Below are 57671 nucleotides of genomic sequence, written 5' to 3'. Positions count from 1 at the left end.
ATGACGTCTCGTCCCTTGCGGTGGAGGACTCTTTCGTTTATCTAATGATAATGTAAAAGGAGAGAACTACAGGGGCTAAAAGGACGATTAACATAGAAAATTTGTCACACTGCTCGACGTTTTTGACATTTTATGCGGTTCGCGCGGAAGACGCGAGAGCGCCCGAACAGATGCGTCGATTTGCCTTGTGAAGCGGTGTTCCGACGATCATTTCCAGCCTGTTGGTCTTCATTGTACTTCGAAACCATAATCTGGAGCAATTTCAGCGAGCGCTGGACGTATGGTGAACTGTTCGGTCTCTCTCTCATCAGCTTTGCGATTGCTGCTTGGCTCATTGGGCAACGAAAATATTATGGCGGCGTGACGAAACCGGCGAAGGGGCGCACTGGTCGTGGTATTTGTTGAAGGCTTCGCAATTCACTTTATGATTTCCGTTAATTCATGAATAAATGCCGCATTTTCTTCTTCTGTTCCTACCGAAACACGAATATGGTGAGGAAGCTGCCATATCCCGCCATAACGAACAATAATTCCTTTGTTCAACAGTTTCTCATAAATAGATTTTGCACTTGGACCAAGCTCCACAAGCACGAAGTTGCTCATGCTTTCAATAAATGGAAGGCGGAGTTTTTTGAACGCACGGTAAAATTGCTCTCGCCCTTGCGTATTCGATTGAAGAGACAAGTGGACATGCTCCTCATCATGAACGGCTGCCGCTGCTGCTGCTTGTGCCAAGGCATTGACATTAAAGGGTTCCTTTACCTTGAGAATATGCCGGATAATATCTTCCGAAGCTGCCCCAAACCCCACGCGTAATCCCGCCAGTCCGTAGATTTTTGAAAAAGTCTGAAGCACCACAATGGGATAACCGGCTTCAACAAATTCCAAGCCGTTCGTGTAATCCGCAGCCGTAGCATATTGGCTGTAAGCCGCATCAAACAATACAAGAATATGTTTGGGCAGAAAATCCAGGAGGTGATGCAGGACCGATCTGGCTAAATAAGTACCTGTTGGGTTATTAGGCGAACAAATACATATCATTTTGGTGCGTTCCGTAACCGCTTCAGCGGGAAAGGTTTTTCCGGGCTGGTTGTTTTTAGTTTCCATGCAACAAAAGCCTTTGGCATCGGTGAGGGAGGTTTGGTTTACAGCAGTGATCAATCCATCATTGAACGGATTAGGTGGGCTGGTAATTTCGGTTTTTCTGCAAATCGAGATACTACTCTACTGGGGCTGAACAGTAAAATATCCGAATATACGGCTGCGATCGCCTTGGCTACATTGGATGTCTATGCAGAAAAGAAGAAAAAGCGTGAGCAACTGGATCAATGGTACAGAAAATTTTTCGATGAATTTGGTTTAAATGAAAAAGGCTGGGTGACCCATAAGAGCATCGGCTCAATCGCCAGTCAATTCTTTTCTCTTTTATGTCAGGAGGAGCAAGATAACCAGGCTATTATTTCAAGGCTTGCAACATACAAGATCGAGGCACGATCATACTTTTCCCCAGCTTGCCATCAACAAAAAATGTTCGTTCGCTATCCCTCCACCATACTTAAAGTTACGGATAACATATCAAGACGCATTGTAAGTTTGCCACTCTGGGAAGAAATGAATGAATTCGAAGTTAAATATATTATGGAGACGATTAATCGGCTATGAAGAAATTGATCATATGGGGGTGCGGCGGGCACGCAAGAGAAGTCAACTGGCTATGCGAGCAAGCCGGCTATGAGGTTTTCGGTTTTTTGGATGAAAGACCAGAAATGAAAGGGAAGACGATAAATGGAGTTCCAGTCTTAGGGGATTTGTCCGATATCAAATCTCTTTGCCACGAAACAGAAATCGTCTGTGCAGGGGTCGGGGATCCTGTGCTCAAGAGACGATTCGTTGATAAAACCATAGCGGAAGGATTCCAACCGGCAGGTGCGATCATTCATCCCGGTGTCAGGATTTCAGCTAGAAACCGTATCGGCCAAGGCACCATCATTTGTGAAGGTGCGATACTGACAGATAATATCGAGATTGGCTCTTACGTGATTGTTAATCGAAATGTAAATCTTAGCCACGATGTCCGGATAGGGCATTTCGCCACTATCGCGCCGGGTGTGAATATTGCGGGCAATGTGACTGTGGGCGATGGGGCATATATCGGAATAGGGGTTTCGATCCGAGAAAAAATAACGATCGGAAAAGAGGCTGTGGTCGGTGGTGGAGCTTTTGTAAAGGACGACGTGCCCGCGAGAACATTGGCCGCTGGAGTTCCTGCTCAAATTAAGAAGTATTATTAAGTAATCGAAAATAATGATAGACAGAATAAGCGAAGGATTAAAATGAAAAATCTGGTTCGTTGCCAACTTTCTTATTTTAAGGTTGGGCAGTCATAAAATATTAAAAATAGGAGTGTGTCATATGAACGCATCGCTAGGAAATCGCAAACTTGCTGTCATTGATAGTACATTTCCATGGATTCAGAGTGGATTCCGTTATTGGGAGAACTATGAAATTTACCGCCAACGTCCAGATACACTGTTTTTTGCAACATCTCCTTACACGGATCCAATAGGTCAACGACAACCGACCACATTTCCGGCTCCCGTACACAATTTCTATGAGCTAATTCCCATGGCTCTCTCCGAGAATATTACTGATATTTATTGTGTTTTCCTAAGCATGGCCGTTAGTCTGATAGGAAAAGAAAGACTGCCCGGAGGGTATAATATTATCGGCGCCGCGCGCGAGTTAAATATAAAGCCCTTTATTGAAGACCATAAAATAAGGCTTCATACAACCATTTATCCCGGAGGCGGGTTACAGCAGGATACTCCGCTTAAATTGACACAGTTGGATAAGTATTACTCGACGATCTTTACGAATGTTCATGAGGTCAAAAAAAGCTTTTCAAAAAGTATCCATGTTCCCGGTATGATTAATGCCGAATTTTATGCATTGAAGCCAAAGCCTGCGCCTCAGCCTATTAGAATTGTTTTCGCAGCACACTCTGGGATCCGCAAAAATTTTCCTGCAATGATAGAAGCTTTTAACCAATTGGACGACAGCTTTCACTTGCACATCGTTGGGGACTGGGAACCTTACCTTCATCTATTGAAGAATGACAATTATACGTACCACGGCCTGCTTCACCCCGATCAAGCACGTCGAGTATACCAGCAATGCCATGTGTTCGTCAGCTGCAGTAGAGCGGACTGGACAGCATCTGACGGATTTCCGACGACAGCGGCGGGCGATGCAATGGCGACCGGTTGCCTGTTGGTCTCAACCAATTTTCGTCAGGATCATTCTGAGCTGCAGACCGGATGGGACTATCTCGAAATAACCGAGCACAGAAGATTGATAGATATTCTGTGGTGGGTCAAACAGAATTTCGAACCAGCTATGAAGATCGCGGAAAACGGCACAAATAAAATAAGAACGAAGTTCAACTCCAGAGTGGTTGTGCAAAATAAATTGCTGGCTATGGGACTTCCGCCGGCCATTGACCCTTTTGCCGATAATACGATAGACGGAATGAAGTCTGAAGCAGTCAAGGAAGCAGAGGTTCTCACAGGTCCAAAGAATAAGTTCTGGGATGTGTCAGGCTGGAAAAACAAGCTTGGCAGCATCCGACGAAACTGGTAAGCGGTCGATTTTCAATTCATAACGGGAGGCTGGAGAGTTGAAAATACTTGTAACGGGAGGTTGCGGTTTTATAGGAAGTAATTTTGTACTCTATATGTTGAATAAATATCCGGATTATCAGATCATCAATCTGGACACCTTAACGTATGCCGGAAATGAGGACAATTTGACAGATGCCCACCTGCATCCCAACTATTCGTTTATTAAAGGTGACATTACGGATCGGCAGCTAATCAACTCTTTGTTCCGGCAAAGCATCGATGTGGTGGTTAATTTCGCAGCCGAGACTCATGTAGATCGGAGCATCCAAAATCCGGAAATCTTCGTGCATACCAATATCGTGGGTACTCAAGTGCTTCTTGACGCAGCAAGGCAATATGGGGTGAAACGTTTTATACAAATTTCAACTGATGAAGTATATGGCAGCCTGGGGAATACTGGACTTTTCACCGAAAATTCACCTTTGTTGCCCAACAGCCCTTATTCATCAAGCAAAGCTGGTGCGGACTTGCTTGTACGGGCGTATCATAAAACATTCGGATTGCCGATAAATATTACAAGATGCTCAAACAATTATGGCTGGTATCAATTTCCGGAGAAGCTGGTTCCATTGATGATTATCTGTGCAGCTAATGACAAACCTTTGACTTTATATGGTGACGGGTTAAATATACGGGATTGGCTGCATGTGGAAGACCATTGCAGCGCGATTGAGCGCGTTTTGCATCATGGAGTTATCGGTGAAATTTATAATATCGGCGGAAACAATGAACGAACGAATCTTCAAATTGTTCAAACCATACTTACAGAGCTAGGCAAACCAGAATCACTGATTACTTTTGTCGCAGATCGATTAGGGCATGACCGGAGGTATGGCATAGATGCTTCAAAGATAAAGCTGGAGCTCGGATGGAAGCCGAGGTACACTTTTGAAGCGGGTATCAAGAATACCATTCAATGGTATTTGGATCATGAAAATTGGTGGAAAAAAATAATGTCTCGCAAAGCTCCATAAATCATATGATGAGGTGTACTGTTCGTTCCAGTGAATGAAAAGATTATCAAATCTTGGTCTTGGGTTCAGATGGTTCGAGACAAGACTATTACGTCGCTTGAATGGCCCAAGATCAAGACTTTAATGGATGAATGAAGAAGACTAAAGAAATAAGAAAGAAAACCTTAGCTCAGAAGAATCATAGTTGAAGCTAGGTTTTTTGTTTTTATACTAGCCCACCAATCATTTTAATTCAAAATTAAGTTTTTCGGTTATCCATTCTTTGTACAATATAAAATCAAACCATTGGAGGAGAATGCGTTGAAATACAAAGTAGAACAAAAAAATATAATGAGAAGGATATCTTGTCTATTAAGGGGTATTCTTCAAAAGGGTCGGCCATGTGAGAGGTGGGGCCCGACCTGATCGAATTTCCATTGCCGCACGAATAATTCCAGGCTATAGTGACCAATCGTGGTTTGCACGTACATATTCCTGACTGAGCAGCTTTGAATGAGGGTCAACTCTCTTAGAGGAGCATGGGAGAGATCTCGGAACACGAAAAATGCCCTTCAACTTCCTATAGGGAAGCGAAAGGGCTCAATGTTGGTTTACTCGTTACTTGGAATTTGGTCAACCTTTCATGCTTGGTGTTGTTAGAGGAGGGGGCGAGGCGCCCCACACTCGATTGTCTATAATACATTTCCTTCTTTTCGTTTTTTTGCATATTCAGCGGTTGCTGTAAAAAGTACGTCGGAGGATGAATTAAGTGCTGTTTCAAAGGAATCTTGTAAAACACTTATGATAAACCCTACACCAACGACTTGAATTGCAATTTCATTCGGAATGCCGAATAAGCTGCAAGCCAGGGGAATGAGTAAGAGCGACCCGCCGGCAACACCTGAGGCACCTACAGCAGATACTGCGGATAGTACGCTGAGAATAAGCGCCGTACCAAAATCTACTTCAATACCAAGGGTATGAACAGTTGCGAGAGTTAAGACAGAAATCGTAACTGCTGCGCCCGCCATATTAATGGTAGCACCTAATGGAATGGATACCGAGTACGTATTCCTATCCAACTCCATTTTTTCACATAATCTCATGTTGATTGGAATGTTTGCAGCTGAGCTCCGGGTGAAAAATGCGGTAATCCCACTTTCCTTCAGGCAACTAAAAACAAGCGGATATGGATTTCTGCGAATATTTAAATATACGATCAACGGATTGACGATTAGTGCTATAAATAACATACAACCAATAAGAAGGAAAAGTAATTTTCCGTAATCAAGTAAGGAAGAAAGTCCGTTTGCTGTAATAGAATCAAAAATAAGTCCCATGATTCCTAACGGCGCCAAATGGATTACCCATTTGACGATTTGTGATACGGCATCAGAAAAATTAGCAAGCAAGTTTTTGGTATTGTCATTGGCATTTCTTAAAGCAATGCCTAGAAGGACTGCCCAAGATAATATCCCGATAAAGTTGGCATTCATTAGGGCGTGAATTGGGTTGTCAAAAACCTGAAACAATAATGCCTTAAGTACTTCTACAATTCCTTGAGGCGGAGTCAGGTCTTCAGCACCCTTTACAAGTGACAAACTCACCGGAAATATAAAACTTGCAATAACCGCTGTAAGCCCTGCAAGAAAAGTGCTTAGACCATAGAGGGAAAGAATGGATTTCATATTCGTTTGATGGCCTTTTTTATGTTTAGATATGGCGGACATTACTAGGAGCAAGACCAATACGGGTGCTACTGCTTTTAATGCGGAAACAAATAAGGAACCGAAAATGGTGATCACTGTTGCATTAGGAATCGTTAAAGCCAAGATAATGCCTGCTATAATACCCGCAAGTATTCGCTTTACCAGGCTTAATTGGTTCCACTTGACTAATAATGTTTTCATGCGTTTCCTCCGGATTCAATATGGAAATTATAACTAAGCCCATTCCTAAGATTGAAATGAGGTAAGTTCATAAGTTAAGTGTAGTTTATCACGAAATGGCTGGTTCTCAACGAATGTAAAGTTTGACAAATAAGTTCCATCAAAAACGGAAGCACCGTCAACTGGCAGGTGCTTCCGTTAGAACAGCTGATGCTTCGATGATTTAAACTGGTTTTTTTGAGCTTATGCCAAAATAAAATGGTAACATAAAAGTAGTTTGTAGACAAATCGATGATCATGAATAACTGAAGTTCTCTCAGGAATGGGCATCGATTGGGCCGTGTTACTGATGTAAAGAACACGAATTTCAATTGACATATGTAAAGATGAAGCCTATAGTGAGTATTATAATAACTACTACAAAGGAACGGACTTATGGATGAAATCATTAAAGAATTACAGAAGTTAGGTTTTTCTCAATATGAATGCAAGGCGTATATTCACTTGCTAAAAAATTCACCTGTAACCGGATACGAACTGAGTAAACGGTCCGGTGTTCCTCGCTCAATGATTTATGAGGTTTTAGGGAAACTATTGGACAAGGGAGCTATTTTTACCGTCCCTTCAGAACCCGTGAAGTACGTGCCCCTTCCGGCGAAAGAATTAATTCACCGATTGCGCAAAAGCTTCGATGAATCGATTGATTTTCTCGAAAAAAATTTAATGACGCTGGAAAACGAACGGGATACCGATGTAATTTGGCGTGTGAATAGTGATGAGCATGTGATGGCTGAAATTGTAGATATGATTGATAAAGCACAAGAAGAAGTTTGGCTATCCATGTGGAACCCACAGGCTTCCATCGTCAAAGCTGTAATAGAGCAACGGATTCGAGAAGGAATCAAGGTGTTTTCCATGCTTTTTTCGGAACCGGATACGAAACTGGGTGTAACGTATCATCACGATTTCATGGCTCCTGATATATCTGAAAAGCGAATGGGCGGGCGTTTAACGATTGTGGCTCGTGATAAGGAAGAAGTATTAATTGCGAATTTCAGCCCCAATACATCCGCCTGGGCAGTCAAATCAAAAGACCCTGCTTTAGTTTTAGTGGCGACGGAATATATCCGGCATGATATTGCGTTTGGAGAGTTAACAAAGGAAGTTGGGGCGGATAAGGTTCAATCCTTTTGGAGAAACGATCCCGATTTGTACTATGTGGTTACAGGAAAACGGTTCGAATAAGGAACCGTATTTTCTTTCCTTTTTTTATAGTCGTTAGATCAATAACACCTAATATTAATGAGAAATTATTTCAAAGAGGAGAGGAGCGGGAAAATGTGTTGACTCATAAGATATTTATTCTTGTACAGAACCAACCGGGAGTATTGGCTCAGATATCTGACTTATTTGTCCGTCGCGGCTACAACATTGAAAAGATCAGGGCGGGGAATTACAAAAAAACAAAGCTCACCGAAATTAAAATCGCAGCAACGGGAAGTGATGAATCATTTCAATCTTTTGCTGCACAGTTAAGAAACGTGTCTCATGTAGTGAAGGTAGATGTATCCATCCAACGGCGGTATTCCTTTTGGCTGGTGGCTTACTGTTTGTGTACTACTTTACTGGGCACAAATCTCCCCGCCCCTCTTTATACTTTGTATCGGACAGAATGGCAGCTATCTTCAGGAATGATGACCTTTATTTATGCATTCTATGCGTTAATCGTGATTCCAACGATTATCCTAGTTGCACAACTCGGGAACCAGTGGGGAAAGAAAAAGGTATTGTTAACAGGGCTGATCTTTTCCATTTTGGGTTCAATCGGCTTTGCGTTATCAGATGGGGTAAGCGGATTATTAGTGTCCCGCCTCTTTCAAGGATTGTCGGTAGGAATTCTGAACGGAATTGCAGTTACATACATGACGGAGTTCCATCCTAATCAAGACAGGCTAAAAAGTGCATTTCTTGCTGCCATTGCCGGAACTTTAGGCAATGCGGTTGCTCCGCTTATTTCCGGATTTTTGGGGGATTATGCTCCATACCCCCTTCAATTCTCTTATCTCATGCACGTTTTACTAGCCATGGTAGGGATGATGGGACTTCGTTTTATGATTGAAAATAGGACATCCTCGGATCGGGTAACCTCCATTACATTTCCATCGGTAGCGAAAGAGGTTCGGGGACCCTTCCTGTTAGCATCCTTTACCGCTTTTCTTTCTTGGGGGATTATGAGCTTGATGTTATCGGTGATGCCCACCTATCTTAACCTTTTTACCAGTCATTCCAGTCTTAGCTTATCGGGTACTATGGTGGCTTTAGTATTAGGCTTGTCAACCATTCATCAAATCATGTTGAGAAAACAAACGGTGATTCGTTTAATTGTAATAGGCTATATTCTATTGATTCTTGGCTTACTATGTATGATCTTTACCTTATATTCGAAGTCTTTATTTATGCTGATTTTAACGACTATCTTTATTGGGTTAGGTAACGGACCTACCTATGCGGGAAGCTTAGCGTACCTTAACCAAAGCTCCTCGGATGAGATTCGGGCAAATATGACTTCTTCATTTTTTGTAGTGACGTATTTAGGTATCAGTATTCCTATCGTGACCCTTGGTTATATCGGGCAATGGGTTGGTCTAACCCATGCAATCCAATGGTATTCATGTATCATGATTGGGTCGATCCTCCTCAGTCTTTATAGTTGGTTACGGAAGAAGCAGTTTAAAATATGATTTAGAACAAACCGATAAGCATTTCAGTTAAGCAAACCGCCGCACAGCGGCGGCTTTAAGTTTAAACGTCACGGTATCCAGGCAAGCATGTCCCGTAAGGGCAACTGCCTCTCTTTCATTTTACACGCTAAGTGAAATAGGTCTGAGAGGAAAGTGTGCCAACAGCTTGTCGCGGAACACTTTGGACGGCGTATTCAGAACGTGATCTCTGTGGCGGATGAGCCCGTGCGTCAGTGTTATCTGCTTCGGGAGCGGGAGACAGACGACGGTGCCTTCGCTCAGCTCTCGTTTCATCGTTACCTCAGGAACAAAAGCAATGCCAAGTCCGCTGGCCACGGTATAGCGGATGAGTTCAGTGCTTGGAAACTCCACCATCTGGGTTTCAGTAGGCATTCCGAGCTGAGTCAACAATGTATGCCCGTCGGTTTGGTAGATGCAACGGTTGCCGAAACCTATTACCTGGGTCCCGCTTAAATGATTCCATCCTTTGACATAAATGCGCTCCGCCAAATTTTTGGAAGCTGCGAGCACCATATTTTCCTCGACCAAGGGCTCGAACACTATATCTTCCCTTAGTGGATTTTTGGGAACAATACCAAAATCAGCGCTGTGTGAGGCCACCTGTTCGACGATGTCCGATTGAAAACCGGTCTCCAGCTTCAGCAGCACATCCCTATATTCCGTAAAGAATGGGCCCAAAAATCCGGTTAATCGGGTAACGCAAAACGATTCCAACGCTCGAACCCGTACTGTGCCCCGGGGCTGCTCCATGCTTACGAACGCTTCCTCCAGCGATTTCCCCAGCTTGACGAATTGACGGGCGTATACGGCCAACATCTCTCCGGCCTCCGTCGGCTGAACTCCCCTAGGAAACCGTATAAAAAGCTTGTGACCGCATCCCTGCTCCAGCAGTTGAATTTGCGAGGTCACAGTCGACTGGACATAACCAAGTTTTTTAGCCGCCCGGCTGAAGCTCCCCTCCTCTAATACCGTCAAGAAGGTGACCAGAAATCGTCCATCCAGGTGCGCCAACATCTCCATTCACCTCACAGGTTTTAAGTATCGAATTTTTTGATGGCATTTATCGATTATTTTCGTTTTTCAAAAGGTTTTTCCTGCTATATTTATATTAAGTGGTTGCTCAGAAAGCTACAGCATTATTGACCGCGCAAATCAGCTAAAAACTCACCCTGATGCAAAGATGGATCTCGAACAAGCAAACCAGAAGTTGGAGGATCGCAGGGGAATAGAAAAAATGGATGTTGACAATTCCACATATGTGATCATTGCTAGTGGAGTAAAAAAGAGTGGCGGGTATTCCATTGACTGGGATGAGTAGACTTTAGCATGACCAGAATTCGAATAAAATTATCCATAATGGATAATTTTATTTTTAAATTCTCTTTAATTGATAATGACTTCTCATCGTGCTACAATAATGACTGAAATAAATACAAAAAACGGAAGGGAGAAGGTTGCAAAATTAAAAATCGTAATGAAGTTGGAACGCTAAAAAAAGGATTGGACATCTTTAATCTAATTTTAGATCATCCTCATTTATCTACCCAAGAGATTATCGAAAAATTGAAGTTGAATCAGAGTACCGCTTATCGTCTGGTAAGCACGTTGGAGCAAAATCATCTCATTGAAAAAAACAAAGAAAATGGATACGTTGTATCCGATCTTCTGATTTCGAAGCTTCTGGAAAAAAATCAGCAAAAGCACGACTACTTCCTATGGCGATCCGTTTCCTTTATGGAAAAGTTGAGTAACGAAACCGGGGAAACGACGTATATAGGGATGCTTCATGGGACGGAAATGATCATCACACAAGCCGTACCAGGAAAATATGCAACGCGAACCCATCATGAAATCGGTGATCGCCTTCCCCTTCATACGGATGCGATTGGGAAATGTCTTTTAGCTTTTCTAGACAAGGAAGAGCAAACACGGATTATTGAAAAATTATCTTTTGTTAGAAAGACGGAGCATACCATTACGTCCTCTGATTTATTTTATGAAGAATTAAATCGTATTCAATTGAACGGGTATTCCATGGACAATGAAGAGGGAGAAACCGGCGTCCGCTGTATAGGTGCTCCGATTCACAAAGGGAAGCAAGTCATTGCCGCCATTGCTTTGACCGGTCCTTCGGTACGGTTGAGCAAAGAAAAGGACACAACTCATATTGAGTTGGTTAAAGCGTGCGCGAAAGCAATTTCGGATACACTCTGATTATTTTAGAAAAGCAGGAGGAATTCTAAATGGGGAAAAAAATAGCTGCTGTTATCACCGATTTGTTTGAGGATGTGGAGTTCACGGATCCTGCCAAAGCATTCGAAGCTGCAGGCCACGAGATTGTGACGATTGGACCGGAATCAGGCAAAGAGATTACCGGTAAACATGGTGAAAAGCTTACTTTAAATAAAGGGATCGGCGATGTCAATCCCACTGATTTCGATGCGCTGCTAATTCCTGGCGGATTTTCGCCTGACTTGCTGCGTGAGGATGATCGGTTTGGAGAATTTGCTAAAGCGTTTATTCAGGAGGGCAAACCGGTTTTCGCCATTTGCCACGGCCCGCAAGTGCTGATCGACACGAATCTGCTGAAGGGCGTCGATATCACCGGCTATCGTTCCATTCGCAACGACTTGAAAAATGCCGGCGCAAACTACAAAGATGAAGAAGTCGTCGTCAGCCGCAACATCGTAACGAGCCGTACTCCGGACGATCTTCCGGCATTCAATCGTGAATCCTTGAAGCTGCTGGGCAACGCTTGATTATTTAATTAAATTGGGAGGGATAATCGTATGAATTTTGTTACCTTAAACAATGGTTTGCAAATGCCTCAACTCGGGTTCGGCGTTTGGCAGGTAGAAGATGATGCAGCTGAAGCGGCGGTTTCCAAAGCGCTTGAAGTAGGTTACACATCTATTGACACTGCGATGATTTATAAGAATGAAAAAGGTGTCGGCAGAGCGATTCAACAATCGGCTGATCCTCGTGAAAAGCTGTTTATTACGACAAAAGTCTGGAACAGCGATCAAGGCTACGATAACACCTTGCGCGCATTTGATGAAAGTCTTGAAAGATTGGGGCTCGATTATATTGACTTGTATTTAATCCACTGGCCTACTCCTCAATATGATCAGTACATTGATACTTATAAAGCCATGGAAAAGCTGTATCGTGAAGGGCGCGCCAAAGCGATCGGCGTATGCAACTTCGATATTGAGCATTTGGAACGCTTGCTTAAGGAATGTGAAGTGAAGCCTGTTTTAAACCAAGTGGAGTGCCACCCATACCTTGCCCAGAATGAGTTGAAGGATTTTTGCGGCAAACATGATATTTTTGTGGAGGCGATGTGCTAAAAGATGAAGCGGTCCTGAAGATTGCCGAAGCTCATGGCAAAACGCCGGCTCAAGCAGTACTGCGCTGGCACTTGCAAAACAACTCCATCGTAATCCCGAAATCCGTGACGCCATCACGAATCGAAGAGAATTTTAATGTATTTGATTTTGAGCTGACTGCCAATGATATGGCAGAGATCAACAAGCTGAACCGCGACCGGCGCAAGGGTCCAAAGCCAAGCGAAATGAATATGCGATAAAACGAGTAAATAAAAACTTATCTTTGCTCGTCTCATGCCTCAAGTAAGACGGTTGTACCGTACTTATTTGGGGCATGTCCGTTTTTGCGAATGCCCAAAGGAGAGTGTGATTGTATGTGTAACCCGTCATCGAACGATTCCTTGTTCAATAGTGAAGATTCTGCAATTGAAGTTTCAGCCTATCGTTTTGAAGATGATGGAACGATACCGAACCATCCTTACTTTCCTGTTCTCGTGTACCGTGACCCCTTTAAAGGACAAACGGACATGATTCAAGACACATTTCATAAAAATCATTGGACAAACAGCTGGATCAACGGCGTGTTCGGTTACCATCATTTTCACAGCAATGTTCATGAGGTGTTGGCCATCCGCGCAGGCCGGGGGAAAGTACAGATTGGCGGGGAACAGGGCGCGATCCTTGAGGTTTCGACGGGCGATGTCATCATTCTCCCAGCAGGAACGGGGCACAAACGGATTGAGGCAAGCGATGACTTCTCGGTCATTGGCGCTTATCCCAACGGTGTTTCTTATGATTTACATACAAAAGCAGACTACAAATTGCGCGCGAGCATTAAAAACGTTGCTCGTCCGGATACGGATCCTGTCTTCGGAAGCGAAGGACCTCTGTTAAAGGAATGGAATAAAAAATCCGAACCGTACTATCGACAAACACAACCATCTCACCGGATCACATGAGGTTTTGGAAAATTTTACTTTCGTTTCATCATTACATCCTGTATACTGCATTTATCTACAAAATAATACATGATTATACTTTTGGGCAAACCGGTTGAAAAGCCGGGACGCAATGGCATGGGTCGTCGATTTCCACTGGGAAATACCGATTGCCAGTCCGCATTCTATTGTGTGCCCCCAATCAAACCTCCTTGTATAAAGGTGGTTTTTATTTTGTCGATCATACATTATGAGAAACAGCGAGGTTATGAACACATGAAGAAATCGATGAAGCTGTTGTTATCGCTGCACGCAGCAATCACCCTCGGAGCGGCAAGCTTGCCTGTACAAAAGGCATATGCGGACAGTCAAGGGCCAAGCGTCCCTTTCCCGGATGTGAAGTTGCACTGGTCGGCTGACAGCGTCGCTTGGGCGGTCGGCAAAAAGGTTGTCAGCGGCTATGAGGACGGGACGTTCAAGCCTGATCAACCGGTGACGGAGGCCGAGTTTTTGTCCATGCTCATTCATGGCTACAAGCCTGAAATCAAAAGTGGTTCTGCCGACTGGGCGGGGCCTTATTATCAGCTGTCTTCATCGCTGAATTATCCCGTGGACGCGCAAAATATCAACGCACGCAGCGAGCCGATCACGCGTATCCGCGTGGCGGAGCTGATCGCCTCGACGCAAGGCATGCATTATGACGGCGATGACGCCATTCGGTATATGTACGGCAAAGGTCTTGCTCAAGGGGAGGCCGACCAGCCGACGATAGCCGGATTTAACGGCTCTAAGACGCTCACGCGTGCCGAGGCCGTGCAGTTCATTAAGAACCTGTCCGAGCACGGATTAGGGGAGCTTCTTGCAAGGCCGGAACAAAGTTCCGATACGAGTGTGCTGCCGGTTGTACCTAGCGGAGACGCGGATGCCGGAGCAGAAGCCGATCAAGCTCATAGCGGCTCCGTCGTACACACGAATGATTCCGCCGTTGACAATACGCCCGTTTTAAAGCTTGATGACAAGCCTATCACTTTCAAAACGAAGCCGGTTATACAGGACGGAACCGTGTATTTTCCGATTCAAGAAGTATGCGCCGCGTTTGGGCTCGGCTACAAGGAAAATAGCGACGGCAGCGTAACAACGAGGAATTATAACGAAACGAACACGTTCAGAGACGGCGGAGACTATTTCGTTCATTATAATCCGGAGGGGGCGATTGTCCAGGAAGAAGACATCCCTCTGGACGGGCAAAAGCCGATGAAGAAAATAAACGGCGTCTTTATGATGCCGGAAGAATCTTTAGACCACCTCTGGTTTGCTGTGAAAAATGAAGCGACAAGGTTCGGCGGCATGATGACGGTGACCAACGGCCAAGTGGATCATAGCGAACTGAAGTTTATTAGGTATAAACAATTTGTGCTCAGAGATATGGAAAACATGGACGGTACAAACAGGCATCCGGTTAATAATGATTCGCCGTTTGACGACCTTGGTAAAATACAAAGAACGATATGGGTGAAGGAGTCTGCCTTGCCGCGCATAGGAACTAGTGTGTACGCAACCTGGAGATGGAATTCCAAAGACAGCCTTTATTATCAATTTAAAGAGATCAAGTTTACCGGGAAGATCGTCAATGGTGTCGCTAAGGGAACACTAAGCTTTGAAGGCGATATTACATATTATCAAGAAAACGATCGCTTAGAGCAGTTAAAGCCCGAGGAGCTGCAAGATATTGAATTGCCGTACGAAAACGGCGACATCAAAATGACATGGAACGATGCGTTGAACTTGTTTGCAAAAAACAAGATCCATCTTCCCTAAGTAACGTCATTGTCTGCATAAAGAAGCCCGCGGCCGCACAACCGCAGGCTTCTTTATTGTGCTACTTGCTTGCTTAAGGGCAGATTGACATCATTGAATCAATATAAAAAATGCCGTCCATTAGTACGGAAAATACAGGTTATATTCGAGATATTATAAATAAGTTTTCAAACTGAGCTCCATAGCCGCTATTTAATCCAAGGATTCCAACAGATTCTTGATCTCGGGATTCAAGTTGAGGGCGTTCCGGATGACCGTCAAAGCTTCCGCACGTGTGGAGTTCACTTTTGGATCAAATTTTCCGTCATTTCTACCGGAGATGATTCCGGCTTCAGCTGCAGTCTTCATTGCGTCTGCTGCATAGGAATCGTTCAGGTCAGCGAAGTTACCCTTGGATTTATCTAGCGATACACCGTTCATGTTCACGATGCGGGACAGAATGATGACAATCTCTTCGCGGGAGATCGGTTTATTAGGTTGGAATGTACCGTCACCATAACCGCCGATTACCCCGGCCGCTGCAAATTGATCGATAGCCTCATATGCCCAGTGATGGCTTACATCGTTGAGCGTTACTTGCTTAGTTCCACTTACCGGGAAAATTCGAGACAGGATCGATACAAACTCAGCGCGAGTAATTTCTTGGTTCGGCTTTACTGTGCCATCTTCATAGCCTTGAATGAAGTTCATCTTAAGAAAGGACTCCATTGTCTTCTCGGCCCAGTGACCTTTAACGTCTGTTGGCTCTTGAACCGGAGTCGGGGATGTGTTAGCTTCTTCAACTTTAGACTGAATGTTTTTTATAACACGGGTGTCCGCCTTAACGACATCAGATTGAAAAATATCAATTGTAGGCGTCTTCTCAGGTTTAATTTGTACAGTTGGTTCAGCCGGAGTTGGCGCAGGAGCAGGGGTCGTTGTAATTGTAGAACCATTGCTCGAGCCTGAAGAACGCTCTATGACGCTGATCAGGATATCAACGTGTCGGCCGCCATAAGTTGCAGTGACTACCGTAGAACCATTGGCTATACCCTTCACTACACCCGCTTTAGAAACTTGTGCGATACCCGTATTAGCCGAGGTCCATTCGATATCACTTGGAAGAATTTGAGCTGTCGTGGTGTCAGAGCAGGTTACTGTCACAATAGTGGATTTGGCTGTACCTCTTTGAACCGTCAGATTGTTCGGGTTAGCTCTGAGCAAGGGTTCTATCGGTGTAGGTACCCCGACATTGTCCGAAGATATAATGGACAAATCTGAATGCAGGTCATTCCCTGTCTGTGCTTGATAAATGCTGAAATTGTCAAAGGCTTCGCCTTTCCATATCCAATGCGCGTGTTCTTTGCTGATATAGTGATTGAAGTCCACTGTATTTCCAGTATTCTGCACAAACTCGTTTGTGATCATGAGTCCATCCTCATTGGCTCTGATGTTGTTATTGCGCAATTCGTTGTTTCTTGTGTCGAAGGCGAAATTGATTTCACCGTAACCGAGATGCTTCGAATTATTTTCTATTAACTCGTTCTCTTTAATGATGCAATCCTCCGTCCCCCCACGATTTTCGTCATAGCCGCCCAGTGTAATGCCTGCCGCCCGGTTATGATAAATACGGTTGCGCGAAACCTCCACTTTTGAAGTCATACCCCCGGCATGCTCGCTAGCCAGTTCAATCCCGTAGTCGTTGTCGTGTATATCGTTGTTCATGATCGTTACAGCTTTGCCGCCGTCCACGTATATACCGGCTGCCGAGTATTCATCCCCGTAGGCTGGATTGCCAAAAGAGGAGATATTGTATACGCGGTTTTCCGCTATCATGCCGTTTCTTGCCTGATCATGGGCAGGGTTCGGCGCGGTGCCCTCAAACCCGATGACGTCGATGCCGATATTGTTGTTATCGTGGACTGTGTTCTGCAGGATACGGAATCCGTCGACATTTCCATTAATCGCCATCGCTTCGCTGGCTCCCAGCTTCAGGTTGTACAACTCATTTTGGATAATGGCAAGATGCTGCAGCGGCTTTGCTGCGTTGCCGTAAACTGCAATGCCATGCGCATTTCCACCGCCTTCCCCAAGACCTGCATCCGTCCCCATATCGTGGATGCGGTTTCTGACCATTTCAATATTGCTGCCGCTACCGCTCACACGGATGCCGATGGGGGTAGTAGCGGCGCTATCCGTGCGATAATGGCTTATTTCAAGGCCTTCCACACGTACATAGCTGGCATTGTCGATGCTGATGGCGCTGTCTGCTTGCTGCCTGCCCGTGCCGTCCAGTATTGCCGTTTGTCCCTCTGCGTTTCGCAAGGTGATGTAGCCCTGGGCTGGTGATCCTGATTTTGCAATGCTTACGGTTTGGTAATAGCTTCCCTCAAGAAGGAATACAGTGCCGCCGGGTTCGACCAACTCGATCGCTTTCTGGATGCTGGCGAGTGGCGCATTCATAGTGCCAGGATTTGTATCGTTTCCTTGCGGTGACACATAGTAATCCCTTGCCGGTGCTCCACTCACGGTGGTCGCCGCAATGGCCATAGCAGACGGAGTCGACGCGTGCTCCGCAGCAGAAGCCGTATTGTCACTAGGATACGCCGTGCTGCTTGCGTAAATAGCGCTTGCCGACAGTAGTGTGAGGAAGCACCCCCTGAGTATGTTACATTTTATTTTTTTGCTCATTATTTTCGCATCCTTCGCTTGAGTTTTTTACCTTCAAATTCATTTTAGTGGATCAAGCTTTCCCGATACATAGCGTAATCTTAATATTACCTTATTTTCACCCTTGGCAAAGAAATGAAGGTATAATGATTACGATCAGAATGGCAAAATGGAGGTCCGGTCATGTCGCATACGATTCTAGTCGTGGATGATGAGAAGGAAATCGTTGAGGTTCTTAAGTTATATTTCGAAAAGGAAGGCTATCAGGTCATCGATGCGGGTAACGGTCGTGAGGCGCTGCAGGTGCTGCAAGAGCAGGTTGTTGATTTGGTTGTGATGGACATCATGATGCCGGACATGGATGGGCTGCAAGCCATCCGTCAAATTCGACGCACTAGGCAGCTGCCGGTGATCCTGCTATCGGCCAAAGGCCAAGATTATGACAAAATACTCGGGCTCGGTATGGGCGCGGACGATTATATGACGAAACCTTTTAATCCTCTTGAGGTTGTTGCACGCGTTCAGGCCCAGCTGCGGAGGACATACAACTGGAATGCCGTCCCGACTTCGGTAACGGCAGCATCCCCGATCACGATCGGCAGCTTGACGCTGGATCCAGTGAGCTGCAGCGTTTCCCGCGAAGGTGCGGAGGTCACACTCACCTCAACCGAATTCCGCATGCTGAAGCATTTCATGGAGCACCCGGGACGCGTATTTACCAAACGGCAGCTTTATGAAGCAGTATGGGGCGACATGTATGCAGGCGATAGCAACACCATTATGGTCTGCATCAGCAAACTGCGGGACAAAATCGACGACCCCGCCCAGCCTTATTTAGTCACCATTCGCGGGCTCGGCTATAAATTTGTTAAGAGGATGGGATCTGTGTGAACAGACAGATTACAAAACCGGCAAGCGTCCGCGGTATGATGGTCCGCCACTATCTCATTCTTGCCGTCGCCCTTAGTTTGGCCGGCAGCACCATCGTTTTTTACTTGTTTTACGGGTTGGAGAAAAATTATGATAACTCGCTTACCAGCCTCGTGCTGGCCCGTGATGTCGTCACAGCGGAAGATCCGGGGCCAATGATCAAGCAAATTTCCGAATACGGCGGCTGGGTGGAAATCTTAAACGATCAACGGGAAGTCGTGCAAACGATCGGTCATTCGAAGGAAAGCACGGTCGGTTATACGGAGGACGAATTGCAGCAGTTTCTCGAGAATGATCCGAATGCGGATTATTACTATTCCATTGCTCCGCCCTTGAGTGGGGACTATTCGGGTTACTATCTGCTTAAACTGCCGATGGAGTTGGTGGACGGCAATCACATTGTTAATCCTACTCGGCTAAACCGGGGCATCATGCTGTACCTGGCGACGTCTGTTGGCGCTTTTGCCGCCGTTACTGCTCTGTTTATTTGGGGCTACAGCCAGATTACCTCTATGCGCATCAATATGCCTCTTGAGCAGCTGCATGCAAGCATGCAGGAAGTGATGGGAGGCCATTACGGCGCTCGGCTGCAGTTTGACGCTGCGTACGAATTTCAAAGCATCCGCGATACATTCAACTATATGGTAGACAAGCTGCAATTGGCGGAGCAGGAGAAGAAGGCTTACGAGAATGCGAGGCATCAGCTCCTGTCCGGTCTGGCCCACGATTTAAAAACGCCACTGTCCACCATCGGCGCATTTGCCGCCGCATTGCGAGATGGGATGGTACCGCAGCAAGAGAAACAACTGAGTTATTTGACAGCAATCGCCCAAAAATCAGAACGCATGAACGAGTTGATCGACAGCTTGTTTGAATATACGATCCTAAATCAAACGTCTTTCAACCTAGACCGAGTACAGACAGACTTATGCGAGGTTGTCCGTGAGGTCACCGCGGAACATTATGCGGAGTTGGAGGAAAAGAACTTTACGGTCATCTGCAGCATTCCAGAGGAGCCGCTCATTCATATGCTGGATCTAAAACACTTCAACCGGGCGCTTGCCAATCTAATTGTGAATGCGATCAAGTACAATCCTGTCGGCACGACGTTCAGCATCCGCTTAGCGGGGAGCAGCGAAGATGGATCGCTTTTGGAAATTGCGGACAACGGGATTGGAATAGAACCATACTTGTGGCCTGTTGTTTTCGATGCATTTGTGCGTGGCGACCACGCCCGGCGCAGCAGCGGAACGGGATTGGGGCTGGCAATTTGCCGGCGGATTGTTGAGTTGCATGAGGGAACCATTTCGCTGGCTGCGAATGAATCCGAACGTACGGTGTTTCGCATTTGGTTGCCAAGCACGGCTTAGGAGGCAGAGTTGAGGTTGTATGTAGTATGAGAAGCCGAATCTTTGAACCGTCAGTGATTCAAAAATTGGCCGTGGATGCATCGGTTTCTCCAGACTAATCGTTGTACCATGCCAATATATGGATAGACAGGATAAGGTGGATTCATGTATCCATTCCTTGATTGATTTTCCAAAATCATTTACACTCCTCTTCAGCAAGCGGAATGGGCTATTATGCTTGTTGGCCGGGCATGTATTACGGAAGTCGGTCAGAATGGGAGGAACTTTATAGCCGATGTCGGAGTTGGCGACCTGTGGTTCTTCCCCCCGGAATTCCGCATTCGATTCAAGAATTGGAAGAAACTGCGAGTTTTTGCTCGTCTTCGACGACGCCAATTCTCCGATTTCAATGCTTTATCTATCTCCGACTGGTTCGCACATACGCCAAAGGACGTACTCTCGGCGAATTTTGGTGTACCTATAATGCTTTTAATCAGATCCCGAAACAACAGCGATACATTTTTCAAGGGAGTGTTCCCGGTCCGAGTCAACAGGTGGCGGATCCATATGGGACGCATGACGGTTTTTGCTCCCAATGGTATGGCTCGCACGTTTAATTATCGTGCCGGAGATGTAGGATATGTGCCGTTTGCATTTGGGCACTATATTCAGAATACCGGTGACCAAAGCTTGTGGTTTTTTGGAGATGTTTAAGAGCGATCGTTTTTTGAAGATGTTTCTCTGAATCAGTGGATGGCACTCACGCCTCATCAATTAGTACAGGAGAATCTAAATGTAGGCTCGGATGTAATGAATGCTTTGCGGAAAGAAAAGTGGCCGGTTGTGAAGGCTCCTGGATTTTCCTACTACCCGAAATCCGACTGCCTAAAGAAAGCCGTATATATAAGCTAAGATTGTTCTTCTACACAGGATCTTCATAAGTGATGATTATACTTGTACTATCCCGCCAGAATCGTTCGGCTTGGTGCGGGAATCAACACGTTGGTCAAGGACAAGCCATCAATCATCCGTAGGAGGTTACGTAATGAAAAAAACAGTGATTTTAACCGTTGCCATTGTAATGATTGCCTTATTAGCAGCATGTGGGAATAATACGACCCATCAGAGCCCTGCAAACAGTGATAACAACCAGATGGACCATTCCGCCATGGACCATTCAGACATGAATCATTCCGGTTCAGGTGAGGTTCCTGCTGGATTAGAGGAAGCAAAGAATCCAACCTATAAGGTTGGAAGTCAAGCGATACTCAAAACTGACCATATCCCAGGCATGCAAGGTGCCACAGCAACGATCGTTGGAGCTTATGATACTACAGCCTACGTTGTTTCCTATACTCCGACAACAGGCGGGAAACGAGTGACCGATCATCGATGGGTTATTCAGCAAGAAATCAAAGATTCCGGCGGCCAAAGTTTAGAGCCGGGTGTACAGGTTACACTAGAGGCGGATCACATGGCTGGAATGAAGGGTGCAGCTGCTGAAATCGTATCCGCTGAACCAATGACGGTCTATATGGTTGATTACACCCCGACAACGGGTGGAGAAAAAGTGACCAATCATCAATGGGTAACTGAAAGCGAGCTTTCAGAGAAATAAAGTCATAGACTGGCGGAAGTATTTAGATAAGAAAAAAATGTCGGGGCAAGATGCTCCGACATTTTTAGAACGTGGTTTGTTATTCGGGAATATAAGGCAATTCCCCGACCTTTGGTATGTTAATGACGTGCGTTTCAACATAGGTGAGAAGACCTTCTGAACCATATTCACGCCCAATGCCAGACTGCTTCACTCCGCCGAATGGGAAGCGAACGTCAAGTCCCTGTACGGCAGCTGTATTAATCATTGTTGTGCCTGCTTCGATTCGCCGTGCTACCCTAATGGCATGCTCCTCCTCACCCCATACAGAACTTGTCAGACCATAGATACTGTCATTGACTAAGAAGATGGCTTGATCATCATCATCGAAAGGTAAGATAGGAACGGTAGGGCCAAACTGTTCTTCTACTACAATAGGGTCATCATATCCGGCACCCAATACTAAGGTAGGCTGCATGAAGTAACCTTTATCAAACAGTTCGGGATCAACAACACGCCCCAGCTTGATTACTTCGGCGCCGCGGTTCCGAGCATCGTCGATTAAACTCTGCACAAACTTAACCTGGCCGGCATTATTCACTGGACCAACGGTAACGTCCGGGTTAAAGGGATCACCCACCCGAATCCATTTATTCGCCGCCTCAATATATTTTTCCACGAACTTATCATAAATCGAGCGATGGACATAGATTCTTTTCGCAATCATACAAATTTGTCCGGCAGTCAGAAAGTTTGAGATCACGAGTCGGCGCATCGCGCGTTCATCGTTCACATTGAAATCAGAGAGAATAATCGCTGCATCATTTCCGCCTAATTCCAATGTCATATTTTTAATGGTATCGGATGCGGCTTTCATGATGGCTCTTGCCGTCTTGGTGCCGCCGGTAAATGCAATTTTGGAAACCTTGGGATGAGAGGTCAATTCCACGCCCACATCCGATTCACCATGGACCATGTTAAGCACGCCTGGCGGAAACTCAGCTGCAATGATCTCAATGACTTTGCTGACAGCCAATGGCGCAAGGGGGCTTGGCTTAAGCACCATGGTATTTCCCGCCAAGAGCGCCGGGGCGACTTTAATGGTCGAAAGGGAGAGCGGATAATTCCATGGTGTAATGGCTGAAACAACACCTATGGCATCTTTTGTGATAATGGTTTTGCCGTGGTCATGCTCCTGTACCTGATCTTTAAGCACTTCCTTGGCCGTATTGCAGGCATATTCCATCCACATTAAGGAAATAGCCAGCTCGCCTTCAGCATCGTATAGAGGTTTACCATGCTCACGGGACAGAAGCTGCGAAATTTCCGGACTTGCGTCTTTTATTTTTTCAATAGCACGCTTCATCCGTTCAATACGTTCCTCGATCGGCGTCTTAGCCCAATCAGGGAAAGCCGCTGCTGCAGATTCAATCGCTTTAATGGCCTCTTCACGTGTGTTGATAGGTCCGTAACCGACAATTTCACTAGGGTTCGTCGGATTCTCACGGGGATACTGTTTGTCTGCTGCCACTTTCTCGCCATTGATAATTGCATGAACAATAATCGGTTGATTTATCATAACAGTAGCCTTCTTTCTAATTGGAATTAAGATTTAAGTACATCATGGTCAACATAACGTTCCCCATTTAATTCACTTATTACATTGATTGCGACTCTCGCACCATCGCCGGCTGTGATAATGGTATGAACGCTTACCCCTGCTACCGTTCCTGCTGCCCAAATGCCATTTTTGCTGGTTTTACCATTGTCGTCGACGGAGATCACTTTCTTTATGCGCGGTTCAGTACCCTCTTTTGTGATTAACCCAATTTTTTCGGCCAGATCAATGAATACACCAGTAGCCAAAATCACTTGTTTCGATTCAAAGGTTTGGTTCTCTAAATGAATTTTGTAACCCGTGTCTGTATCTGTAATGTTATTTACTGTATCGATAACCATTTCTGCCCCAAATTTGCTTGCCTGCTTTTTTCCTATTTCTACAAGATCGGGTCCTGTGATTTCCATTACACCATAATGGTTCTCAACCCAAGCTCTTTTTGTCATGGTTTTATCATGATCAATGAATAGAGTTTTTTTGCCGGCTTTAGCAGCAAAGAGTGCAGCCGTTGCTCCAGCAGGCCCTGCACCTATAACAGCAATATCGTACATATTTCGACACTCCTTTTAGTGAGTTGAATTTTTTTGGCGGTTGAAGCTTTTATATACATAGTTGTTATAGCAACTTTAGCCGCGGGTAAAGTCTCTTTTTTGAAACAATTCAAGAAAACATCATAAGCAAGCCAGATCCTATCTAACATTATTGCTTATCTTTGTAAGGATTCTTTTTAGTTCCTTTCGTTCTTCATTTGTAATGCCTTTGTTTACTAAATCATTAAATTGCTCAGTGAGAGGAATAATGTGATGGCCAAGCTGTTTTCCTTCTTCTGTCAAATAAACCAACAATGACCGTCGATCGTTTCTTGGACATACTCTTCGGATAAAACCTTTTTGTTCAAGATTAAACAGCATGCGTGCAACATTTGTTTTATCCTTAACTAGTTGTTCTGCAATTTCATTTTGGTTAAGGCCATCTTTTTCCCAAAGAAGCATCATAACTAAATTTTGTTCAGGCGCAAGATTGTAAGGTGCTAATTGCTTTTTAACATAACTAGTCAAGGTTAGGTCTGTCTGGTGAATCATAATGCTAATATAGTCGTGCAGCGACAACTTCAAACAACCACCTCCTTAGTATGTATAGCAACAGTTGTTATAGCTACATTATAATTTGCAGTATTTTTGATGTCAATTGATTTTTTGTATATGGAAAAAGAATATCCTACCAAAGCAGATTTAAAAGCTAATGTAACTTTTTTAGCAAAAATATAGAAAATTCGGTTGAACTTAACTAGTTTAGAAAAGGAAGCTATAAGTAATGTAAAACAGATATTGACATTAAAAAGCCTTGAATCTATTGCTGGTTTCTATTTTTGCAGTCCATGGTAAAAACGGATTCTGGGCCACAGCAGGTGGTTATGAGTACAACCTTATTTTGATTGCCATTGCATTTGGTGTTGCACTGATCGGGCCAGGACATTATGTGCTGTTCTAATGGATTCAAAACCCGGTGCCGTATAGGTACCGGGTTATATATATGTACGCCCAGCATGGACGTCATCTCTAGGGTGAGAGTCCCGAACGGGGGCTGGCGAACGCCTACCGTTAGCCAAGAGCAAGGGTGTCAGCCGCGAGGTTGAATCTGAAGGGAGTTTGAAGCAAAAGCACGAGCCAAGGTACACGAACTCAATTTGAGGCAGGGTTAGTCGGATGAGTCACCATAACATGACGAAATCCTAAGCCGCCAAAGGCTAATTTTGTAAACTTGAGTGGCTGCGGGCGGAAAGATGACGTTCTTATCTGGGGAGACCTGTGGAATATGCGAAGTAACTTCGTAACCGCAGCCGGAAGGCTGCAAGGTGGTCCCTGGAGTCCACTCCTAGCAAACATTCTGTTAGATGACCTGGATAAAGAATGGTCAGAGCGGGGATTGCGCTTCGTCCGCTATGCGGACGACTGTAACATCTTCGTAAGAAGCAAACGTGCTGGAGAACGGGTTATGGAATCGGTCATTGGCTTTGTAGAAGGGAAGCTTAGACTGAGAGTGAAAAGGGATAAGAGCGCGGTAGACCGCCCTTGGAAACGGAAATTTCTCGGCTTTAGTTTTGTAAGCAACAAAGAAGCAACCATTCGCATCGCTCCCAAGAAGATCGAACCGTTCAAGGATCGTATCAAAGAGATCACCTCTAGGACTAGAGGTGTCACGATGGTAAACCGAATTAAGGAACTCAATCGCTACCTGATGGGCTGGATTGGATACTTTCGCCTAGCATCCGCAAAGACTCACTGCGTGAGACTCGATGAATGGATCCGCCGCAGACTCCGTATGTGTAAGTGGAAGCAGTGGAAACTGCCACGCACTAGATTGAGAAACCTGAGAGCCCTAGGCGTTCCGGATTGGGCAGCGAGAATGATAGCCAATTCACGCCGCGGTTACTGGGAAATGTCCCGAGACATAAATAATGCCCTCAACCTTCCTACTGGAAAGATCAAGGGCTACGTAGTCTAACGTTTCGGTATCTCGAAATTCGTTAACCTTTAGGAACCGCCGTATGCGGACCCGCATGTACGGTGGTGTGAGAGGTCAGGGGCTAGTCGCCCCTATCTACTCGATTGCCTGCATAGATTTTTCGCATTTCTCATTACTTTGCGGAGTATTTCTCCAATCCGCGTAAAATTGTAGACAGGTCGTCCAGGACATGTTGTCTCATTAAATTTTCGGCTTCATCTTCATTTCGATCCTTCATCGATTGATAAATACTCCAGTGCTCTTCCAGAAAAGTCGGACGAAATCCGATGGAGCTCGTAATCGTTCGATATCTTAAGATTTGGGTTCTTATGTTATCCATCATTTGGATCAGTGGGGGATTCTTGCTTGATTGAAGAATCGTATCGTGGAACAGCGTATTTTTGTCCACTACCTTATGCAATTCCCCTTTCTCATAATAAAGCCGAGATAAAACGATACTTTCCTCCAGGATGTCGAAATGATCCGTGCTCATGTTTTGGATGGCCATGCGTGTCGCCAAACCTTCCAATACCGACCTGCATGCGTACAGGTTTTTGATGGTTTCCTTGCTCAAACTTGTAACCTCGGCGCCCTGCGACGGGTAGCAAATGACCAGCCCCTCTTGCTCAAGCTTTCTCAAGGCATCCCTGATGGGGGTTCTGCTTGCATTTAACATTTCCGAAAGCTTCGTTTCTTTAAGTTTTTCCCCCGGCTGGAATTCTCCCTGAATTATAAACTCCTTAATGGATTGGTAAACTTGTTCGTATAAATTCGTTTTTTTCATATCGGTGGTCATTCTATTTCATCACCTTTCCTATCCCTGATTTAAAAAGAAACATCCAGCAGTATGGTGAATCATCTTTTTTCACATTTTGTGTTCATTCATATATATTGTATACAATCATGCATTAAAGTCAATGTTGTTAGGTTTGACAAGCAATTTTATTATATTATGGGTTTTTGTTTATTAAACGATAAATTTTTTGCAATTTAAACGGTTGACAAAATGGAACATCGATTGTAATATGTAGACAATAAAATTAATTGTATACAAATTTATTTATGTATACAATATTTAATGCATGAAAAGGGATTTTTCGTTCTTCAGATTGCAGATGACAGAAGACCACCGAATGACACTTGACGACTACATAAGCGAATGGAGCCTCACTAAGATCAGAGAAAGAAAAGTTTCAGTAAAGTTTTTCCCTTTTACAGCATCGAAGAGACAATACAACATTGTTGAAAATGTTGGTGTTATTGGTTGATCGTTACTTTATACTCAATTATAAGGAGGAACTACTTTGTTTAAGAAAATCTCTATTGGTGTTGCAATGACTTTAATGTTAACTTCAATGCTCGCTGGATGCGGCAGTCAGGGATCATCATCTGCTCCCGCGGTATCGAATGCGAAATCGGACCCCAAATCGGTCCAAAATGTAACCGCTTCCGAAGGTGAGTTCACCATTAAGCTTGGACATGTGTTGGCTCCGCAGCATCCTTATCAAAAAGGAAGCGAGAAGTTTAAAGAGGTCGTCGAGAAAAATTCCAACGGCCGGATCAAAGTACAGATATTCCACAGCGGACAATTGGGCGGCGAAAAAGAACTGGTGCAAGGCATGCAGGGAAATATAGTGCAGGCCGGGGTTATCGGGGCTACCATGGGGATCGTCGAACCGAAATTTTTGGTTTTGGATATGCCTTTTGCCTTTGAAAATAAGGAGCAAGCCTATAAAACTCTCGACGGAGAGTTGGGCAAAAAGCTGTTCGGTATGATTGAGGATAAAGGGTTAAAAGGTCTCGGCTTCTGGGAAAATGGTTTCCGTAATGTGACCAATTCTAAAAAACCGATTAAGACACCGGATGACCTGGTGGGAATGAAAATCAGAACGCCGGAAAATAAAGCGTATGTAGACACGTTTAAGGCATTAGGAGCAAACCCTACCCCGATCTCGTTCCCTGAGCTGTTCACGGCTCTTGAACAAAAGGTTGTAGACGGACAAGAAAATCCGGTGCCTTTGATTCATTCCTCCAAATTTTACGAAGTTCAAAAGCACATTTCTTTAACAGGTCATTTGTATGGTGCGGCCCCATTGATCATGAGCAAAAAGTTTTACGACAGCTTGCCGAATGACCTGAAGAAGGTAGTCGATGACGCTGCCTTACAGGCCCGCGATTTCGAGAGAAATATTGCGGAGGAGCAGGATAAGAAATTGCTTGAAGATCTGAAGGCAAATGGGATGATCGTTACGGAGGTTGATAAGGCTCCGTTCAGGGAGAAAACAAAGTCGGTTTATACCACATTCGAATCGCAATTCGGCAAAGACTTGATGGACCTGCTGCCGGGAAGAAAATAGGGGAAATAAAGGGGGGAGATGATTATTTCTTCCCCCTATATGATTGCGGTTGTGCTGGCTTCTCGCCATTACGATAATCTCGACATAAAGGACTGAAACGAATGCAATCTATCCAGGCTTTTCATCTGATAAACAAAGTGATTATGGGCGTTGGCTCGATTAAGGAGCTGCCTGCTCAAGTTGAAAGACTGCGCGGGAAAAAGGTTTTGATTATTACGGATCACGGATTGATTAATACTCCAATACCCAAAAATATACAGAATTTGCTGCCTGCCATGGAGGTTCAAATTTACAGCGATGTTGAGCCGGATCCAAGCTTGGAAACGGTAATAAAATGCGCAAATTTCGTGAAATTGAATCAGTTTGATCTTTTGATCGGGCTCGGCGGAGGAAGTCCTTTGGACGTAACCAAGTGTGCATCGGTATTGGCCACCAATGAAGGGGATATCGAGCAGTATCTTGGTATCGAAAAGATCAAGGTGCCCGGTCTGCCCAAGATTTTAATTCCGACTACCTCGGGTACCGGAAGCGAGGTCACGAATGTGGCCGTGCTCAGTTTGAAGGAGCAAAAAACAAAAAAGGGCATCGTAAGCACCCGCTTATTTGCGGATGTGGCCATCGTTGACCCTGAATTGACACTTAATCTGCCTCCGGGCATCACCGCATCGACCGGGATGGATGCGCTCACTCATGCGATTGAAGCCTATGTATCCCGCTTTGCCCAACCATTGACCGATTATTTTGCGCTGCAGGCGATCCAGCTCATCAGCAAATCGTTAAGAACAGCCGTACATAACGGCCAGAACCTGCAGGCCAGAACGGATGCCATGCTCGGCAGTCTGTATGCGGGCATCGCTTTCGGCAGTGCCGCAACAGGTATGGTTCATGGCCTTGCAATGCCCTTGGGCGGTTTATTCGGTATCCCGCATGGGATAGCCAATGCCGTTTTACTTCCTTATGTGATGGAATATAACCTCATCAGCTCGATGGAGAGATATAAAGATATAGCAGCGGCCATGGGCGAGAAGGTGGACCATTTGTCTGTGAGGGAAGCGGCAGAAAGGTCGATCACTGCGGTCCAGTCCTTGTCCAGAGATATTAACATTCCACAATTTTTGGACGATCTGAACATTACAAAAGATAGTATTCCAGCTATTGCCGCAGACGGCATGACGAACGATAGACAGATTAAGCCGAACCCAAGGGATGTCACTTATGAAGGATTGGTACAAATTCTGGAAAAAGCTTTTAGATAACCATTCGGGAGGAAGCGAAATGAAATCAGTTGAAAAAGATTTGTTAATCTACGATAAATTGTTTATTAATAATGAATTTGTGTCTCCGGCAACAGGAGAAGTGTACGAATCGATTAACCCTGCCACCGGAAAAGCTTGGGCTATGGTCGCCAAGGGGGGACGTCAAGATATTGAGACGGCGGTTTCCGCAGCAAGACTAGCCTTCGAGCAAGGACCATGGAAGAAGACGAACGGAACGCAGCGCGCCCGTTTGCTTCGTAAGCTCGGCGATCTCATCGGTCAAAACACGGAAAGATTGGCGTATTTGGAGTCGATGGATAACGGAAAGCCTTATAAGGAAACGTTAAACGGCGAAATTCCGATGGTTAGGGAATGGTTTTATTTTTATGCCGGCATTGCGGATAAAATTTATGGAAGCTATCTTCCTCACGATACTAATCTTTTTACTTATACCCGAAAAGAGCCCGTCGGAGTGGTGGGCGCGATCATCCCATGGAATTCTCCAATGATGATGATCGCCTGGAAGCTGGCTCCCGCTCTGGCAGCTGGAAATACCGTGATCGTCAAACCTGCCGAACAAACATCAATCACTGCTTATGAGTTTGCCAAGCTGGTGGTGGAAGCTGGCTTCCCTGCGGGTGTGGTGAACATTGTTTCCGGCCCGGGAAAAGAAATCGGTTCGGCGTTAGCCTCGCATCGGGATGTCGACAAGATCGCGTTTACGGGGTCCGGTCCAACGGCACAAAGCATTATCAAGGACTCCGCTATCAACATCAAACGTCTTTCCTTTGAGCTCGGAGGCAAGGCGCCTCATATTATTTTCGACGATGCAGACATGAATCAGGCGTTGATTGCCGCCGCATCTGGCATCTTCATCAATGCGGGCCAGACTTGCGCTGCGGGCGCGAGATTATTGCTTAGCCACAAAATTTACGATGAGTTCCTCGAAAAGCTGGTCAACAAGGCGAGGCAGGTTCGCGTCGGCAATCCGATGGACGAGCGGACTCACATGGGACCGCAATCGTTGAATTCACAGCTGTTAAGCATTGAACAATATGTGAATCAGGCCAAAGCGGACGGAGCGGAAATTTTAACCGGAGGCGCAAGAACGAAGGTAGCCGGGCTGGAAGAAGGTTTTTATTACAGCCCAACGATCGTGACGAACGTAACCAATCAGTCGATGATTTGCCAGGAAGAGCTGTTCGGCCCGGTGTTGACGGTCGTTCCTTTTACGACGGAAGAGGAAGCGGTGCATATAGCGAACGATGTATCTTTTGGACTCACTGCCGGTCTTTGGACCAACGATGTCCGCAAGGCCCATCGCGTGGCGGATCAAATCCGGGCAGGAATGATATGGGTGAACACGTATCGCAAGTTCCACTGGGCTGTTCCTTACGGCGGCTACAAGATGAGCGGCTACGGCAGAGAAAACGGTTTGGAAGTGATGGAATTGTATACGCAAACCAAGAGCATCATGATGGATTTATCGGAGTCGAGACCGGATCCTTACAGTAGCTAAGCCACAAGCGGGAAGCATCGGAATCAGCATTGGAGGACCAGCAATGGTCCTTTTCTTTTCTTCAAGAAGAGTATAAGTATGGAGGAAATTGAAATATGAAGAGAGGGGAGATTTAGCTTGAAAAGTGTGGGGAAAACAATAGACCGCCTGTTTAACGGGCTCATCGCTTTGGCCTTGTCGGTTATGGCCGTCCTTGTATTCGGAAATGTCGTTTTGAGATACGCGTTTAACTCCGGCATTACCTGGTCGGAGGAGATGGCAAGGTTTTTGTTTGTTTGGCTTGTGCTTATCGGCGCCATCATGGCGCTGAAAGAAAATGCCCATTTGGGCGTCGACATGCTGGTCAAAAGGCTGCCGAAACCGCTGAAAAAAGCCGTTTATCTCGTCAGTAACTTGATTATGCTGGTGGTTTTGTATCTGATTATCGAGGGAAGCTGGAAAATGACGCTGTTGAACGCGGACAGTTTGGCTCCGGCGACCAATATGCCGTTATCCTATATTTACGGTACAGGAATTGTGATGGGAGTCGGTATGGCTGTGATTATTGTGTTGAAAATTTACCGTCTCTTGTTCGGTAAGGCGGACATCAACGATTTAACGCGGACGCAAGAGTCCGAGGAGCTGCTTTCCACCGAGGCGAGCCCAGTGCTCCAGGAGGTGTCGAAATGATCGTGACCGTATTTTTAGGCTCTTTGCTAGGCGCTATGGCGCTGGGCATGCCGATCGCTTTTGCACTGCTTGTTAGCGGACTTTGCTTGATGTTTGCCGTCGGAATGTTTGACAGCCAGATCATGGCCCAAAACCTGATCAACGGCGCGGACAACTTCCCGCTGCTCGCAATTCCGTTCTTTATTCTGGCAGGGGAATTGATGAATGCGGGCGGCATTTCCAAACGCATCATTGATTTCGCCATGGCGCTTGTCGGTCACATCCGCGGCGGACTCGGGTATGTGGCGATTATCGGGGCGATTATCTTCGCGGGTTTGTCCGGTTCTGCAGTAGCGGATACGGCCGCGTTAGGAGCGATCCTGATCCCGATGATGGCTAATGCGGGATACGACAAAAACCGTTCCGCAGGCTTGATCGCTGCCGGCGGCATCATTGCGCCGATTATCCCACCGAGCATTCCGATGATTATTTTCGGCGTCACGAGTGGGGTGTCGATTACCAAATTGTTTATGGCCGGTATTGTCCCGGGCATTATGTTGGCCGTCGGCTTGGCGATTACGTGGTCTATCATTGTCCGCAAGGGAGACTACAAAGTCATGCCGAGAAAATCCGGCAAGGAAATTGCGAAGGCTACGGTGCAGGCGGTATGGGCGCTCATCCTGCCGGCGATTATTATCGGCGGGCTGAAGTTCGGCATCTTTACACCGACGGAAGCGGCGGTGGTCGCGGCATTTTACGCCTTATTCGTCGGCTTTGTCGTTTACCGTCAACTGAAAATCAGCGATTTGTACCGCGTATTGATTTCCGCAGGGAAAATGACCAGCGTCGTGATGTTTTTGGCCGCAGCGGCTATGGTATCGTCGTGGCTGATCACCGTAGCCAATATCCCTGCCGAGCTCACCGACATGCTCGGTCCGTTAATAGAGAATAAATTGCTGCTGCTGATTGCAATCAATATCCTCGTATTGCTGGTCGGTACCGCAATGGATTTGACGCCTACGGTGCTTATCCTGACGCCGGTACTGATGCCGATCGTTACCGCTGCAGGCATCGATCCGGTTTATTTCGGTCTTTTGTTTATCCTGAATAACTGTATCGGCTTGTTGACACCGCCTGTAGGCACCGTACTGAACGTGGCGGCCGGTGTCGGAAAAATCAGCATGGAGGACATTATGAAAGGCGTTTGGCCGTTTTTGCTGGTCGAGGTCATCGTACTTATCCTGCTCACTTTGTTCCCTCAGCTCGTACTGGTGCCTTTAGACTGGTTAACCTAGGGTGATAAATAGAGACAGGTGATAGGGCGATTCATCATGAAACACAATTGACAAAAGTGTATCTAAATTTTATAATTGTATACAAAGAAATTATATGTATACAAATCGGAGGTACAACCTATGATCCTTCCAAATCAAGTGAAAATTATTGAAATCGGTCCGCGGGACGGTTTGCAAAATGAGAGCAAAAACCTGGATACCGAGCAAAAGGTAGCGCTTATCAAGCAGTTGGCCGCCTCCGGTTTTGATGAAATTGAAGCCACTTCCTTCGTTCATCCTAAATGGATTCCCAATCTAGCGGATGCCGAGCAAGTCATAGCTCAAACGAAAGATTTGCCGGTTACGCTGTTTGCTCTAATCCCGAATGAAAGGGGTTATGAGCGTGCCGTCAAATCCGGCATCCACGGTGCGACTTTTGTATTGTCCGCAACGGATTCGCACAGTCTTAAAAATTTGAACCGAACGACGGAAGATTCCATTCAGGAATTGAAAATTCTCGCGTCAAGAGCAAAGCGGGATGGCCTGTACGTAAGAGCTTCCGTTTCCACCGTTTTCGGATGCCCGTTCGAAGGTATAACAAGTCTCGAACGCGTGTTAAAAGTCGTGAACGGGCTTGCCGCCTCCGGTTTTGAACGAATCGGATTATGCGACACGATCGGCATCGCCAATCCGTATCAAACGTTCGATTATATGAGCGCACTGAAAAAAGAATTTGCGGAAATCGAATTTGAACTGCACTTCCATAACACCTATGGTAGAGGCTTGGCTAATGTTATTGCAGGCATTGAAGCGGGTATATACGCTTATGACAGCAGCATTGGAGGACTGGGAGGATGTCCATATGCTCCCGGAGCCACCGGAAACATTTCCACGGAAGACCTGGTAGATATGCTGCACTCCATGGGGATCGAAACGGGAATTGATTTTATGAAATTGCTGAAGGCCTCGGATCTGATAAACGATTACTTCAATAAACCGTTGGATAGTCAATTGTGGCGCGTTAAGCATAATAAATAACTGCAAGTCATAACTCAGATTGACTTTAAGGAAGTGATGGAAAATGGATACGGCCAACAATCAAAAATTGCCTTTAGAGGGTATCAAAGTAGTGGAGATGGGATCCCTCATTGCAGGTCCCTTTTGTTCCCGGATACTAGCTGAATTTGGAGCTCAGGTTATTAAAATTGAACCGCCGCAAGGCGGAGATCAAATTCGTAAATGGCGGAAATTACACGATAACGGGACTTCTCTTTGGTGGTATATTCAATCGCGGAATAAAAAATGTATTACACTGGACTGCAGGTCTGAAGAAGGGCTCAATATTGCCAAAAAGCTGCTGAAAGAAGCGGATGTCCTGATTGAAAACTTCCGACCCGGCACCATCGCTAAATGGGGGCTGACTAAAGAGGTTTTGGAGCAATTGAATCCGCGGCTGATTACTTCTCATATTTCAGGATATGGCCAGAATGGTCCTTATCATGATCGTCCCGGTTACGGTGTGATCGGCGAAGCCATGGGCGGACTGCGTCATTTAACGGGGTATCCTGATCGTCTTCCGACAAGAGTAGGAATCAGCATAGGCGATTCCGTAGCTTCCTTGTATTCCGTCATCGGTATTTTAATGGCACTGTATAACAGGGACGTTCACTCAGGAAAAGGTCAAGAAATCGATGTTGCTTTATATGAAGCGATTTTTAGTTTAATGGAAAATATGGTGCCTGAATATCATAAAGCAGGGGTTATCCGTGAAAGAACGGGTTCCATCCTGCCTGGCATCGTTCCTTCCAATCTATATAAAACCAAAGACGAAAAGTACATTGTTTTGGCCGCCAATGGCGATAATATTTTTCAGCGGCTGGTGCGGGTGATGAAAAGAGATGACTTGGCGGGAGACGAAAGATTTTTAACCAACGATGGACGGGTAAAGCATGCCGATTATCTTGAAACGCTTATTAAAGATTGGGTCATGTCGTATAATTTTAACGAATGTTTGGAGCTGTTGAATAACAACGGCATACCGGCGGGCGCCATCTACAATATTGAAGATATTATGGCTGATCCTCATTATCAGGCGCGCGATATGATTTTGGAAATGGAGCACCCGGATATCGGCAGCTTAAAAATGCCCGGCATCGTGCCGAAACTAAGCGAAACGCCGGGAAGAGTAGAGTGGCTGGGACCGAGACTGGGCGAGCATAATGTCGAAGTGTTCAAAGGGATCGGATTAACGGATGATCAAATAGCCAAGCTGCAGGAAAAAGGCATTATATAAAATTGGGCCTGCATGAATCATAAGACCATCTTTTTGCTAAGGGTTAACCGGCAGGAAGATGGTTTTTGGCTTGTTATTAAAGTCGATAGGCTGGGCCCCAGCGAGATAAAGAACGTGTGAATTCGTGGTTCATGTTCAGGTTCTTTTATTTTCATCGTACTCTCCTTTTTTAAATAAGCCGGCGATAGCTCATACATACATTTCTCCTCCAGCAGTAAAGACAGACTGACAAAAGTAACTTTTGCAGTCTCTCGCTTTTAATCATTTGGAAGCAGGCAGCTCGATTTTTATTTCCAATCCCTTGATGTATTGATTTTCTTGTACATTTTCCGTGAAGTCATCCTTGATTACAAATGGCTTTACAATCAAATAGTTGGTCGTCCCAGGAGTTGATCCGTATAGGCTGTCAAACTTCAGGCGGTTCGCTTCAATCACACCCTCCCCGTTTAGGGCAGGCAGTTGGCGGCCTTGATCGTCAAATACGGCTGCACCGATACGAATTAGCCTTATTTCATCTTTTGGCTCTAAAGCGACCACGTTGTTCAATGCCATGGAGGTGGAAAAGCGAGTAGTCACCGGTGTTACCTGTAGGTCGTTGACAGAAAAAGTAAGCTCATCATTGGCAGCAACCGCATTGGGATGCACGCTTACGATATTATCCGTGTGTTTATGGAAGGGGAGGTCCAGTTTAAACTCATGGTCGATTCCTTCGAGAGTGATCGATACCTCCGCGTTGAATGAATCGGGAATAGAGCCCGTGCCGAACGGATCTAGTACCTGTTCAAAGATCAGCAAGTTAGGATGTGCTTCCCCGGCACTTCCGTAATATAAGCCTTTCAGTATTATACCTGAATCGTCTTGTCTTTTTCCATCTATAGTGAAGCCTATATTCTGGATTGCGCTGCTGAGTTCTACGACCTTTTTTCCGTTATTATATTCGCCGTTGTGCAGATTCGGGGCCGTTACATTAAGCAGAAAAGCGGCCCGGCTTCCGTCGAACACCGTCTCGGTCACCTCAAGCTTGACATCTTTATAAGAAACATTGCTGTTCATGGTGGAGGCAAGCCCGATGTCGCCGGCATTTCGGAGTCCGATGTCGGCTTCAATAGAGCTGAAGATACTTCCTATGAAAGGAATATTCTTGAGCGAAACCGCCATAACCGGGGACACAAAGCCCGAAGCGAAGATCACCGTTCCAAAAATGCTTGCTGCTGCAATGACGGAGGCTGCGCGGCGAAGTCGTGAACGTTTCGGTCTTATTGTTCTCGGGACAGAGAGCTCCGAGAGCGAAGCGTAGGTCTCATCCAGACGCGATCGGACAAGCGATGACATAGCCGTATCTGTGGTATGCCCCTTTTTCAATTCGTTCTCGAGTTTAAATCGATCCATAGTACATCTTCCCTTCACGAAGTAATGTTAAATTTTTCAGAAGCGTATCGCGCGCTCTGGAAAGGCGCATCTTGGCGGCACTTTCCGAGATGTCCAGGGCACTGGCCACCTGCCGAAGCGGTAAGTCTTCAAAGTAGTGAAGAATCACAACGATCCGCTGCTGCTCTTCCAGCCGGTCCACGGCATCCCTCATATCCACATGATCGTAATCGTCGGAGGCCGCAGGAGTCTCCGGGATTTCTGCATAAGCTACAGTGCGGGAGCGGCCTGCGAGAATGGTGTTGCATTCATTGATCAGAATTCGGAAGATCCAGGTCTTGAAATATTTTGGCTCACGAAGGGAATGAATCGATTTATAACCCTTCATGATGGTTTCCTGCAGGACATCCGCGACATCCTCATCCTTTCTAACAATGGATTTGGCCATATAATGCAAAGAGTTTTCCAGATGCTTAACAAGATTGATAAATGCATCACTGTCGCCATCTATGGCTTGAACGGCAAGTTTTGTCAGATTCACTTTGAACACTCCTTTCATTCTTGTTTTGTATATACATTAGTTAGACTGGTCCGGCCGGTATATGGTCACATCTATTTTGACGTGATCTTTTCAAGAAGTGTTTCACACTTCGCATTTAAGAGGTACTTTGGTTTTTGGATCAAAAGTAACGTGATTAGACGAGAGATGATGAGTTTGACAATTATAGATTACAACTGTAGTATAAGATTACGTAAGTAATCAATGTATGAAAAGGAGGGTAGGTTAAACAGTTTCCGCATTTTATATTTTGATGAATCGCTTACCGGCCTGATGAGCGGTTCGCATACGCGTCTACATACAAGGTATTGGCGGCAGGCGCGGTGCTGCTGAACAGCTCGATTGAGGAGCTCGACGAAATGATCACCTATTCCGGCGATGACTTGGTTACCTGTTCGCCCATTACGGAAAAGCATGTGTCAAGCCGCGATACTCAGGATGCCGGCTACGACAACTCACTTATTGCACAGGCTGCCAAGGTTGCGCTGGACGCCTTGAAAGGAGAGTGCCTTATGAAGAATGTTCGTCATTTCATTTGCATGTTACTTTTTCTATTCGTTCTGACGGGCTGCAAAGAGAAGAAGCTTCAACCGGAAGACGTGCTCGCAAGCTATATCGGGTATTGGCAGCAGGGACAATATGAACAAATGTACGAACTGATCTCCGAATCGGCCCAAAACGCGATTACGAAGGATGAATTCGTCACTCGCTATCGTTCCATTTATGAAGGAATCGGCATGAGCAACCTCAGCGTTTCCGCCGTTGTTCAATCCGACGAAGCGGAAGATGATGCATTGGACACGAAGATGTTCCCTTATCAGCTTAAGCTGGACACCGCGGCAGGGCCGATCGCTGTTGACGGTGCCATGCCCATCGTGAGGAACAAAGAAACGAATCAGGAATGGAAAGTGGCATGGAAGGAATTCTTGCTCTTCCCGTCCATGGAAAAAGGAGATAAGGTGAACGTACATACGTTGAAGGCGGAAAGAGGAGGCATCTACGACCGGTTTGGCCGGGAGCTTGCTTCAAACGGAAGTATCGAAGTGCTGGGGATCGTTCCGGGGCAGATGGTCGATGCGAGGGAGGAAACAATCGCCAAGCTCGCGGAGAGGATTGAAGTTCCGAAATCGTTTATTCAGGAAAAACTCGCGGCGTCATGGGCTAAAGACGATGCTTTCGTACCCATCATGCATGTGACGGGAGATCGGGTTAAGCTTGATTTTAGCGATTTGCAAGGGGTCACCAAGAGAACTAAGAACGCAAGGGTATATCCATACGGTGAAGCCGCCGCTCATTTGACCGGGTATATCCGACAAGTCACTTCCGAGGATATCGAAAATCATCCGGACAAACAGTTCGGTCCTGCCGACGTTATCGGGAAAGCGGGAATGGAGCAGATTTACGAGGAACGCTTAAGGGGGCGGGACGGCGTCCAAATCACCATCGTCAAAGCGGACGGACAGGTGAAAGCAATTCTTGCCAAGGTCGAGCCGATAGATGGAGAGGACATCCATACGACGATCGACGCGCTGCTGCAGGATACGATGTATCGATCGCTAGACGGTGACGCGGGAACGGGAGCTGCCATTCACCCCCGAACGGGCGAGATTTTTGCCTTAGTCAGCAGTCCGGCCTACGATCCGAACCTGTTTATTCAAGGGTTATCTCCGGAGCAATGGAATTCGTGGAATGAAGATCCCAGGAAGCCGCTATTAAACCGATTTACCAAACTGTACGCACCCGGCTCCGTATTTAAACCGATCACCGCGTCTATCGGATTACAGCTTGGGGTAAGCTCGGTCAATGAGATCAAGACTATCGATGGATTGCGGTGGGCGAAAGATGAAAGCTGGGGCAGCTATTACGTGAAACGGGTGAGGGATGTTCCCGTTCAGAACCTTACGGAAGCTATCGTAAACTCGGACAATATTTATTTGGCTCAAGAGGCCATCGAAATCGGTACGGACCATTTCAGCAGGGAGGCACAAAAATTCGGGTTTGGAAAGCCCTTGCCGATTTCGTATCCGTTTCCCCAGGCGAGTCTATCGAACAATGGTATAACCAATGAAATCCTGTTGGCCGATTCCTCCTACGGACAAGGAGAAGTCGTTATGAGTCCGCTGCACCTGGCTTTAGCCTATACCCCATTTATCAATGGAGGGGAACTGATCACGCCGGTACTGGAGCTTAAGGAAGGAGAGCAACCTTTGGGGAAAAAATGGGGAGACCCGGTTCTGGCTCAGGAAACGGCCGCAGCGGTTAACCGGATGCTGCTTGAGGTTGTCGAAAATCCCAAGGGTACAGGACACGGGGCACATCTAAAAGGTCACCGGATTGCGGGGAAAACCGGTACTGCGGAGTTGAAAAGAAGCAAAGAGGAGAAAGGCCAGGAGAACGGTTGGTTCGTGGCTTATGATGCGGATCGGACAGACATATTGATGGCCGTCATGATCGAAGATGTGCAAAATCGCGGCGGGAGTGCTTATGTCGTACGTAAAACGGCGCCTGTTCTCAAAGCGTACATGGAGGGCCTGTATTAAGACGTTAGTTTGATAAATCGACAAAGAAATGCGATAGTTAGTAGGGTACCATTGTAAAGGTTGAAGGAAGGAGACAGGCAGCATGTTTTTTTCGATGTTTGTGATAAGTGTCATCGTTTCTTTTTTTTCCACCGTGGGTATTATGCTGATTAAAGCCATCTTCCGAAAGCAGCTTACGGCCAAATGGCATTATAATATATGGTTTCTTTTGTTATTTGCCTTAACGATTCCGCTGATCCCGAGTCATATTTTTCAATTCGGAACGGTTTTTACAGGCTTCGACGGGAGTCTTTACGATACACTTGGCGGTTCTGCAACCGACTCCGGAAATCAAGAATTCGGAAATGCGTATTGGCTGCAGGATTTCACGATTTCCGTAAATCGCGCCGCTCCGCCATTGCTTCAGATCATAACCGCCGCAGTGTGGCTTATCGGGATGTTCGCTTTGGCTTTGTTAACCATGCATTCTTGGCTCAAAATCAGGGATATGAAAAATAGGTCCCGTCGCGTATCCAATCAAGAGGTTTTAGACTTGTTAGAGCGGTGCAAACAGCAACTGCATATAGATAGAGAATTGATTGTCCTGGAATCGCCGCTTGTAAAATCTCCGATGATGATTGGTTTTTTTAAGACGTATCTTGTGTTTCCAGTCCGATTCGCCGAATGGCTTTCTATGGATGAAATCAAATATATTTTCCTGCACGAATTGAATCACTTAAAAAGCAAGGATAATATCACGAATTATGGGATCGTCGCGTTTCAGCTCATTTATTGGTTCAATCCGCTCGTTTGGATTGCCTTTAAAAAAATGAGATTGGATCGTGAAATCGCCTGCGATATCGCTGTGCTGCAATCATTGGACGACCATTGCCACGCCGAATACGGCAATACGATTATCAATTTTGCGGATAGAGCGTCACGGCCTATGAATTTCGCTTTGGCAAGTCAACTCGTCAGTCCAAAAAGCCAAATCAAAAAACGCATCGAAACGATTGCCAGCTTTCGGGCCGAATCCAAGCGGTTGAAAATCAAAAGCATCGCTGTATTTTTGCTTGCGGGTATCTTCGTTTTAAGCCAGATTCCGTTCGTTTCCGCGATGGCCCGTGACAACGACCACAACGATCAACGCTATTCCTTTACTGGCGATCGTACCGTTTACGAGGATCTAAGCTCCTATTTTTCCGGTTATGAAGGAGCTTTTGTATTATACGATATGCAAGCCGATCAATATCGGATTTACAACGAACGGAAAAGCACCTGGAGGATTTCCCCGGATTCCACTTACAAAATTTATAGCGCTTTGATGGGTTTGGAGTCCAACGTCATTTCGGACCAAAACTCCTTCATCGAATGGAACGGCCAGACGTATCCATATGAGGCATGGAACAAGGATCAAAATTTGTTTACGGCGATGAAGAACTCCGTAAATTGGTATTTTCAGGCTATGGAGAGCAGGATGGATCGTAGTAATCTGCAGGCATATATAAAGCAAATGGGTTATGGGAATGCCGATATTTCCGGTGGGCCGGAGCCGTTTTGGCTGGAATCTTCATTAAAAATATCTCCTGTTGAGCAGGTGCAATTTCTGAAGGCATTGTATACAAACCAATTCGGATTTCAGGAAAAACATATCGGGACCGTGAAAGCTGCAATCAAATTGGAAGAAAGAAATGGTGCCCATCTTTCAGGCAAAACAGGTACAGGTTCTGTGAATTATAAAAATATAAACGGATGGTTTATCGGATATGTAGAGAACCATGGGAACACCTACTTCTTTGCCACAAACATTCAAAATGAAGATCACTCGAGCGGTAGTAAGGCGGCGGAAATCACATTAAAGATTTTGAGGGATAAGGGTATATATTCATGATCTCTAGGCTGTTCCGCCGAACATTGACATGGGAGATTTCCGAAGATAGCATGTAAACTACATATGGAATGGATGAGGAGGATAGGGATGTCTAAACAAGTGCCAAGAATTTCGGAGGCAGAATGGGAAGTCATGAGTGTGCTATGGGAAAAGGCCCCCCAAGCCGCAAACGAAGTCATCCACTCCTTGCAGGAAAAAACGGATTGGAAACCAAAGACGATTCGTACTCTGTTGGATCGGCTGGTCAAAAAACAGGCCGTCGGCGTCAATCAGGATCAAAGGGTTTATACCTTCTTTCCTCTATATACGCAAAGCGAATGTCAACGCGCCGAAACGCAGTCTTTTCTTAAACGAATTTATGGCGGGACGATGAAATCGATGCTGGTTCAGTTTTTCGAAGAGCAAACTTTGACCGAGGAGGAGATCAAAGAGCTGCGCTCCATTTTGCATGAAAAATCCGATAAGCGTAAAACATGAGGCTGAGCAATAAAATGAATAACGGAAAGCGAAGGACGCACTCTAACCCTTAAAACGGGAAAGATGGCGTCCACTTTTGTTATGGGGTGGTTATTTTTAGGGAAAGGAATTACAAAAAGATAGTCCTTTCGAGCAATCTTTTTCCTGTTTCTATATTTAGCCGCCGTATATTGTCTTTTATGAACTTGGTATCACGGGATTGATGATCCATTGTATAGGACGTCATGGACCTCACCAAAGCTTAGCCTTGCAAAAGGATAATCAAATTCTAGTTACTGTGGCTGCAGGAGAACATAGAGGTGTTTATCCGGCTGACTCAAAGGTTCGAGAGCCGATATTAGTAATGGATATGAAAAATAAGCCGCGAGGACCCAGTTGTATGATAGGATTTGGTGTCCGCGGCGCCTGACCCGTCAGTAAATATCTATGCCCTCTAAAAAGATAAGAATTTGCAAAGCGAGATGCGCTTCATAAAAATCTTTGGAAATCGTCAGGTCCAGATGACTAATTTCTTGTATTCTTTTTAGTCTATACCTTGTTGCGCCGATAGAAATATGCAGATCCTGCGATGTGCTTTGGATGTTTCCCTGGTTCTCTAAATAATAGAACAGCGTTCTTAACAATTGGTTGTTATTTTTTTCATCATATTCCCTAATGCCTAGCAGCAAGCTGTCGGCAAATTTTTTTAATTCATCCGTATTTTCAGGATTGATCAGTTTGGAGAAGGTGCTGAGCTCCTCAAAAGAAACGATGCTTGAATTTTTCTTCCGAACCGTTAGCAATTGGACGGCCTTTTGCGCTTCTTCGTATCCCCTTCGGTAATCTTTTATGTTTTCACAAACCGAACTGATACCAAATGTGATTTTAATCTCTTTATATTTACTCTGGATCGCTTTCATTAGCAATTGCGCCAACGGTTTTGCTCCGATGCCTGACTTTTCAAGCAATTCCAGCGGGATTAAAGCGACGATATGATGGGACTTGCTTGTCAAAAGGCATGAAGGATGTGACCCGAAGCTTTTGATTTGAGTATGAATGGTATCGATGATCTGAACTTGTAATTCTTTCGTCTGGTCGGCATTCGGATCATTGAAAATGAATTGAACGAGAAAGAGGTAATGCGGCAGCTCTAAATTGTATCCCATTAATTTTGATCTATAGGTTAATTCATCCGATTGGCAATTCTCTTTTAGAAGTTCGATGAACAACTCGTTTTTTAAGCGATGCTCCGCTTCCATTCGAGTGATGGTTTGCAGCATTTGGATGGAGCAAAATTTCGCAGCTGCTTCCAATGCAGAAAACTCCGTTTCATCAAACTCTCCGGAATCTTTAATTAAGGAAATATAACCAAATAGGCCGTTTTTGGTATGAATAGGACATATTAGACGTTCATGCGACCAACCGGTACCTTCTGAAAACGTATAATGGACCGGCTGCTTGATATCTTTCAACTGCTCGGAGAAAAGAATATGATTTTTAAATTTAATCATATCCAGCATGTTGTATTTAAATAAGCCAAAGGATTCGATGAGCTTGAAGTTTTTATCTTCCAGGGCAACGCCAAGATGTAGGGTTTCGCCTAAATATTTGATAATGGAGGACAGCTCCTGACCCTGGATTAAAATTTCGGATAATTTTTCATTAAATTTCAACAATCTTTTATAAACATCCCGCTGCTGTTCTATTTTAAGAAATGGGCTATTGATTTCTATCATTTCTTGACTATCCTGCTCCAGTTGATCAAGCAAGTCCTTCTCATCCCATTCCTTTGCAGGCTTGGCAATCATAAGGCAATGTTCGTCACCCTTCCCAACGCATTTGATCTCTTTCACAATAATATCCCTGCCATAATGTTCGGATGCATATCCCCCGATAAACCCGATTAATGTATGACAAACGGGCTCATGATGTACGCCAAAATGCTTCACATGCTGTTCGGCCTCGTAAGAGTTATGCCAGTACCCTTCGGCAAAGTATTCCCCGGTATTGTGATTATATATAATTTGAGCATTGTGAGATAAATAAGCTCCGGTCATTTTAGACATTTGCGGGCCGGCATGGAACCATTCAAAGGGGGATTCCAGAGAAAAAAGCGCTTTCAAATTTTTAGCAAACTCTTTACCGTAATGTCTGCCGTACCGCAACAAAATCTTTTTGGCTTGATCCATTCCTAACGACCTAATCAGATCTCGGCGCAGTATGCCCATGGCATCCGCTCCGACCAAAATCATTCGCTGATCCTTGAGATGAATTTTTCCAGTAACTGCATCGAACGTAATATACGAACTGAAGTCAGAGTTGTTAAACATCCATGATCACCGCTCCTAAGCAACGATAAACTAATTGTACAAATAATATAGCATCATTTTATACAATAATGCTAAACAAAATTGATAAATTCTTCATTTGATTTTGATTGGTATGAATATGGAGTAATGATATTGTTCCTGATACAATCAATTACAAGGATAAGGTAATTAATGGAAATATCGAACGAGACATATTGAGGAGGTGAGGATCTTCTCGGCCTTGAGAATCCAGTCGAAGCTGTATTTCAACAGCATCTAGATCCAATCTGCTGGTCACCAGGGCCAGCAGAGTACCTTTCGAATCAGCCTAAGTATAATGAGGTCTTATGAGGTCTTATCCATCTGATTTCCTATTACCTTTTTGAAAGGGTGAAGCGCATGGAAAACAGGAGGTTTTGGGTTTACGAAAATAAACTGTTGCTTATTCTATCATTGGGATGGGGATTTTTATTTTTCGATCGGCTGGCCGTTAATTTTTTGATGCCGTTTATTATTAAAGATGTACCTATGACCAATACCCAGATTAGTTTGATTATTGCAGGATTTTCTTTGACTTGGGCACTGGGAGGTTATTTTGGAGGTTATTTTGCGGATCGTTTGGGAAAGAGAAAGGTATTTTTAGCAATCTCGGTTTTGCTTTTTTCTCTTTGCTCGTTTATGACAGGCGTGGTGACAGGCTTTCTCTTCTTGCTCTTCATACGTATGCTTATGGGTTTGGTTGAAGGGCCATTCTTTCCTGCAGGCGCATCCATTTTAGCAGTGGAATCATCAGAATCGCGGCGCGGCTTCAACCTGGGATTTCTACAAAACTTTTCATCGAATTTCCTGGGCGGTGTTTTAGGACCGATCGTTCTTGTATCGTCCGCCATGGCCATCGGCTGGAGAAATACGTTCTTACTCACATTAATTCCCGGCCTGATTATAGCATTCTTGATATGGAGATATATCCGGGAACCGAAAACCTCTAATGAATCCGAATCCATTTCAACCGATGGGAATACAAAGGACGAAAACGTCCGTGTCAGGGATCTGTTGAAATACAGAAATATCGTATTATGCGTCCTTATCGGTATTTTCTTTATCCCGTGGTATACTCTGCTTTTTACTTTTGCACCTCTTTATTTGATTCAAGCTAAAGGAGTTTCGCCCGATATCATGAGTTACGTCATGTCAGCAGTCGGTATAAGCGCGGCCGTATGGGGATTTGTTGTACCGGCGCTGTCTGATCGCTGGGGAAGAAAGCCCGCGATGATTACATTTTCATTCATTTCCATGCTAGGCCCCTTAGCGATCATATTTTTCAACGGTCCATTTTGGATGTTGATGATCCTTGTGGTTATCGGATGCGCAGGACCGGGACCCATGGCTCTGTTTATGTCGATCATTCCGGCTGAAACTATTCCTCGGAAATATATTGGGGCAGCCGTGGGATTGACAATGGGTGTCGGCGAATTAATAGGCGGAGTTGGAATCGTATCGCTAAGCGGTGTCGTTGCCGACCATTACGGGATCATGGCTCCGTTGTTGATGTCAGCGGCATTTGCTCTTATAAGTGCTTTGCTCTCGTTGCTTTTAATCGAAACGTCGCCGATTAAGGTTAAGGCGAAAAGAGAAGTAGAGTTAGCATCATCTACTATATCAAACATTTGATCCGACTAATCTATAAAATGATGTTTTGCCGCAAAGGAGAGGATGAGGTTGAAGGCTGCCATATGGTACGGATTAGAAGATGTCCGGGTAGTAGAGGCGGATGAACCCGTCATCGGAGAGGGAATGGTTAAAATTGAGGTCGAGTGGTGCGGTATCTGCGGCAGCGATCTTCATGAATATGTATCAGGACCTATGACCATCCCCGTTTCTGAACCCCATCCATTAACAGGGCAGGTAGCTCCGGTGATTTTGGGTCATGAGTTTGCCGGCAGAGTGGTTGAAATAGGAGATCGCGTGACCCATTTGGCGATTGGCGACCGTGTAACCGTAGAACCGATTTTAACCTGCGGTACTTGTATTCATTGCCAAACCGGCCGTTATAATCTATGTCCCAAACGCGGATTTCATGGCCTTACGTCCAATGGGGGAGGATTTGCAGAATATACAACGGTACCGGATCACTTGGTACATAAACTGCCCGATAACATCTCATTTGAAGAAGGTGCGATCATTGAACCGGCAGCAGTGGCTGTGTATGCCGTTCGTTCAAGCAGCTTAAAGGTGGGAGATACATGTGCCGTATTTGGAGCCGGTCCCATTGGGCTGCTTCTGATCCAAGCCTCCAAAGCCGCAGGCGCAGCTAAAATTATTGCCGTGGAAGTATCGGAGAGCCGTTTGGCTAAAGCCCAAGAATTAGGTGCCACCCATTTCATTAACCCTATAAAAGAGAAAACGGTGGAGGCTATTCATCATATCACCGGCGACCTGGGTGTGGAGGTTAGTTATGAAGCCGCAGGTGTAGAAATCTCTTTTTTGGAAGCGCTTAACAGCGTTAAGCCGGGCGGGGAAATGGTCATCGTAAGCTTATGGGAAAAGGCGGTAACATTTAATCCTAATCTGCTTGTGTTAAACGAAAGGAGGATTCGATCTTCCTGTGCTTATCGGCACGTTTTCCCAGAGGTGATTTCGTTAATTGCCAATGGAAAAATAAATGCAAAGGGATTGATTACCAAAAAAATTTCATTAGATCAAATTGTGGAAGAAGGGTTTAAAAGCCTTTTGACAGATAAATCGCATTCAAAGATTCTGGTTACACCAAAAAGGGAAAATCTTTAATTAAATGATAGGAAGCCCGCTCAATTCTTAATTTACATAAGAAATGAGGGAATGAAGAATGAGATTACTGGAAAAGGTTTGCTTGATAACAGGTGCAGCATCGGGGATCGGAAAGGAGACAGCGATATTATTCGCCAAAGAAGGAGCCAAGGTGGTATTAACGGATATTAATCAAGAGAATGGCTTAAGAGTGGCAGAATTTATCGAATCCAATGGTGGTCGCGCTATTTTTATAAAGCATGATGTTTCCATAGAGAAGGAGTGGAAGTCTGTCCTCCAATCGGTTCTTCAAACCTATGACCGGCTTGATGTCGTTGTCAACTCCGCCGGGATTGGAAAATTTGCTGCGATCGAAGATACCACATTGGAGCTATGGCATAAAATTCTGGGCATCAATCTCGACGGTCCTTTTTTAGGTACCAAATATGGTATAGAAGCGATGAAGCAGACTGGCGGAGGATCCATCATTAACGTTTCATCCGTTGTTTCCTTGGTTGGTGATCCTGGACTGGTAGCTTACAGCGCAAGCAAGGGAGGAGTAGATCTGTTATCTAAATCTGCAGCTCTGTATTGCGCGAAATCAGGCACAGGAATCAGAGTCAATACGGTTCATCCGGCCTATATTCAAACACCGATGATGTCAAATATTGAAGATGTGGAATACGTCAAGTCTTTGCTTCCCATAGGTCATTTCGGCGAGCCCATCGATGTTGCCAACGGCATTCTTTACTTGGCATCGGATGAATCCAAGTTTACAACAGGCAGTCAACTGGTGATTGATGGCGGGTATTGCGCCCAATAGAATTGGCTTCGGCAGCTTGTAATCCATTGATCATACATTTCAACTAGAACATCCGGCTGTATAACCAATATAAAGGGAGGAATTTTGAATGAACCGGTTTGAATATCAAATACGTCACTGTATGGATGCGGTGGAGGAGCTGTTGACCAAAACGGAAAATCCATTGCACAGAGCCATTCTCACTAATTACCGAAGACACGTTCATCTTGAGGCATCCGGTCAATTTGAAAAGATTGTCGCCGAGGATATGATGGCGGACGATCCTGTTTATCGCGTGACTTGGGGTGAGAATCCTGTGGTTATCGAAGGAAAACAAGGGGTGATTGACTTTTACAACAGCGTAAAGGAAGCTGTTCTCTGGAATTCAGACGATCGCATTGCCGTTGCCGACTGGGGTATTGCCGATGAGCTTACCTTTCATCAGATAACCAAGGGAAAGGACCTGGCGAATATGGGCTTTCAGGTCGATGATTTGGAAGCGTATTACCATTTAAGCAGCCGGCAAGTCTTCCTGTGGCCATATGATGAGCGAGGAAGGCTGAAGGGTGAGCATTTATATGAAGACAAAACTAGCGTAAAAATAGAAAAAGTGGATCCCGAGGATTTAATCACACCACAACAAGTAAAAGCCATCCATCTAGAGATCCTTGACCAATTAGAGAAGGAAAAGGGTGAAAATTACTGGGTATATCATGGGCAGACAGCTGCTAAATAAAGAAGCCTGCTTTTTCAGAGATGCTTCCATTGGCTGTCGTTGTTGATGATAGGATTACACCGTAACCAAGGAGGAATGGAGTATGTCCGAAACGTCCGATAAGAAGATGACGGCGCCGCCGTCCGCTTACAAGATTGTCGATATTCCCGAGCCCTATGCCGATGTGATCAAGCGTCATGGCGTCGAGGGCAAGTTCGTAGCGGGGCAGGAAAGCCCGTGGGTTCCGTTCGGCGACAACGCTGCGATTCGCCACCTTGCCTTTGACGTCCGCAACAACATCTACAGCAACATTCTTTGGATCAAGTCGCCGGGCGTGATCGGCACGCACAGGCACAGGGGGACGGTAGTCATGCTCTGTCTGGAAGGCGGCGTGCGCTATCTCGAATATGACTGGGTAGCGGGTCCCGGAGACTTCATCTACGAAACACCAGGAGAGACGCATACGCTAGTAAGTGACCACCCGGACGGCGTCAAGCTGTTCGGCTGGCTTCAAGGACCGATCGAGTTTTACGACGAGAATGCCATTTTCCTCGAGACCGTTGATGTATGGTGGTTCATTAATCACTACGAAAGCTACTGCCGGGAGCATAACATCCCGATCAACAAGCAGTTGTATCTTTGATTGTCCGATGGTAGACACGGAATGAAAAAGTGAAAGTGTTAGCTGCCCAAAGGTGGCTCCTGTATCGTCAGGGGTCATCTTTTTTGATTTCTATTCTTGCCGCTAGTGTTTATAATTTGTTAATAGTTTATTTAGATCGATTCAATAAGCCCTGTTTATAATGTGAAGTAAGGAAACGTTTCCCCTAATATGAATAAAGGAGTTCCGAAATGAAACTTAGCAAAAAAGCAGTTACCTTCCTCTCATTTACTGTCGGCGCGGCTATTTTTATATCTACAGCTTTTGCAGATATGGCTCTGGGCTCAGGCTATGACCGGTTAAAGGATGCCGTAAAAAACAGCGCCTCGCAGATGGAGAAGGGATTAAACAACTACACGATTGAGACGCTGATCACATTGAAGGATAACGATCAAACCTTGCTTCAAACCTCCATGTTCAATAAAACCGATAATGATAAGAAGGTATCCGAAAATTCAACAATGACCCAAATGTCAAGCGGCGAAACCACAGGCCATTACTCGTATGCCGATCCTAAGCTTTCGATTTGGAAAAACGGAACGGATAACAAATATTATGTGACGGAATTCCCCGAAGATATGAACAGGGGCCAAATGTACCAGTTTAACAACCCTTTTAACGAGAAGGGGGCGCCGGAGATCGAAAAGATCGTCGACGCGTTGGTCGGCAATCTGAAGGACTATGTGCAGGCGGAAGAAAGACCTGAAGGGGGACGGAATTACTCGGGAAGCTTGTCTGAGGCGCAAGTGCCTGCCGTAGTCAATGCCGTTGCTTCCTATGGTTTAAAGCAGTATATTAGCGACCAAAGCCGGATGGAAAGAAATTCGAAGCTGCCGGACATTGAAAGTGATGTTTTCGTTAAAAAAATAACGGGATCAGCTGTTGAGACCAAGGCGGGATTATTGGAAAATTTGACGGGTACAGTGATTCTTTCGGGAAAAGACAAAAACGGAGCACAGCATGATTTAACGCTGAATGTGGTACTCAAGCTATCCGACATCGGAAATACGAAGATTACAATGCCTGACCTGACAGGTGCAAACGTCGAGAAGGTAAGCGACTCGGGGGGCTTTAGCAGCAAGTATGTAGGGAAATACAAAAATAACATCATTATGGAGAAAGACGGGAAATTCGTAAAAATCGGCGAGAGATTCCTTGAAATCACGAGTGTGGAAAATAATAAAGTGACCGGCAAGTATTACGAAACCGTCAAGCCGGGATTCGAAGCCGAATATCCGGACAAGGTTAACTTTAATTTTGAATACGAACCAAAGAATAGGCCGATGTCTTTCTTTACTTATACCGATGCCAAAGGCGAGCAGAAAAACGGCGAGCTTCATCCAAGCAATACCGGAAAAGTTTATCTCCAGCTCGATATTGAGGTTTTGGACGAAAATTCATACAGATCTAACGTAAATCACGAATATTTTGACGGGGAATTTGTTCGCGTATTTGAAGAGTAATCGAAGGACCGTCCCTCAAGTGAAACTTCACTTGAGGGACAGCTATGTCATATATCGGAGGATGTTTTCGTTGACGAACAAAGCGATTGAAATCACCAGTCTAACCAAAGTATATAATAACGGCCGCGGAATTAGCGATTTGAATTTGGAAGTCGATCAAGGAGATATATTCGGTTTTTTGGGGCCTAACGGCGCAGGAAAGACGACCGCTATGAAAATGATGGCCGGACTCATGAAGCCGGATCGCGGGGATGTGAAGATTTTTGGAGCCAGCATTTTTGAGGACTATGTGAATGCCATGAAGCATGTGGGCTGTATTATCGAGACAGCGGAGTCGTATCCTTATTTGACGGCTAACGACAATTTGAAGTTGTTCGCCAGGTTTTATCCGCAGGTCGATCAGAAAAGAATGGACGAATGTCTCGAAATGACCGGCATGTTAAAATACAAAAATGAAAAATCAAGAAAGTTCTCGCTGGGCATGAAACAAAGGCTTGGGGTGGCGGCAGCGATTCTTTCTAATCCCAAGCTGTTAATATTAGACGAGCCTTTGAACGGATTGGATGTCGAGGGGATGCTGGATATGAGGAAAATGATTAAACGGCTTTCTGAAGAAGAAGGCACGACATTCTTTATTTCCAGTCACCTGATTCACGATGTGGAGCTGACCTGCACCAGAATCGGAGTCGTTTACGGGGGAAAGCTGGTCAATGTGGATTATACCCACAACATCCTTTCCAATTATTCTTCCCTTGAAAATTATTTTGTCAGCGAGGTGGACCGAAATGGCAGGGTTTAAGGCTGCTTTTCTTAATGAAACCGTCAAGCTTTTGAAAAAGAAAAAATTGATAGCGGCCGCCATTTTATCCATTCTTGCCGTTTTGGTTGGACAAATTGCCGTAACGGCCATTAAGCATGGCCTTGGATTAAGAGTCGTCGGCGGTACCGAATTTCCTTTAGTGGTACTATCGATGTTTACTTATACGATCCTGCCTCTTTTTGCGACCTTTGTAGCCATCGATATGTTTAACGGCGAATTTTCATCAAACACCATGAAAATAACGCTCACCAGGCCTGTATCCAGATTTGGCGTATTTAGCGCGAAGGTTTTGAATATCGCCTTGTTCATTTTTGCGAACCTGCTTTTTGTCATGGTCCTTTCTTTACTGGCCGGGCTTATTTTTAATCCATCATCTGTCAGCCTGCTGGGAATCGTAAGGGTTGTAGGGTCATATACCGCAACGTTTTTTCCTGTATTTGTGTTTGCTCTTCTCGTCGTATTGCTGTCTAATATCCTTCGCGGAGGACTGGCGGTATTTTTTCTCTCCATTATTGTATTTATCGGGTTTAACTTTTTGGGCATCGTTTTTACCCATTTTTCAAGTTTTTTTATCACCTCCATGTTTGACTGGTACACGCTCTGGATTTCGGAAACGGTCAATGGGTTTAAACTATTTCGTCAGATCCTAATCATGTCAGGCTGTGGTATAATGTTATTTACCGCGGGTTATTATTTGTTCGACCGCAAGGATCTATAGAAAGGTCATCCAAATGCAATTAACCAAACGCTTTTTTACGATGAATGCGCTAACCGTGCTGGGGTCCATTGCATTAACCGTTTTAGCTGTCATTATATTTGTTGCCGCTTATACGAAAGTGTTTGGCCCGGAAGCGAGTATCAACGATTTCAAAAAAATCTTTGAAATCAGATCGGGAATTGGTGAGATCAAGAGGGCAGCGCAAGCCTTCGAGTTCGAACAGCTTCTGGACAAAGCATATCAGCAGGAGCTGTCCGAGCGGGTGAAGGCTTTGGGGGCTCATGCCGTTATCTTAAAAAACAGAGTGGTATTATATTCCACGGCCAAGTTTAATGGAATCGATATTGAAAAAAGCTTAATGCTATCCGACAATGCTTCTAACCTGGATACGCTGGAGCTCGACGGCCGAACGTATATGTTTGATAGAGCGGATTACAGCCTTCCAACGGGAGAAGAGGGCGTTTTATTGCTGCTTGCGCCGATCCGACTGAAAACGGGCTTTTACCTGTTTTTTGGCATTTTTACGGCCGGTTTTTTTATCCTGTCTTTTTTAATTTTGAACTTTTGGGTTTCCTACCGGTTCTCCCGCGGCATCATTACACCGATTTCCAGGCTGAGGAATGCCGCCGTCAAAATGAGTGAAGGCGATTTAAGCTTCGGGATTGCCGAAGATGGCGATGGAGAGGTCAGGGAGCTAAGCAGGACGCTGGAGCTTATGAGGATTAAGCTGAAGGAGTCTGTTTATCTGCAGCAGAAATACGATGAAAACCGAAAATTTTTGGTATCCAGCATCTCTCATGACTTAAAGACCCCTGTGACCTCCATTAAAGGATATATTGAAGGCATTATGGATGGGGTAGCCAACACGCCGGAAAAAATGGAGGAATACCTGGAGACGGCACGATCGAAGGCCATACTGGTGAATGCCATGATTGATGATCTTCTTTTGTACTCCAAGCTGGATTTGAATCAAATCCCTTATCATTTTGAAAAAACGAATCTGGAGCAATATTTCGAGGATTGCGTATCGGACCATCGCTATGAATATGAAAAAGCGAATATCAAACTGACGCTGATCAGCGAATTGAAGGAGACCGTCTTTATTTTTATCGATAGAGAAAGGCTGAAGCGGGTCATTCAAAATATTCTTGATAATGCCAAGAAGTACATGGAAAAGACGGACGGACAGGTTGATATCCTACTAAGGGAAACCCGGACATCCGCTATCATCGAAATCAGGGACAATGGAAAAGGAATTCCGGAGAATGACCTTCCCCATATTTTTGAACGATTTTATCGTGCGGATCCGTCAAGAAAGAGTGCGGACGGCAGCGGTCTTGGGCTGGCTATCGCCAAACAAATTGTAGAAGGGCATGAAGGAACCATTTGGGTTAGAAGCGCCCTCGGGGAAGGAACCCGCATGATGATATCTCTAAAAAAGGTATAGCATTTTTGGAGGTTATAATGAAAAGGATACTGATTGTTGAAGACGATCCAAGTATAGCCAATCTGCAGAAGGATTATTTGGAGCTGAGCGGCTTTTCAGTAAGGATCGTCAATAGCGGAACGGACGGTTTGAAAGCTCTGGAGAAAGATACGTTTGACCTCGTTATTCTGGACATTATGCTGCCGGGGATGGACGGATTCGAGGTGTTGAAAACGATCCGCGTTAAAGAGGACATTCCCGTTCTTCTTGTATCGGCCAGGGCGGAGGAAATTTATAAAATTAACGGCTTTGGCCTCGGCGCGGATGACTATATTACTAAGCCTTTCAGCTCCGGTGAACTGGTAGCCCGGGTCAACGCTCATTTGAATAAGTTTAATCGAATGAAAGAACGGTTTGGAAAGGTTGGCGAAGTCAGCAAGCTCCAGGTCAGAGGGCTGGAGGTCCAAAAGGACTCCAGAAGGGTGTTTGTGAACGGGAAGGAAGTAACGATGGCCCAAAAGGAATTCGACCTGCTGCTGTTTCTTTTGCAAAATGCCAATCGGGTATTCGGCAAGGAAGAGCTGTTTGAACGGATTTGGGGGATGGACGCGCTTGGCGATGCCTCTACGGTTACGGTACATATTGCACGGATTAGGGAGAAAATCGAGGAGAACCCGTCCAAGCCTCAATACATAGGAACGGTCTGGGGATCGGGCTACAGGTTTATGGTTTGACAACCGGATGCCTCAATGGTAATTATCGCTGCAAGGGCAGGGATTGCAGCATCTTATGCTATCCCGCGGCGCAAGGCGGATCGGAGAAGGCCATGAAAGACTCACAGAAAAAAGGAATAAAGCTCGTTGTTCCATGTTAAAGAGGTGATGAAGGATTAACTTTATCACCTCTTGATTTATATATATAGTCCTTTCTTTATTCACTTCAAATGACGCGGAATTTTGCGGATAAAATTAGCAAGCTACCAAAACAGCCAGACGATCCATGGTGCGACGCACAGTGTGATGAACGCGGTCAACATCATGGAAACGACGGCAATGGACCCGGAGACGGGACTATACTCTAACGCTTGGCGTATGCCGGCCGAGTGAGCGCCGGTTCCCAGAAGGATGCCGCGGGAGACGGGGCTTTGGAGGTGAAACCATTTGATGATCAGCGGACCTGCGATGATGCCGATCAGGCCGGTAATCAACGTGGCCAGTGCAGTGACGGTCGGAATGCCTCCGGTCAGATCGGAGACGGCCAGAGCGACAGGTGTCGTGGAGGAGTGCGGTGCAAGGCTGGATATGACTTCCTCCTGTAAACCGAACAGATGGGATAGTCCGGCCGATGTGACGATCGCGGCTAAAGCGCCGCAGCTTACGCTGGCGGTAATGATGTAAGCATGCTTTCGAAGCGTGTCGAGATTTTTGTATAAAATGACGGCAAGAGCGATGGTAGCGGGCTCCATCATGCCTGTAAGCCACTCGCCTCCTTGGTTGTAAGTTTCAAAGGAAACGCCTGCGGTCTCAACAAGCGTAATGACGGCAAGCGGCGTAACGAGCAGAGGAGTCAAATAAACCTTAGAATACCGGATATAAATCCGTTTGGATACCCAGTAAATGAAAATGGTGCAGCCCAGCCAAAACAAGGCATCCATCACGGCACCTGCCTCTCTTTTCGTGCGGACAGCCGCTGGCCTACGAGTCCACTGCTAAGCATGACGGCGAATACGCTAATCACGATAACGACGATAATAGCTAAACCATGATCTTCCAGCAAGCTTTTATAATTGATGATGCCTACGAAGGCTGGAATGAAAAACAGCAGCATTTCGGCAAGCAGCCATTTGGACCCCGATTCGACCCACTCCAGGCGAATGACCTTACTTTTCAGCAGCGCAAACAGCAGACCGATCCCCACGACAAAGCCAGGAACCGGTAAGCCGAACCATAGGACGATGACATTCGCTATTTTGGCTATCGCGATGAAGAACAACACTTGTACACCTGTAAACAACCATGATTTCATGGTTCGCCCCCCTTTCGCTGCAGCTTACAGTGAGTATACAAAAAGTGTTTCCATAGGTAAAATGAATTTATAGAATCAAAATCATTCCATTTATCTATTATTGTAACAGGGGGATACCGATGGAATTGCGTCACTTACAGTACATCGCAGAGATCGTAAGGTGCAATAATTTTACCAAAGCTGCAGAGAATTTAAATATTACGCAGCCGACCATAAGCAAAATGGTTCAAAATTTAGAAAATGAATTGAATGCGGACATCTTTATCCGCAGCGGCAGACAGATTCAATTGACGGATGTGGGCGAAGCGATCTACCAGCATTCCGGGCCGATTCTGAAGATGTTCGAAAATTTAAAAACGGAAATCCATGATTTGACTTTCCTGAACAAGGGCAGCATTCGAATCGGCTTGCCGCCCATGGCGGGTTCGAGTTTTTTTCCGGACGTGATTAAGCAATTCCAGGATCGTTATCCGGGCATCACGATGAAGATGGTCGAGGACGGTGCAAGAAAAATCGGGGAAAGCATTGAAGAGGGGCTGCTGGACGTAGGCATTTTGCTGTGGCCGATCGATCAAGCGGTATTCGATTCGTTTCCGATTGTGAAGGATCGGTTAAAGGTCTTGGTGCATCCCGGGCACCCGTTAGCGGAGAGGGAGCAAATTGAGCTGGCTGAGCTGGAGCAGGAACGGTTTATATTTTTTAACAATAATTTCGCCATGCATGACCGGATCAAAAACGCATGCCGTTCGGCGGGGTTCCTTCCCCGCATCGTGGCGGAAAGCTCTCAATGGGATTTAATCAGGGAAATGGTGAGAGCCGATCTCGGCATTGCGTTTCTGCCGGACACCATTTGCCGGTTATTGGATTTGAACACCGTAAGAGCGGTTTCTTTGGTGAATCCGGAAATTCCGTGGGAGCCGGTGATGGCCTGGAGAAGGGAAGGCTACCAATCGTTGGCCGCAAGAGAATGGATTACTTTTACGAAACAAATTTTTACCGGTGCCGTTTGATTGTTCATGCTATTCTTATCCATCAAAGGGAAGCCTCTATTTAAGATCAACAACATATATATTAGTTAATATGCGAATATCTTTTTCTATGATGTGAAATGGTGTATATTGGTAAAATATTGTACGTTTCTGTATGTCAACGAATATGATAATTGGTTAGGGAGTGATTAGATAAACATAAAAACCAAATTTTTAGTTTTTGTGGCTCTGGTGGCTGCTGTTGTTGTCGTGGTATTTAGTTTATTCCTAACAATTAATAAAACATCAACTGGTGCACTAATAACGGTCATTGAGGTAACAGCGGATAAAAATTATTTTACAGCTCAGGATGAATTGGGTAATTACAAACAAATTACGGCTACCCCAGAGTTAATGTCAAAAATAATGGTAAACCATAAATATTTTGTTCGATTTAATACGAATTTGTTGGGAAAATCAGTGGCAGAAACTATAGAAGAAATTGATCCTGAGAAGCGCGTTCGTTAAATTCATTTTAGGGTACAAAAATAGAAACTAAGGTTTAATTGCCGCATATCAGATATTTCTAAGTTTCCAAGAAAAAGTCACATCGAGCAGGTCGCCGTGGTGATCTGTCCGATGTGACTTTTTCAACTCTCGTTTCTAGTTATTGTCCGTAAAAATTAGAGTTCTAGACATCGTAGAAGCTTTTTTAGGCTCTTCGCGCTACTGGGTGGGTGGATGGCTATTAACGAGAGTCATAACCCTTCCGCTTGCTTGGAGAATCTCATAGGCAAAAGAAGCCGTCAAGAAGAGCGCTTGACCGCTCCTTTTGCCTATG

Annotated in this window: 49 protein-coding genes, 4 pseudogenes and 1 riboswitch; of the genes and pseudogenes, 40 read left to right on the top strand and 13 right to left on the bottom strand. The window is 45.3% G+C overall.

All coding sequences use genetic code 11. The features are described from left to right. Positions 1-417: 417 nt before the first annotated feature. Positions 418-1107, bottom strand: coding sequence for a pyridoxal phosphate-dependent aminotransferase (locus tag ACZYR9_RS16465; RefSeq protein WP_488979579.1), 690 nt, complete (start codon positions 1105-1107; stop codon positions 418-420). Positions 1108-1140: 33 nt separating this feature from the next. On the opposite strand from ACZYR9_RS16465, the gene ACZYR9_RS16460 reads away from it, so the two are divergent. The 4 genes from ACZYR9_RS16460 (at position 1141) to rfbB (ending at position 4654) form a co-directional block, all read left to right on the top strand. Further along, positions 1141-1662 carry a DegT/DnrJ/EryC1/StrS family aminotransferase gene (locus ACZYR9_RS16460; protein ID WP_488979578.1) on the top strand — a complete coding sequence of 174 codons (522 nt, stop codon included), beginning with the start codon at positions 1141-1143 and terminating at the stop codon, positions 1660-1662. Then, a complete protein-coding gene (locus tag ACZYR9_RS16455) occupies positions 1659-2291 on the top strand; it encodes an acetyltransferase (RefSeq protein ID WP_488979577.1) in 633 nt (210 codons plus the stop codon). Before ACZYR9_RS16460 ends, ACZYR9_RS16455 begins: the two co-directional genes overlap by 4 nt. A 121-nt stretch (positions 2292-2412) precedes the next feature. Beyond that, complete coding sequence (locus ACZYR9_RS16450) at positions 2413-3639, top strand: glycosyltransferase (RefSeq protein WP_488979576.1); 1227 nt, start codon at positions 2413-2415, stop codon at positions 3637-3639. Between the two features lie 37 nt (positions 3640-3676). After that, entirely contained in the window at positions 3677-4654 is a 978-nt protein-coding gene (rfbB, locus tag ACZYR9_RS16445; protein ID WP_488979575.1) for a dTDP-glucose 4,6-dehydratase, read from the top strand. A gap of 671 nt (positions 4655-5325) precedes the next feature. On the opposite strand, the gene sstT is transcribed toward rfbB, so the two are convergent. Continuing rightward, positions 5326-6543, bottom strand: coding sequence for a serine/threonine transporter SstT (sstT, locus tag ACZYR9_RS16440; RefSeq protein ID WP_488979574.1), 1218 nt, complete (start codon positions 6541-6543; stop codon positions 5326-5328). Between the two features lie 414 nt (positions 6544-6957). Here sstT and ACZYR9_RS16435 point away from each other — a divergent pair, with 414 nt between their 5' ends. Together ACZYR9_RS16435 and ACZYR9_RS16430 are read left to right on the top strand one after the other, a co-directional pair. Beyond that, positions 6958-7767: a TrmB family transcriptional regulator gene (locus ACZYR9_RS16435; RefSeq protein ID WP_488979573.1), complete on the top strand. Its 810-nt coding sequence runs from the start codon at positions 6958-6960 to the stop codon at positions 7765-7767. A gap of 95 nt (positions 7768-7862) precedes the next feature. Beyond that, a complete protein-coding gene (locus ACZYR9_RS16430; protein WP_488979572.1) occupies positions 7863-9263 on the top strand; it encodes an MFS transporter in 1401 nt (466 codons plus the stop codon). 120 nt (positions 9264-9383) lie between these two features. Here ACZYR9_RS16430 and ACZYR9_RS16425 read toward each other — a convergent pair whose 3' ends face one another. After that, positions 9384-10298: a LysR family transcriptional regulator gene (locus ACZYR9_RS16425; protein WP_488979571.1), complete on the bottom strand. Its 915-nt coding sequence runs from the start codon at positions 10296-10298 to the stop codon at positions 9384-9386. A 447-nt stretch (positions 10299-10745) separates the two neighbouring features. Here ACZYR9_RS16425 and ACZYR9_RS16420 point away from each other — a divergent pair, with 447 nt between their 5' ends. The 5 genes and pseudogenes from ACZYR9_RS16420 (at position 10746) to ACZYR9_RS16400 (ending at position 15369) form a co-directional block, all read left to right on the top strand. Continuing rightward, a complete protein-coding gene (locus ACZYR9_RS16420) occupies positions 10746-11498 on the top strand; it encodes an IclR family transcriptional regulator (protein WP_488979636.1) in 753 nt (250 codons plus the stop codon). A gap of 29 nt (positions 11499-11527) precedes the next feature. Continuing rightward, positions 11528-12043, top strand: a complete 516-nt coding sequence (yraA, locus tag ACZYR9_RS16415) for a cysteine protease YraA (protein WP_488979570.1) — start codon at positions 11528-11530, stop codon at positions 12041-12043. Positions 12044-12073: 30 nt separating this feature from the next. Then, positions 12074-12873 (top strand): annotated as a pseudogene (locus ACZYR9_RS16410) (aldo/keto reductase). A gap of 114 nt (positions 12874-12987) precedes the next feature. After that, on the top strand, positions 12988-13572 hold the full coding sequence (locus ACZYR9_RS16405) for a cupin domain-containing protein (protein ID WP_488979569.1): 585 nt from the start codon (positions 12988-12990) through the stop codon (positions 13570-13572). Between the two features lie 74 nt (positions 13573-13646). Beyond that, a riboswitch (cyclic di-GMP riboswitch) is annotated at positions 13647-13734 on the top strand. A gap of 51 nt (positions 13735-13785) precedes the next feature. Then, positions 13786-15369: an S-layer homology domain-containing protein gene (locus ACZYR9_RS16400; RefSeq protein WP_488979568.1), complete on the top strand. Its 1584-nt coding sequence runs from the start codon at positions 13786-13788 to the stop codon at positions 15367-15369. Between the two features lie 192 nt (positions 15370-15561). On the opposite strand, the gene ACZYR9_RS16395 is transcribed toward ACZYR9_RS16400, so the two are convergent. Further along, on the bottom strand, positions 15562-18039 hold the full coding sequence (locus ACZYR9_RS16395) for an S-layer homology domain-containing protein (RefSeq protein ID WP_488979567.1): 2478 nt from the start codon (positions 18037-18039) through the stop codon (positions 15562-15564). Positions 18040-18201: 162 nt separating this feature from the next. On the opposite strand from ACZYR9_RS16395, the gene ACZYR9_RS16390 reads away from it, so the two are divergent. From ACZYR9_RS16390 to ACZYR9_RS16370, 5 genes and pseudogenes are all read left to right on the top strand, one after another. Continuing rightward, entirely contained in the window at positions 18202-18909 is a 708-nt protein-coding gene (locus tag ACZYR9_RS16390; RefSeq protein ID WP_488979566.1) for a response regulator transcription factor, read from the top strand. Next, positions 18906-20318, top strand: a complete 1413-nt coding sequence (locus ACZYR9_RS16385) for a HAMP domain-containing sensor histidine kinase (RefSeq protein ID WP_488979565.1) — start codon at positions 18906-18908, stop codon at positions 20316-20318. The genes ACZYR9_RS16390 and ACZYR9_RS16385 overlap by 4 nt, the downstream gene beginning before the upstream one ends. 174 nt (positions 20319-20492) lie before the next feature. After that, positions 20493-20762 (top strand): annotated as a pseudogene (locus ACZYR9_RS16380) (cupin domain-containing protein); the annotation flags it as partial. Between the two features lie 102 nt (positions 20763-20864). Then, positions 20865-21011, top strand: coding sequence for a cupin domain-containing protein (locus ACZYR9_RS16375; RefSeq protein WP_488979564.1), 147 nt, complete (start codon positions 20865-20867; stop codon positions 21009-21011). 331 nt (positions 21012-21342) lie between these two features. Beyond that, a complete protein-coding gene (locus ACZYR9_RS16370; RefSeq protein WP_488979563.1) occupies positions 21343-21915 on the top strand; it encodes a YdhK family protein in 573 nt (190 codons plus the stop codon). A gap of 79 nt (positions 21916-21994) precedes the next feature. Here ACZYR9_RS16370 and ACZYR9_RS16365 read toward each other — a convergent pair whose 3' ends face one another. The 3 genes from ACZYR9_RS16365 to ACZYR9_RS16355 form a co-directional block, all read right to left on the bottom strand. Next, the gene (locus ACZYR9_RS16365) at positions 21995-23473 is read right to left on the bottom strand and encodes an aldehyde dehydrogenase family protein (RefSeq protein WP_488979562.1); all 1479 of its coding nucleotides are present in this window, start codon (positions 23471-23473) and stop codon (positions 21995-21997) included. Positions 23474-23499: 26 nt separating this feature from the next. Continuing rightward, a complete protein-coding gene (locus tag ACZYR9_RS16360) occupies positions 23500-24063 on the bottom strand; it encodes an FAD-dependent oxidoreductase (protein ID WP_488979561.1) in 564 nt (187 codons plus the stop codon). A 138-nt stretch (positions 24064-24201) separates the two neighbouring features. Further along, positions 24202-24627 (bottom strand): MarR family winged helix-turn-helix transcriptional regulator, encoded by a 426-nt coding sequence (locus ACZYR9_RS16355; protein WP_488979560.1) that lies wholly within the window; start codon positions 24625-24627, stop codon positions 24202-24204. A 238-nt stretch (positions 24628-24865) separates the two neighbouring features. Between ACZYR9_RS16355 and ACZYR9_RS16350 the strand changes: the two are divergent. Together ACZYR9_RS16350 and ACZYR9_RS16345 are read left to right on the top strand one after the other, a co-directional pair. Further along, positions 24866-25003 (top strand): annotated as a pseudogene (locus tag ACZYR9_RS16350) (oxidoreductase); the annotation flags it as partial. Positions 25004-25345: 342 nt separating this feature from the next. Then, a pseudogene (locus ACZYR9_RS16345) lies at positions 25346-26043 on the top strand (group II intron maturase-specific domain-containing protein); the annotation flags it as partial. Between the two features lie 107 nt (positions 26044-26150). On the opposite strand, the gene ACZYR9_RS16340 reads toward ACZYR9_RS16345, so the two are convergent. Beyond that, positions 26151-26813: a GntR family transcriptional regulator gene (locus tag ACZYR9_RS16340; RefSeq protein ID WP_488979559.1), complete on the bottom strand. Its 663-nt coding sequence runs from the start codon at positions 26811-26813 to the stop codon at positions 26151-26153. A gap of 508 nt (positions 26814-27321) precedes the next feature. Here ACZYR9_RS16340 and ACZYR9_RS16335 point away from each other — a divergent pair. The 7 genes from ACZYR9_RS16335 (at position 27322) to ACZYR9_RS16305 (ending at position 35364) form a co-directional block, all read left to right on the top strand. Further along, on the top strand, positions 27322-28374 hold the full coding sequence (locus ACZYR9_RS16335; protein WP_488979558.1) for a TRAP transporter substrate-binding protein: 1053 nt from the start codon (positions 27322-27324) through the stop codon (positions 28372-28374). Between the two features lie 101 nt (positions 28375-28475). Continuing rightward, positions 28476-29630, top strand: coding sequence for an iron-containing alcohol dehydrogenase (locus ACZYR9_RS16330; RefSeq protein ID WP_488979557.1), 1155 nt, complete (start codon positions 28476-28478; stop codon positions 29628-29630). 19 nt (positions 29631-29649) lie between these two features. Continuing rightward, the gene (locus ACZYR9_RS16325; protein WP_488979556.1) at positions 29650-31149 is read left to right on the top strand and encodes an aldehyde dehydrogenase; all 1500 of its coding nucleotides are present in this window, start codon (positions 29650-29652) and stop codon (positions 31147-31149) included. A gap of 126 nt (positions 31150-31275) precedes the next feature. Continuing rightward, entirely contained in the window at positions 31276-31818 is a 543-nt protein-coding gene (locus ACZYR9_RS16320) for a TRAP transporter small permease (protein ID WP_488979635.1), read from the top strand. Then, on the top strand, positions 31815-33092 hold the full coding sequence (locus ACZYR9_RS16315; RefSeq protein WP_488979555.1) for a TRAP transporter large permease: 1278 nt from the start codon (positions 31815-31817) through the stop codon (positions 33090-33092). The genes ACZYR9_RS16320 and ACZYR9_RS16315 overlap by 4 nt, the downstream gene beginning before the upstream one ends. Positions 33093-33212: 120 nt before the next feature. Continuing rightward, positions 33213-34109 carry a hydroxymethylglutaryl-CoA lyase gene (locus ACZYR9_RS16310; protein WP_488979554.1) on the top strand — a complete coding sequence of 299 codons (897 nt, stop codon included), beginning with the start codon at positions 33213-33215 and terminating at the stop codon, positions 34107-34109. Between the two features lie 43 nt (positions 34110-34152). Next, complete coding sequence (locus ACZYR9_RS16305) at positions 34153-35364, top strand: CaiB/BaiF CoA transferase family protein (protein WP_488979553.1); 1212 nt, start codon at positions 34153-34155, stop codon at positions 35362-35364. 261 nt (positions 35365-35625) lie between these two features. On the opposite strand, the gene ACZYR9_RS16300 is transcribed toward ACZYR9_RS16305, so the two are convergent. Both ACZYR9_RS16300 and ACZYR9_RS16295 read right to left on the bottom strand, forming a co-directional pair. Continuing rightward, complete coding sequence (locus ACZYR9_RS16300) at positions 35626-36753, bottom strand: DUF4179 domain-containing protein (protein WP_488979552.1); 1128 nt, start codon at positions 36751-36753, stop codon at positions 35626-35628. Beyond that, positions 36740-37273 (bottom strand): sigma-70 family RNA polymerase sigma factor, encoded by a 534-nt coding sequence (locus ACZYR9_RS16295; protein WP_488979551.1) that lies wholly within the window; start codon positions 37271-37273, stop codon positions 36740-36742. Before ACZYR9_RS16295 ends, ACZYR9_RS16300 begins: the two co-directional genes overlap by 14 nt. A gap of 341 nt (positions 37274-37614) precedes the next feature. Between ACZYR9_RS16295 and ACZYR9_RS16290 the strand changes: the two genes are divergently transcribed. The 3 genes from ACZYR9_RS16290 to blaI all read left to right on the top strand — a co-directional run bounded on the left by ACZYR9_RS16290 (position 37615) and on the right by blaI (position 42178). Beyond that, positions 37615-39831: a penicillin-binding transpeptidase domain-containing protein gene (locus ACZYR9_RS16290; protein WP_488979550.1), complete on the top strand. Its 2217-nt coding sequence runs from the start codon at positions 37615-37617 to the stop codon at positions 39829-39831. An 82-nt stretch (positions 39832-39913) separates the two neighbouring features. Continuing rightward, the gene (locus ACZYR9_RS16285; RefSeq protein WP_488979549.1) at positions 39914-41701 is read left to right on the top strand and encodes a BlaR1 family beta-lactam sensor/signal transducer; all 1788 of its coding nucleotides are present in this window, start codon (positions 39914-39916) and stop codon (positions 41699-41701) included. A gap of 87 nt (positions 41702-41788) precedes the next feature. Further along, positions 41789-42178: a penicillinase repressor BlaI gene (gene blaI, locus ACZYR9_RS16280; RefSeq protein ID WP_488979548.1), complete on the top strand. Its 390-nt coding sequence runs from the start codon at positions 41789-41791 to the stop codon at positions 42176-42178. Between the two features lie 413 nt (positions 42179-42591). Here blaI and ACZYR9_RS16275 read toward each other — a convergent pair whose 3' ends face one another. Further along, a complete protein-coding gene (locus tag ACZYR9_RS16275; protein WP_488979547.1) occupies positions 42592-44487 on the bottom strand; it encodes a XylR N-terminal domain-containing protein in 1896 nt (631 codons plus the stop codon). A 378-nt stretch (positions 44488-44865) separates the two neighbouring features. Between ACZYR9_RS16275 and ACZYR9_RS16270 the strand changes: the two genes are divergently transcribed. The 10 genes from ACZYR9_RS16270 (at position 44866) to ACZYR9_RS16225 (ending at position 54571) form a co-directional block, all read left to right on the top strand. Continuing rightward, entirely contained in the window at positions 44866-46137 is a 1272-nt protein-coding gene (locus ACZYR9_RS16270) for an MFS transporter (protein ID WP_488979546.1), read from the top strand. Positions 46138-46185: 48 nt separating this feature from the next. Then, positions 46186-47253 carry a 2,3-butanediol dehydrogenase gene (locus ACZYR9_RS16265; RefSeq protein ID WP_488979545.1) on the top strand — a complete coding sequence of 356 codons (1068 nt, stop codon included), beginning with the start codon at positions 46186-46188 and terminating at the stop codon, positions 47251-47253. Positions 47254-47311: 58 nt separating this feature from the next. Beyond that, the gene (locus ACZYR9_RS16260) at positions 47312-48055 is read left to right on the top strand and encodes a glucose 1-dehydrogenase (RefSeq protein ID WP_488979544.1); all 744 of its coding nucleotides are present in this window, start codon (positions 47312-47314) and stop codon (positions 48053-48055) included. Positions 48056-48197: 142 nt separating this feature from the next. Continuing rightward, entirely contained in the window at positions 48198-48770 is a 573-nt protein-coding gene (locus ACZYR9_RS16255; protein ID WP_488979543.1) for a hypothetical protein, read from the top strand. Positions 48771-48852: 82 nt separating this feature from the next. After that, positions 48853-49392, top strand: coding sequence for a 2,4'-dihydroxyacetophenone dioxygenase family protein (locus tag ACZYR9_RS16250; RefSeq protein WP_488979542.1), 540 nt, complete (start codon positions 48853-48855; stop codon positions 49390-49392). A gap of 209 nt (positions 49393-49601) precedes the next feature. Then, entirely contained in the window at positions 49602-50873 is a 1272-nt protein-coding gene (locus ACZYR9_RS16245) for a hypothetical protein (RefSeq protein ID WP_488979541.1), read from the top strand. A 70-nt stretch (positions 50874-50943) separates the two neighbouring features. Continuing rightward, complete coding sequence (locus ACZYR9_RS16240) at positions 50944-51672, top strand: ABC transporter ATP-binding protein (RefSeq protein ID WP_488979540.1); 729 nt, start codon at positions 50944-50946, stop codon at positions 51670-51672. Then, positions 51659-52411: an ABC transporter permease gene (locus ACZYR9_RS16235; protein WP_488979539.1), complete on the top strand. Its 753-nt coding sequence runs from the start codon at positions 51659-51661 to the stop codon at positions 52409-52411. The genes ACZYR9_RS16240 and ACZYR9_RS16235 overlap by 14 nt, the downstream gene beginning before the upstream one ends. A 13-nt stretch (positions 52412-52424) precedes the next feature. Continuing rightward, positions 52425-53858 carry a sensor histidine kinase gene (locus tag ACZYR9_RS16230; protein ID WP_488979538.1) on the top strand — a complete coding sequence of 478 codons (1434 nt, stop codon included), beginning with the start codon at positions 52425-52427 and terminating at the stop codon, positions 53856-53858. 17 nt (positions 53859-53875) lie between these two features. Then, on the top strand, positions 53876-54571 hold the full coding sequence (locus ACZYR9_RS16225) for a response regulator transcription factor (protein WP_488979537.1): 696 nt from the start codon (positions 53876-53878) through the stop codon (positions 54569-54571). A gap of 242 nt (positions 54572-54813) precedes the next feature. On the opposite strand, the gene ACZYR9_RS16220 is transcribed toward ACZYR9_RS16225, so the two are convergent. Together ACZYR9_RS16220 and ACZYR9_RS16215 are read right to left on the bottom strand one after the other, a co-directional pair. Continuing rightward, positions 54814-55491, bottom strand: a complete 678-nt coding sequence (locus ACZYR9_RS16220) for an LrgB family protein (protein ID WP_488979634.1) — start codon at positions 55489-55491, stop codon at positions 54814-54816. Then, entirely contained in the window at positions 55491-55862 is a 372-nt protein-coding gene (locus ACZYR9_RS16215) for a CidA/LrgA family protein (RefSeq protein WP_488979536.1), read from the bottom strand. Before ACZYR9_RS16215 ends, ACZYR9_RS16220 begins: the two co-directional genes overlap by 1 nt. 119 nt (positions 55863-55981) lie before the next feature. Between ACZYR9_RS16215 and ACZYR9_RS16210 the strand changes: the two genes are divergently transcribed. Continuing rightward, positions 55982-56872 (top strand): LysR family transcriptional regulator, encoded by an 891-nt coding sequence (locus tag ACZYR9_RS16210; RefSeq protein ID WP_488979535.1) that lies wholly within the window; start codon positions 55982-55984, stop codon positions 56870-56872. A gap of 210 nt (positions 56873-57082) precedes the next feature. Then, entirely contained in the window at positions 57083-57358 is a 276-nt protein-coding gene (locus ACZYR9_RS16205; protein WP_488979534.1) for a hypothetical protein, read from the top strand. Positions 57359-57671 lie beyond the last annotated feature (313 nt).

This window comes from Paenibacillus sp. F024, assembly GCF_057814255.1.
This window is presented reverse-complemented; position numbering and strand designations above follow the sequence as displayed.

Coding starts and splice junctions, on each gene's coding strand:
- ACZYR9_RS16465 (WP_488979579.1), bottom strand. CDS start 1,107: ATGGAAACTAAAAACAACCAGCCCGGAAAAACCTTTCCCGCTGAAGCG.
- ACZYR9_RS16455 (WP_488979577.1), top strand. CDS start 1,659: ATGAAGAAATTGATCATATGGGGGTGCGGCGGGCACGCAAGAGAAGTC.
- ACZYR9_RS16450 (WP_488979576.1), top strand. CDS start 2,413: ATGAACGCATCGCTAGGAAATCGCAAACTTGCTGTCATTGATAGTACA.
- sstT (WP_488979574.1), bottom strand. CDS start 6,543: ATGAAAACATTATTAGTCAAGTGGAACCAATTAAGCCTGGTAAAGCGA.
- ACZYR9_RS16435 (WP_488979573.1), top strand. CDS start 6,958: ATGGATGAAATCATTAAAGAATTACAGAAGTTAGGTTTTTCTCAATAT.
- ACZYR9_RS16425 (WP_488979571.1), bottom strand. CDS start 10,298: ATGTTGGCGCACCTGGATGGACGATTTCTGGTCACCTTCTTGACGGTA.
- yraA (WP_488979570.1), top strand. CDS start 11,528: ATGGGGAAAAAAATAGCTGCTGTTATCACCGATTTGTTTGAGGATGTG.
- ACZYR9_RS16405 (WP_488979569.1), top strand. CDS start 12,988: ATGTGTAACCCGTCATCGAACGATTCCTTGTTCAATAGTGAAGATTCT.
- ACZYR9_RS16395 (WP_488979567.1), bottom strand. CDS start 18,039: ATGAGCAAAAAAATAAAATGTAACATACTCAGGGGGTGCTTCCTCACA.
- ACZYR9_RS16390 (WP_488979566.1), top strand. CDS start 18,202: ATGTCGCATACGATTCTAGTCGTGGATGATGAGAAGGAAATCGTTGAG.
- ACZYR9_RS16375 (WP_488979564.1), top strand. CDS start 20,865: ATGGGACGCATGACGGTTTTTGCTCCCAATGGTATGGCTCGCACGTTT.
- ACZYR9_RS16370 (WP_488979563.1), top strand. CDS start 21,343: ATGAAAAAAACAGTGATTTTAACCGTTGCCATTGTAATGATTGCCTTA.
- ACZYR9_RS16365 (WP_488979562.1), bottom strand. CDS start 23,473: ATGATAAATCAACCGATTATTGTTCATGCAATTATCAATGGCGAGAAA.
- ACZYR9_RS16360 (WP_488979561.1), bottom strand. CDS start 24,063: ATGTACGATATTGCTGTTATAGGTGCAGGGCCTGCTGGAGCAACGGCT.
- ACZYR9_RS16340 (WP_488979559.1), bottom strand. CDS start 26,813: ATGACCACCGATATGAAAAAAACGAATTTATACGAACAAGTTTACCAA.
- ACZYR9_RS16330 (WP_488979557.1), top strand. CDS start 28,476: ATGCAATCTATCCAGGCTTTTCATCTGATAAACAAAGTGATTATGGGC.
- ACZYR9_RS16325 (WP_488979556.1), top strand. CDS start 29,650: ATGAAATCAGTTGAAAAAGATTTGTTAATCTACGATAAATTGTTTATT.
- ACZYR9_RS16315 (WP_488979555.1), top strand. CDS start 31,815: ATGATCGTGACCGTATTTTTAGGCTCTTTGCTAGGCGCTATGGCGCTG.
- ACZYR9_RS16310 (WP_488979554.1), top strand. CDS start 33,213: ATGATCCTTCCAAATCAAGTGAAAATTATTGAAATCGGTCCGCGGGAC.
- ACZYR9_RS16305 (WP_488979553.1), top strand. CDS start 34,153: ATGGATACGGCCAACAATCAAAAATTGCCTTTAGAGGGTATCAAAGTA.
- ACZYR9_RS16300 (WP_488979552.1), bottom strand. CDS start 36,753: ATGGATCGATTTAAACTCGAGAACGAATTGAAAAAGGGGCATACCACA.
- ACZYR9_RS16285 (WP_488979549.1), top strand. CDS start 39,914: ATGTTTTTTTCGATGTTTGTGATAAGTGTCATCGTTTCTTTTTTTTCC.
- blaI (WP_488979548.1), top strand. CDS start 41,789: ATGTCTAAACAAGTGCCAAGAATTTCGGAGGCAGAATGGGAAGTCATG.
- ACZYR9_RS16275 (WP_488979547.1), bottom strand. CDS start 44,487: ATGTTTAACAACTCTGACTTCAGTTCGTATATTACGTTCGATGCAGTT.
- ACZYR9_RS16270 (WP_488979546.1), top strand. CDS start 44,866: ATGGAAAACAGGAGGTTTTGGGTTTACGAAAATAAACTGTTGCTTATT.
- ACZYR9_RS16260 (WP_488979544.1), top strand. CDS start 47,312: ATGAGATTACTGGAAAAGGTTTGCTTGATAACAGGTGCAGCATCGGGG.
- ACZYR9_RS16250 (WP_488979542.1), top strand. CDS start 48,853: ATGTCCGAAACGTCCGATAAGAAGATGACGGCGCCGCCGTCCGCTTAC.
- ACZYR9_RS16245 (WP_488979541.1), top strand. CDS start 49,602: ATGAAACTTAGCAAAAAAGCAGTTACCTTCCTCTCATTTACTGTCGGC.
- ACZYR9_RS16235 (WP_488979539.1), top strand. CDS start 51,659: ATGGCAGGGTTTAAGGCTGCTTTTCTTAATGAAACCGTCAAGCTTTTG.
- ACZYR9_RS16230 (WP_488979538.1), top strand. CDS start 52,425: ATGCAATTAACCAAACGCTTTTTTACGATGAATGCGCTAACCGTGCTG.
- ACZYR9_RS16225 (WP_488979537.1), top strand. CDS start 53,876: ATGAAAAGGATACTGATTGTTGAAGACGATCCAAGTATAGCCAATCTG.
- ACZYR9_RS16220 (WP_488979634.1), bottom strand. CDS start 55,491: ATGGATGCCTTGTTTTGGCTGGGCTGCACCATTTTCATTTACTGGGTA.
- ACZYR9_RS16215 (WP_488979536.1), bottom strand. CDS start 55,862: ATGAAATCATGGTTGTTTACAGGTGTACAAGTGTTGTTCTTCATCGCG.
- ACZYR9_RS16210 (WP_488979535.1), top strand. CDS start 55,982: ATGGAATTGCGTCACTTACAGTACATCGCAGAGATCGTAAGGTGCAAT.